Raw genomic sequence first — 57,671 nt, 5'->3', positions numbered from 1 at the left:
AATCAAAAGGTCAGCTAAGAGAAGTTTCCAACCAAAAGGAAGCTACGAAATCAAGCGTTCAGACTGATTTTGCTCAAAAACAAAATAGTCAGACAAGCTCTAAGGCTAATCAGTCATCTAAAAGTTCACAAAGCAATCAAACAAGTAAATCAACCCTACCAGATACTGGTGATGTGAGTAGCTTGGGACTAGGCGCATTAGGAGCAGTTATGATGACAACCTCATTTGCCTTAAAAGGAAGCAAGCATTCTCGTAAGTAATTCTAGTTAAGAACATAAAGAAAAACAGAAGCCCTCTCCAAAAAAGGAAAAGAGCTTCTGTTTATTTATTATTATTTTTTAGAAAAAGCATTTTTAAGGCCTTCAACAGCACCTTCAACGCCTTCTTTAACATCTTCGATACCGTCTTTTGCTTTTGCTACAACTTTTTCGACAGCACCTTCGACTTCAGTCTTTTTGTCGCCAGTCAGTTTACCAGCACCCTCTTTAAGAGCACCTTTAGCTTGATTCAATTTATCTTCGATTCCCATGATAGAACCTCCTTTTTATGATGAGACCATTGTAGACAATATTAAACGGTAATGCAAGTATTTTGTTTAATAAGTGACAACATTAATCTTTCCTTTATCATATTCAGCGATGAAGATATCTGAAATGTTGTCATATCCCATTTTTTGAAGCTCTTCATTTAACCAATCCTCCGTTTTACCAATAGTATCAAGAATTTCTGTTTGAATGACCCCATCAGTAACGATTGGGTATTTCGGATTTTCATCACCCGCACGAACCACAATCAATTGGCCGTTCTGTTCAATAACTGCACGTTTAACCTCTTTAAGTTGAAAAATTCCTTGGGAACGTAATTTTAAAGCGACATCAGAGGCTGAAAGTCCTTTAGAGCGACAAGCTTCAGGATCTAGTTGACCATGTTTGATGATGACAGTTGGTTTACCGTCAATCAAATGTTTGATAAAGAGAATATTGGTAATTAGCCATTTTAGAAGTAAAATCAAAATCGTCCAAATAATCAAAATCACGATATATTGGAGGATTGAAACGGTACTACTATAAATTGTACCACCGAGGATTGCACCAAGAACAAAGTTCTGTACTTGGTCAGTAGCTGAGCTAGGTGCTAGGTTTCCTTTACCTGTTAAATTGATAACAAAGACGAGTGAAATAAGCCCCAAAGCTAGTTTAATTGCAACAGTAAGATAAAAAGATGTCATTTTTTAACCTCCACGAGTTCAACATCAGACTTGTAAAGTTTTATTTGTTCTAGCAAGTAGCTGTCAGGTTCTGAACCTGAGATGGCACGATAGTACTTGTTTCCAACTTTGAGGATAGCGCCATCTGTAGTAGTAGAAGTATTGACATAAACCTTGCTCTTATCAACGTCAAGATTTTTAGACACAACCTCGATAAAGTGAAGAGATGCTCTAAATTGGTCGTTGTTAGATTGATTGCTTTGGAAATTACTGATAGCAATTAGAACCACGGCAACTAAGGTTAAAATAGAAATAATAGAGAGTTCACGAAACTTAGTATCATGGCGTTCTTTCAAGGCTTTAAAAGCAAATACACCGGTCACTAAAATAAGTCCTGCAGTAATGGCAACCATAACCCAGTTTTGTTGGCTAATCTGACTTAGCACATAGTCATAGGAATAGAATTTCATTGAGAGATTTCCTTTCATAATATCAATAACATTATAGGTTAAAAAGTCTTTAAATTCAATCAATCTATCCGAAAAATGAAGGAATGAGTAGGATTCTTAAAGGAAATTTGCTATTGAAATGACTTGCAGCCATTAAGCCAAAATCTTATGATTTCTTTAAGGACTCTGTTGATATTTTCACAAATTATGCTTATAATTGAGGTAATTACTCGTCAAAGTCTGTTTGTGATTTGCTGATGATGGAGCTTACTGGCTATAGGTGATTTTTGGAACATCCGCTTTAAAGTGGAACTGATTCATTTATCATGATGTGAGTAATCATCTATGTTAAGACATAGATTTTGAGTCTATTCATTCTTATATAAGGAGTAATTATGTCTGAACCATTATTTTTACAATCTGTTATGCAAGAAAAAATCTGGGGTGGTACGCATTTGCGTGATGTCTTTGGCTACGACATTCCAAGCGACCATGTCGGAGAGTACTGGGCTATTTCTGCTCACCCAAATGGTATTTCTACTATTAAGAATGGTCGTTATGCCGGTCAAACTTTAGATGTTCTTTATGCAGAGCACCGTGAGTTATTTGGCAATCGTCAAGAACCTGTCTTTCCTCTTTTGACGAAGATATTGGATGCCAATGATTGGCTCAGTGTGCAGGTCCATCCAGATGATGCTTACGGACTTGAACATGAAGGTGAACTTGGTAAAACAGAATGTTGGTATATCATTGCTGCAGAACCAGGTTCTGAAATCATTTACGGTCATAACGCCAAATCAAAAGAAGAATTGCGTCAGCAAATTGAAGCCAAAGATTGGGAAAATCTCTTGACCAAAGTCCCGGTTAAAGCAGGCGATTTCTTCTATGTGCCAAGTGGGACTATGCATGCTATTGGCGCAGGAATCATGGTTCTTGAAACCCAACAATCTAGTGATACGACCTACCGTGTGTATGATTTTGACCGTAAGGATGACCAAGGCAACTTGCGTGAGCTCCATCTGGAAAAGTCGATCGATGTGCTTACTATTGGAGAACCTGCCAATAGTCGCCCAGTCACAACAAAAGTAGATGACCTCAAATCAACGCTTTTAGTCGCTAGTGATTTCTTTGCCGTATATAAATGGGAAATCTCAGGTAAGGCTGATTTTGAAAAGACCGCTGATTACAGTTTATTCAGTGTGCTTGATGGTAAAGGAAGCCTTCATGTAGATGGTCAGGATTACGACATTGCCAAAGGTAGCCACTTCATTCTACCAAGCGATGTGACTTCGTGGACACTTAGTGGTGATTTGGAAATCATTGTCAGTCACCCATAGTAGCAGTTAAGACAATCCTTGAGATTTGTCTTTTTTTTGCGCCTTTTCTGAATATTGTTAATCTTGAAAACCTTCTCGAATGAAGCTGTAAAACTTGTAATTTCATCAGTAGCATGAGATACTGAATAGTATTATAAAAAAATCAACAACTGAGATAGCTATTATCATCTATCTTATTTGTTTTAGATATGGAGTTCCCTATGTTAAAAAAAGGAGGCCTTACAGCCCTATTGCTGTTTGGTATGTTTTTTGGAGCGGGAAATCTAACCTTTCCCCCTCAGCTAGGCTTTGAATCTGGAGGTCATTTTTGGCCAGCCATTGCAGGCTTTGTCCTATCTGGTGTTGGCATTGCTATACTAACGCTGGTTATTGGGACCCTAAATCCCAAGGGCTACATCCATGAGATTTCACAAAAAATCTCGCCTAAGTTTGCCTTAGTCTATTTGTCAGTCCTTTATCTGTCCATTGGTCCTTTCTTTGCCATTCCTAGAACAGCGGCAGCAGCCTTTTCAATTGGCTTCTCACCTTTGATTGGAAGTGGGCATACAAATCTATGGCTCTTGGCTTTCACTGTGATTTACTTCGCTCTAGCGCTTTGGATTGCAATGAATCCATCAAAAATCCTAGATAGTATTGGACGCATCTTAACACCAGTTTTTGCCATCATGATTGTCATTGTTATCGTGGCAGGAGCGCTTAAATACGGTGGACACAGTCCTCAGCTGGCTAGCCAAGCATACCAGGCTTCTGCTTTTGGTAAGGGATTCTTGGAAGGGTACAACACCTTGGATGCCTTGGCTTCTGTGGCCTTCAGTGTAGTGGCAGTGGTCACACTTAATCAATTGGGCTTTAAATCGAAAAAAGAGTATATTTCAACGATTTGGGTTGTTGGTTTCATAGTAACGCTTCTCTTTGGTGCTTTGTATCTGGGACTAGCCTTTTTGGGAAATCATTTCCCCCTCCAAGTGGCAGGACTACCAAAAGATGCCAATATTGGTGCTAGCGTCTTGTCACAAGCTACACAAGCCATCTTTGGATCAGCAGCTCAGATTTTCCTAGCTATCATGGTGACAGTGACTTGTTTCACAACCACTGCAGGACTTATCGTTGCGACTGGGGAATTCTTCCACAAGGCATTTCCGAAAGTATCCTACAAGACCTACGCCATTATCTTTACCTTGATTGGGTTTGCGATTGCCAACTTGGGTCTTAACAATATCATTGCTTTCTCAGTACCAGTGCTTTTGATTCTCTACCCAATTACCATTACGATTGTCATGATTGTGATTGCCAACAAGTTCGTGGCCTTGTCAAAACCTGGTATGCAAGTTACAGTTGCTGTAGTCACGCTGATTGCCTTGCTTAGCGTTCTTGCTAGCCAGTTCAAGCTTGCAGGACTCAATACCCTCATTAACTTCCTACCATTGTCAGGAGCATCCTTGCCATGGTTGATTCCAGCCATCTTGTGCATACTCGTGTCTCTCGTTTTACCTGATAAAATCAAGAGCGACAGCTTCGAAATGGAATAAAAATGACATCCTATCACAATGTGATGGGATTTTTTGTGTCCCCAAGTCGCTATAAGTGCGAAATTTGCTGAAAAGCGTTACACTTAAGGCGTAGAAAAAGATTATCTTGTGAAAGGAGTTATACAGATGGCTAAGCTAAATCAACATACTATTTATCTTGCTGGTGGCTGTTTCTGGGGCGTGGAGGAGTACTTTTCACGTGTCTCTGGTGTGTTAGATGCTGTTTCGGGTTATGCTAATGGACGTAGTGAGACCACTCGCTATGAGCTTATCGGTCAGACGGGTCATGCTGAGACTGTTCAGGTGACTTATGATGCCAGCCAAGTGTCATTGCGAGAGATTTTGCTACATTACTTCCGTATCATCAACCCTCTAAGCAAAAATAAACAGGGCAATGATGTGGGCAGTCAGTACCGCACAGGTGTTTATTACACGGATGACAATGACCTACCAGTCATCAAGCAAGTTTTCCAAGAGATGTCTGAGCAATACGGTCAGCCTTTGGCGGTTGAGTTGTTGCCTTTACAACACTTTATTCCTGCTGAGGAATACCATCAGGATTATCTTAAGAAGCATCCTAAGGGGTACTGCCATATCAATGTCAATCAAGCCTCAACTCCAGTCATTGATGCCAGTGCCTATCACAAGCCAAATCAGGAGGATCTTAAGAAAAATCTGAGTCCCGAAGCCTATGCGGTTACTCAGGAAAATGGGACGGAACGTGCCTTTACGAGTCCCCTTAGGAATCAGTTTGAACCTGGCATCTATGTGGATGTGGTGACTGGTGAACCTCTCTTTTCATCCAAGGACAAGTTTGATTCTGCCTGTGGTTGGCCCAGTTTTTCCCGTCCGATTAGTCCTGAGGTAGCCAACTACAAGGAAGATTATTCTCACAATATGGAACGAATCGAGGTCCGTAGTCGTGCGGGGGACTCCCATCTAGGGCATGTCTTTCCAGATGGTCCAAGCGATAAAGGTGGTTTGCGCTATTGTATCAATGGTGCCGCAACACGATTTGTTCCTAAGGCAGATATGGAAAAAGAAGGTTATGCTTACTTGCTTGATCAGGTGGACTGAAGAGAGTTGCATAAACTGATATACAGGACAAAAGCATTGAAATTGCAAAAGTTCTAGTTTGGCTTGCTCTTGGGGCTCTATCTGACAATCAAATCATCATGTCTAAGTGCTTTTTAACAATTTATTTAGGAGGTTGGTTTCTTTTGAGCCAGCCTCTTTAATAATGAGCGTTTCAATGTTGGAAAATCCATGTGCCACAAGAACTAACATGTCATGTGATATGACCATTCAGGACAAAAAAGTGACATTTCATTACATTTTTTTACAATTTTATACAAATTGTTTTACACATCAAACCAAAAAAGTAGTACACTATAGTAGTGAGAAATCTAACAAGTGTAAAGAATTCATTTTCCCTTTAATTACTAGTTTTGGTGTCTGTAAACATTATTGTACTTTGTGTAATAATAGTCTTCCCCAACCTCCCAATTATGATATTATATGTCTAAACTTACTCAAACAAAACTAGCGACAAAATCCCCGAGATTTCCCTTAAGGGAATATGACAGCACTTGTTAGATTTTTATGATAATATTCAGATAGTCCTTTGGGCTATTTTATTGTGCTAAACCTTCTATGATGGAGAAATTGTTATGGAATGCATCAATAAGATAATCATATTAGTAGCGATTTGTGGCTTATGGTTTTGGTCTTTTCTGTTACTCCCTAAAACAGGAGAGAAAGTCGTTTATTTTTATCATTTCTTAGCACTATGTGGTTTAGTCATGATCTATGGTGCCCTAGTTGATCCGGCTGGACTTTGTGACACTTTTTTTAATATCAAACAACTTTGTTTTCATTAATAAGTTCATCTGGGTAATGCTGTAGGAAAATCTGAATCTAAAGAATCACTCATAAAAAAGCTTTCTGTGTATTGATAACAGTCTATTCGTTTTCAATATGCAGGAGGCTTTTTCTTTGTTATCAAGATTTGAGCAGATAAAAAGCAGTCTGATGAGACTGCTTCAGGTATATCATCAATGAAATTCGTAACGCTTAACGATCTTATTTAGGCGCCATTGATAACAAATACCACTGACGATAAGGCTGGCAATCAGGCCAATCCAGTAGCTGTAAGGACCAAGTTCAGTAACTTTTTCAAGCAGGAAGCCTACTGGGAAGGTGATCCCCCAGTAAGCCAAGACACCGAGATAAAAAGGGACCTTGGTGTCCTTATAACCACGCAAAATTCCTTGAAGGGGAGCCGCAAAGACATCCGCCACTTGGAAGAAGAGGCTATAGGTCATGAAAATGGCTGTCATTCTCAAAAAGTCAGGCTCATGGCCATAAAGTTCTGCTAAATCATAGCGCAAGAAGTAGAGAAAGAACAAGGTAAAACCAGCAAAACCTAAGGCTGTCAGACGACCTAGTTTGCTGTAACTCTTAACCGCATCCATGCGTTTAGCTCCAAATTCGTAGGAAATAATGATAGCCATAGCACTGGAAACACTGAGAGGAAAGGCATACATGAGGTTTGAGAAGTTCATGGCTGCCTGATGACTGGCAATGACTAGGGATGGATACTTGGCCATAACTAGACCAACACCTGAGAAGATGGCGACCTCCGCAAAGACCGTTCCACCAATGGGGAGACCTAGCTTCATGGCGTCAAGCAGAGCTGTTTTATCAAGGGGTTGAACCTTTTCAATGTGGTAGGGTTTAACCTTTTTATGCTTTCTGATAACCACAATGGAAATGAGGAGTAGGGCCCAGTAAGCTAATGAAGTTCCCAGACCTGCTCCGGCTCCTCCCAACTCTGGTAGACCAGCAATGCCATAGATGAGGAGAAAATTGAAGAAACCATTGAGAGGTAGGAGCAGAAGCATGAGGTACATGGATAGGCGTGTGAGTCCAAGCGCATCAAGGAAGGAGCGAACCACGCTAAAGAGTAGGAGGGGAATGATACCAAGACTCAAAAATCGTAGATAACCAAGGGCGACCTTTCTGACCAAAGGCTCCAGACCTAGATGGTTCAAAACCAAGGGAGCCCCCAGAAAAACAAGGGCAAAGAGGATCAGTGATAGACCCAAAGCCATATAAAGAAATTGATAGAAATCAGGTGCCACTCGGTCCTTGCGACCTGACCCTAGATGGTGTCCGATAATAGGAACTAGAGCAGAGACGATACCTGTTAAGAAGGTGAAAAAAGGACTCCATAAACTCGTTGCCATGGCTACCCCTGCCAAGTGTAGGGCATCGTATTGACCAGTCATGGTAGTGTCCACAAAGGCTGCCGAGAAGTTGGCAAACTGATAAATCAGTATGGGCACAAAAATCTTGAAGAAAACAAGAAATCGCTCACGGAGAGAATGTGTTTCGTGCATTCTGTTTTCCTTTCTAAATTTTTCAAATTATATAATTCATTGTACAACTGTTATCCAATAAAGTCTATAATTGACGGAAAGTTTGCTCCCATTCTCTCAAATTATCGTCATCTCCCATAAAAGCCAAGTAGTGGAGAACCTCTTTATGTATAGTCTTTCCCATGTTCTTATCAATAAATTTATAAAGGAATGCGGCTTCTAGTTCTTTAAGATAGATTTTTTGTAACATGAAATAATCTGGTAATTGAATAGTTTTTAGTTCGTTTAGATAGTAATTACTATCTTCTTGATTTCCGTAAAGAATGATTTGGAAAATACAACGACTAATAACATCTAAAGTGATTCTATCTAAATTATTTCTAGGATTTGTACCTAGAATTGAGAGGAGTTCCTTAATGTAGATTTTTAGTGCATCTTCTGTGAAGATATCCTTTACCATATCCAGTAAATCAATATCCAGAAGTGTCCATATATCAATCGAAAAGAAGTAGTTTTGAAGTTCTGTAGCAATATCTTGGTTAACTGACCGGTTTTGAAGTTTTGAAACCTGACAGTCAATACAAAGACTAATCAGATAATCACTATAATTAGTTTCTCCTAAAATGCGAAACTTTTCTGCGACTTGCTCCAGTGCTTCAAAATCTAGATGATTTGAGGCTTGATTGTATTGATTAGCAAGTTTTATGTAGGTTTCGTCCACAAGATATTCTTGTCCGAAAAATTCATTATATTCGACTTTTAGGTGTCTTAACAGTTTGAAAAGAGTATCATTTGAGAGTGATGTTTTGTCATTTTCAAAGTCTGAAATACTCGCTACAGATCCAGCCACTTGAGCGAGTCTCTGAATAGTATATTTTCTCTGTTTTCGAATCTGCTTAAATTTTTGGCCTAGTTCCATATAAAACTTCCTTATCGGATTTCCGAAATTTCAATAGTTTTTGCTATTAATAAACTAAAATAATAGTATCAAATTGAAGGAGGTAAAAGCAATGATTATTGAAAAAAATAAATCAGTTGCTGTGTCATGATGATGGTTAAATTTTTTAAGCTACTTCCTAAAAAGGACATTGTACTTTATATCATTTTTGCACTTCTTTATTCCTGTCAAGGAATTGTTATTCCTGTAATTATCCAGATGGCAGGTCATTTAGATAACGGTAATAGTCGTGATTTAATAGTTTTTACATTATCGAGCATTTCTCTTTGGGTGGCTGTGTACGCTTTTATGTATATAGAGAATATTCTGCTTCGTTCTATTATTAGAGCGTTTAATGTAAGACTGTCAGAAAATATTTTAAAGAATCATGCTGTCTTTCCTAAAAACATCTCAGATTCTGAGCTTTGCTCACTCTTGACACAAGATCTTGGAATTGTAGACCAGGAGTTCCTTCAATCTTTTCTTATCTCGCCTGTGTGGGGCGCCTCAGTCCTAGTATCTGTAATTTATCTGGTCAAACAAAATCTTATTGTGGGTAGTCTTTTTACTGTAGGTGCCTTTCTGATGATTTTGCCTCAGTTTATTTTTAAGAGAAAATTGAAAGAGTCAGGAGAATTACTAAGTAGTTCAAAAGAGAAGAATTTAAGAGCTATCACAGACTTTGGTAAGGGTATTGAAACAATTATTTGCAACCAAGCAGAAAAAGAGAATGTAAGGCAAACTCTCATAACTCTTGGAGAGATGGAGACGACACAATTTAAGTATTATACACTTCAGAATTTAGTTATGTTTTGGACAGGACCTCTGAAAGCTGTCGGCTTGATTGGACCATTTGTGATTGGTCTTGTCATGAAACAAAATTCAATTACTACACTTATTGCTATGATGTCTGCTTCAACATATCTTATTAACCCCTTACAACAGATTCTGGAGGCTATTGCAAGTATTCAATCAAGTCAAGTGATAAAAGATAAATTATTGACATTTGGAAGTGAGTCAGAAATTCCTTCAAAAGGGCTTCACAGACATACTTTAGAAGAAATTCAGTTAAAAAACGTCACTAAATCTTATGATAATCAAGAGATTTTTCGAGATGTTACGGTTACTTTTTCATTGTCTCAGCATAATCTTATAGTTGGTGATAGTGGTATTGGAAAAACAACACTTTTTAGGTTAATATCAGGGCAAGATAAGGCATATAGTGGGAAAATCATTTTTAAAAGCATTGATGGAAGGGAGCTGACTCCAAATTTAGATAATATTGCAATTATTCATCAAAATCCCTATGTCTTTCATACAAGTGTGCGACATAATCTAACTCTTTATCAAGATTATTCTGACTCATTGCTCATTTTAACACTAAAAAAAGTTGGACTATGGGAGGCTTGTTGTCATCAATTGGACTATGAATTAACTGGAGATAACTTTTCAGGTGGACAAATCATAAAACTTGAGATTGCACGTGCTATTTTGAGGGAAAAGCAGGTTTTACTTGCGGATGAGATGATGGCTTCTTTAGATGCAGCAAGTTCAAAAGAAATAAGTAATGTCTTGAAACAGTTGCCTAATAGTATTATTGAAATTGCCCATCATTACAATCTGGAAGATTATGATGCTGTCTATAGAATTGAAAATAAGTCAATCGTAAGAATTAAATAGCATGAGCTACTTTCAGTAAAAGTAAGACAGAGTAGTTGCTTAGTCTTTTCTTTTGCTTTACAAACTTGAAGATTTTAATTTCAAAGAAAACACCTAAGTCAAGCGACTCAGGTGTTCTTGTGTTATTTTTCTTTTTTGTTATGATTCAAAATGGCATTGAGGACGATGGCAAGCAAGCTTGCGACCACGATACCGTTTGAGAAGAACATTTGGAAAGCGGTTGGTAGGCTGTTAAAGAGGTTGCTACCGTTAAGACCAACCCCTGCAGCGATTGATACCGCAGCAATCAAGAAGTTGTGTTCGTTGTTGGCGAAATCAACACGTGCCAAGATTTGCATCCCTTGGATAGAAACAAAACCGAACATAACAAGCATAGCGCCACCAAGGACTGGGCTTGGGATGATTTGCGCTAAGGCACCAAACTTAGGAAGGAGTCCAAGAAGAACAAGGAAACCAGCTGCATAGTAGATTGGCAAGCGAGTCTTGATACCTGACAATTTCACAAGACCAACGTTTTGTGAAAAACCAGTGTATGGGAAGGTGTTGAAGAGTCCACCAAGGAGAACAGCCAAACCTTCAGCGCGGTAACCGTTACGAAGGCGAGTGCTATCGAGTGGTTCTTTGGTAATATCAGAGAGGGCCAAGTAAACTCCAGTTGATTCAACCATAGACACTGTAGCGATAATACACATCATGATGATTGATGACAACTCAAACTTAGGCATTCCGAAGTAGAATGGTGTTGGCACGTGGACAATAGGTGCCGCAGCCACTGGTGAGAAGTCAACCAAGCCCATGCTTGCTGCGATGGCAGTACCGACAATCAAACCAATCAAGATTGAGATGGATTTGATAAATCCTTTAGTGAAAATATTAATCAAAAGGATGATGAGAACGGTGATAGCTGCAAGGAAGAGGCTTTGACCAGTAGGCTTATCAGCATTATTTCCCATATTTCCGATAGCCACAGGGATGAGGGTCAAACCAATAGTAGTGATGACAGATCCCGTAACGATAGAAGGGAAGAGATTGGCCACTTTTGAAAAGACACCAGAAACGAGGATAACATAAATCCCTGAAACGATAAGGGCACCAAACATAGCACCACTACCGTGTTTCTCACCAATCATAATAAGTGGTGCTACTGACTGGAAGGCAACCCCAAGAACAATTGGAAGACCGATACCGAAGTATTTATTAAGTTGAAGTTGGAGGAAGGTTGCTACACCACACATGAAAATGTCGGTTGAAATCAAGTAGGTTAATTCATGGGCTGAATATCCCAAAGCTCCAGCAATCATAATTGGAACCAGGATTGATCCTGAGTACATGGCGAGTAGGTGTTGCAGTCCTAAGATTGCCGCCTGCGAGTGTTTCTCTTTATTTTGCATTAGATATCTGCCTCCTTAAATACGACTTGACCATTTTCGAAACGATCCAAACGAGCAAGTGAAACCACTGGGTAGCCAGCTTCTTCCAAAAGAGCCCGACCATCTTGGAAAGATTTCTCGATAACGATTCCGACAGCTTCGACGTGTGAGCCAGCCTCTTCAATGATTTGAATCAAGCCTTTGGCAGCTTGACCGTTGGCTAGGAAATCATCAACGATGAGGACCTTGTCTTCAGGGGAGAGAAACTTGCTTGCAATAGAGACAGTGCTTGTCACCTGTTTAGTGAAGGAGTAAACTTCAGCAGTGAGGATTCCTTCGGTCATAGTGATATTTTTAGCCTTCTTAGCAAAAATCATAGGGACATCCAAGGCTTCGGCAGCATAGAGGGCTGGTGCAATACCAGATGCCTCAATCGTCACCACCTTAGTGATGCCGGCATCCTTGAACTTTTCAGCAAAGACCTTTCCAATCTCACGCATGAGGTCAAAGTCCACTTGGTGAGTAAGGAAAGAGTCAACTTTGAGGATATTTTCCCCAAGGACATTCCCATCTTTGAGAATGCGGTCTTCCAGTAATTTCATATTACCTCCTATAAAGTGAATAACAATGATGTGTTTCTGGTGCTTTTAGAACTTTGTTTGAGAAGCGAAAAAACATCAAAGACCATCGATGAATAGAAAAAAGCTTGCCAAGCAAGCCTTAAAAGCCAGAAAGAGATAAGAAAATCTTTTTCTGAGTTTTGGGACTTACTCATTGTTAGGTGTTACGGCACCTTGTAGAAACATCACGCCAATTCGTGATATAAATAAGTAAAGTTCTCAATTATCGATGAGGGTGTAGTAGGTTAATCATAAACCAACATCAACTCTATTATAATACTATATTTTCTTTGAAGACTCAAAGGATTTTTCCTATGAAAACGTACCCTTTAAAAAGTTGGAAAATTCAATCTAACATTTTTGTAAGATTTGCTGAGAATGGGGGATTCTTATGTCATTTTTGTTATAATAGTGGGAAATGAAAGAGGTAGAGTTATGCATAAGATTTTATTAGTAGAGGACGACGAGGTTATCCGTCAACAAGTCAAAAAAATGCTAGAACAGTGGGGTTATGAAGTTGTTCTTGTTGAAGATTTCATGGAAGTCCTATCTATTTTTGTTAAAGAGGAGCCTCACTTAGTTCTTATGGATATTGGTTTACCTCTATTTAACGGTTATCATTGGTGTCAGGAAATTCGTAAGGTTTCCAAGGTACCTATTATGTTCTTATCCTCTAGAGATCAAGCTATGGATATCGTTATGGCAATCAATATGGGTGGGGACGACTTTGTGACCAAACCTTTTGATCAAAATGTTCTCTTAGCTAAGATTCAAGGGCTTTTACGTCGTTCCTATGAGTTTGGTAAGGACCAGAGTCTCTTGGAATATAGGGGTGTGATATTGAACCTTAAGGCCATGGATTTGGTTTATCAGGGAGAAGTCGTTTCTTTGACTAAGAATGAGTTTCAGATTTTACAAGTTCTTTTCGAGCGTGCTGGTAATATCGTTAGTCGTGAAGACCTCATGAAGGAGCTTTGGAACAGTGACTTCTTTATTGATGATAATACCCTGTCTGTCAATGTAGCACGTTTGCGTAAGAAGTTAGAAGCAGTAGGTTTGAAGGATTTTATCGAAACCAAGAAAGGTGTCGGCTACGGGTTGCGTCATGATGGGTAAGCGTCAATTTATCAAATACCATGTGAGGTCACGTCTGCCTTTCTATCTTATGTTTATCTTTAACGGCCTCATCTTGGTTTTGTTTGCCTTTTTATTTGAAGAGGTGGCAGATGTTCTTTATTATGCCTTGACAATTTTGACATTTGTGAGCGTTATCATGGTTATTTGGGACCTGAGTAGATCCTTCAAAACGTCAAAAGCAGCTTATCTTTATGAAGAAATTACTCCGTTAAGCCCTTTGGAGTTTTACCTAGACCAGGCCTTGGAAAATGCTAGGGAGAGTCAGATGGTTCAGACTGAGGAGGAGCGCAAGCGCTATACAGATTTGATGGACTACTATACGCTCTGGGTTCACCAAATCAAGACACCAATAGCAGCCAGTCAATTATTACTTCAGGATGTTAGGGATAGTAAAACCAAGGCTCTCTTGGAGCAAGAGGTCTTCAAGATTGATGCCTACACCAATTTGGTCTTGCAGTATTTACGTTTGGAAAATTTTCATGATGATTTGCAGTTGAAACAAGTCTCATTAGAACCCTTGGTTAAAGAAGTTGTTAAAAAGCATAGTCTATTCTTTATTCAAAAAGGGTTAACGATTAATCTACATGACTTAGATGTTAAGGTCGTTTCAGATGAAAAATGGCTCTTGGTTATCGTAGAGCAGGTCTTGTCAAATAGTTTGAAGTACACAAAAAGTGGTGGCATTGACATTTACTTCAAAGATAATAGGCTTTATCTTAAAGATTCTGGGATTGGTATCAAGGATAGTGATATTTTACGTGTCTTTGAGCGTGGTTTTTCAGGTTACAATGGCCGCTTGACTCAGCAATCGTCTGGACTGGGACTCTATCTTTCTAAGAAAATTGCTGATCAGCTTGGACATGATATTAGTATTAGTTCCCAAGTAGGTCAAGGAACCACAGTTTCCATTCATTTTCAAAAGCAAAAGTTGGCTATTGATTAATAACTTACAAAAGTGTAAGAAATAAGGCTAGAAATGAAAGCAAGGGTTATGGTTGAGACCTTGCTTTTTCTATAAAATGGTATCAGAAGTTAAGTAAGAGGTTCCTAAAATCTCTTCCAAATCTATTAAATAAAGGAGCTTATTATGACATTACTAGATGTTCAACATGTTAAAAAAATCTATAAAACACGTTTCAAAGGAAATCAGGTTGAAGCCCTTAAAGATATCCATTTTACGGTTGATAAAGGTGACTATGTTGCAATCATGGGTGAGTCTGGGTCAGGAAAATCAACCTTGCTTAATATCCTTGCCATGCTTGATAAACCAACAGCAGGGCGTGTCTATCTGAATGGTATGGACACAGCAACCATCAAAAACAAGGATGCTTCTAGCTTCCGTCGTGAAAGATTAGGGTTTGTTTTCCAGGATTTCAATCTTTTAGATACCCTATCAGTTAAAGATAATATTTTGCTACCTTTGGTTCTTTCTCGTCGCCCACTTAAGCAAATGATGACACAAGTAGATGCAATCAGTCGTCAACTGGGAATTCATTCCTTACTGGAGAAGTACCCTTATGAAATTTCAGGTGGCCAAAAGCAAAGGGTTGCGGTTGCGCGTGCAATCATCACAAAACCAGAAATACTCTTAGCAGATGAGCCAACAGGTGCCCTGGATTCCAAATCTTCAGCAGCGCTCTTGGATGTCTTTGATGCTATTAATGCCAGCGGTCAGACCATTCTCATGGTAACTCACTCGACAGCGGCCGCCAGTCGAGCGCAGCGTGTTTTGTTTATCAAGGATGGAATTCTTTATAATCAAATCTTCAAAGGAGATAAGTCTGAACATCAAATGTTCCAGGAAATTTCCGATACACTAACTGCAATGGCAAGTGAGGTGAACTAATATGTTTCGTCTAACCAATAGACTGGCTTTGTCCAATCTCATAAAAAATCGTAAGCTTTATTATCCTTTTGCTTTAGCAACTATTCTGGCTATTGCCATTACCTATATCTTTACATCTTTAACGCTTAATCCTCATCTGGATGACTTGACTGGGGCAGATGCTATCAAGATGGTTTTGGGGATGGGACTTGGAATTGTCGCCCTATCCTCTGGAATTATTGTTCTTTATGCCAATAGCTTTGTTATGAAAAATCGTTCAAGGGAGCTTGGTCTCTATAGTGTGCTAGGCTTAGAGAAGCGTCACCTCTTTAGTATGATTCTAAAAGAAACAGTGATTATGAGTTTTGTGACTTTGCTTCTAGGTATAGGTGTGGGGGCACTTTTCGATAAACTCATTTATGCTTTTCTTCAAAGGCTTATCGGTGAAAGTACTGGTTTAGTTTCGACCTTTCAAGTAATGACAATTCCTATTGTTCTTGTCATCTTTGCTTGTATTTTTGGTTTGTTGGTTTTGGTAAATGGTTTCCGATTGCTACGGCTTAATCCTTTACAATTAACTAAAGATGGCCTTAAGGGTGAAAAAAAGGGACGTTTCCTAGTTATTCAAACCCTTTTGGGACTTGGTGCTATGGGGTATGGTTACTATCTTGCTCTCTCTGTTCAGAATCCAGTAACGGCTATTATGAGTTTTTTCCTAGCTGTTCTACTGGTCATTCTAGGGACTTACCTTCTCTTTAATGCCGGGACAACAGTTGTTCTGCAACTCTTGAAAAAGAAGAAGAGCTACTATTACAAGCCCAATAATATGATTTCCATTTCCAACCTTGTCTTTCGGATGAAAAAAAATGCAGTTGGGCTGGCGACCATTGCCATTCTCTCAAGTATGGTTTTGGTGACACTTGTAGGTGCTGCAAGTATTTATGCTGGAAAAAAAGACTATCTGGCGAGTTCTGCTCCGCATGATTACTCAGTTACAGGGACGAATGTAGATTTAACAAGTACACGGAAAGCTATGGATGATTTCTTAGTACAGACGGGAAATCAGGTAAATAGAAAAGTGGAAGCAAGTTACCTCTACTTTGGTATCAAAGAACAAGAAAAAAACAAGTTAACCATCTTTTCTGAGAATGAAAGAAAAGTTCTACCAAAGTCAATTTTTCTTGTCTTCTCACAATCTACTTATAAACAATTAACAGGTAAAGACCTCAATCTGACTTCAAATCAAGTTGGCTTATTTACTAAAAATAAAACATTAAAAGATCAAAAGAGTTTGTCTGTCAATGGTCGAACCTACCAGATCCATGATAGCCTTAATGACTTTCTTAAAGGTAAAGTACCCAACCTCTTTACAATCATAGTTTCTGATTATAGCTACCTTGTTGTTCCTGATATGGATGATTTTCAAGAAAGTATCAAAGGAACAGCAACCACCCAAGCTACCTATGTTGGTGTTAATGTCAAAGACCCTTCACATGATGCCAAGAAAAATTCAGATTTGCTAGACAAAATCACGGATAAAGAAACACAACAGTTAGCTGGACAAACTACTGGCCTCCCTAAGTCTTACTTCACTGCAAATAGCCGATATGATGCAGAAGGCATGGTAAATGGCTTTGTTGGTGGAACCTTCTTTATCGGCATCTTCCTATCCATCATCTTCATGCTTGGCACAGTTCTCGTGATTTACTATAAACAGATTTCCGAGGGTTATGAGGATCGTGAGCGCTTTGTTATTCTTCAAAAGATTGGCTTGGACGACCTCCAAGTCAAGCAAACCATTGGAAAGCAAGTCCTTACTGTCTTCTTCCTCCCCTTGATTTTTGCCTTTATTCACTTGGCCTTTGCCTATCATATGATCAGTTTGATTGTGCGTATCATTGGAGTTCTTAATCCAAGTCTTATGTTAGTGGTTACTATCATTGTTTGTGGCGTATTCTTCCTAGCCTATATCTTGGTTTTTGCCCTAACGTCTCGTTCCTATCGTCGAATCGTATCGATGTAATTGACATAGAGTCTAGTTCATGCTAGGCTCTATTTCTTTTATGCTATAATAGATGAAAGAATTATAAATCATCGGAGAAAACACATGTCACAGACTATTGATGTCAAACGTTACGAGGAATTGGCACGTCAAAAGCAGGGGGAGCACCGAAAGTTTCTAGCACAACTCAAGAAGAAGGCTCCTAAAAATTTAGATAAGATTGTTCAGCAGGTACACAATGAAGTCTTTCAAGAAATTGATTGTACCCAGTGCGCTAATTGTTGTAAGACACTTGGTCCTGACTTTACAGAGCAGGACATCACTCGCATTGCTAAGCATTTTCGCATGAAGTTACCTGCTTTCGAGGAGATGTACTTGCAAGTAGATGAGGATGGTGATAAGGTCTTCAAGTCCATGCCTTGTCCATTTTTGGGTCCTGATAATCTCTGTGATATCTATGATGTCCGTCCTAAGGCTTGTGCAGCTTTTCCGCACACGGATCGTAAGAAAATCTATCAGATTAATCACTTGACTATCAAAAATACGCTTTTCTGTCCAGCGGCCTACCTCTTTGTGGAAAAACTCAAGGACAGGATTTAGGGAGGACCTGTTATGAAACGCTTTAATTCAGGTGTTATTACCTTATTAATCATTGCGGCCTATTTCATTGCGACAGCTTTTATTCCAGATTTGTATTTGGCTTTTAATTATAAGTTGATTTTGGCCTTGTTTTTTGTGCTTTTGAGCTGGCAATCTAAGGGGAAATTTCTCTTTTTCTTGGGGCTGGCCTTTCTGTCTACCTACATCCATGACCTTTTTCGCTTGGACTATTCGGAATGGACTCTCTTTGTAGGGATTCTTATCTTGGGCATTGCGGTAGATCGTTTTAGCAAGCCAGGTTTTAAGAAAAATATGTCTTATAAAGTGACTAAAGGACGTGAACGTGAGATTTTTGCCAAGAGTCTTTTTTCAGAATCTGTTCAGGTGGTGACTTCTCAAAACCTTGAGACTGTCTATGCCAATGCTGATTTTGGGCGTTTGACCCTTGATTTGCGTAAGGCCCAGTTTATGACGGACCGCCCTCAGATTGTGATTCAAGCCAATTTTTCTCAGGTTGTCATTCGAGTGCCTAAGGATTGGCAAGTTGATACAGATGGATTGCATATCGGCATAATAGGTGTCAAGTATGAGGAAGATTTCGGTGAACATGATTTGTCCAGCACTACGGTATATCTAACAGGTTCGGTATCCTTTGGACAGGTGACTATCAAACATTGAAAATGATCAAAGAGCGAAAGCTCTTTTTTTGTTGTCACTAACACCTAAGAAATATTGAATGCGTTTACAAAAAATGCTATACTGGTAGTGAAAATGATTAGAAAATTGCAATCATTGGCTAGAGAGGAGCCTGCTTATGAAACGGTTTAATGCTTGGCCCTGCTTCCTAATCTTATTGGCAGTTTATTTTATCAGTTGTGTCATGGATACCACTGGAATTTCAAATTCCCTACCATCTGTCAAGGTGAATCGTTGTGAATCTAATCTGGATCGGATTGAAACGAGGTTTCATCTGACAGGAAGTCTCTTATGTACCGAGTTGACAGTAGAGTATTAGGGCCTATCTGTTACGGAACTTATCTTGTCCACTAACATGAAGCGACACCCAAAGAAAGGATATGACACGTATGACTGAAGCGGTTATTCAGGTTTCTTCTCTAGGAAAAAGTATTAAGGGAAAGACAATCTTAGAGGATATTAGTTTTGAGATAAATCAAGGAGATTGTGTTGCTCTGATTGGGCCAAATGGGGCAGGTAAAAGTACCTTGATGTCCTGTATTCTTGGTGATAAAAAACACAGTAGTGGGCAAGTCCTCATCGAAGGCAAGGCTGGTAAAGCCAAAAATCAAATTGCTGTTCTTCTTCAGGAAAATACCATTCCAAATAGTTTGAAAGTTAGTGAACTGATTGCTTTTTTCCAAACTATTTCTGACAACTCCTTAACCAATCAAGAAGTTCAGGAACTGCTACAATTTAAAGAGGACCAGTATCAACAGTTTGCGGACAAGCTCTCTGGTGGGCAGAGGCGTCTTTTGGCTTTTGTTCTTTGTTTGATTGATAAACCTAAAATTCTCTTTTTAGATGAACCGACAGCGGGTATGGATACTTCCACTCGTCAACGTTTCTGGGAAATTGTCAATGATTTGAAAAAAGCTGGGACAACTATCCTCTATTCCTCTCATTACATTGAAGAAGTGGAGCATACGGCTGACCGTATCCTAGTCCTCCACCAAGGAAAACTTATCAGAGATACCACGCCATACGCTATGCGACACGAAGAAAAAGAAAAACAAATCACTCTTCCAAGCAGCTTTGTGAGTATTGTTCACGGACTATCAGACATTTATGAGATTACTGAAAAGCGGGATGTCATTAGTTTCATGACCAAAGATATTGACAAAATCTGGAAATGTTTGGAAGATTTGGGCTGTGGGATTTCTGATATTGAGATTCAGAATAAAACACTTTTGGATAGTCTATTTGATTCAACAAGGGAGGACAAGTCATGAAAGCATTACTAAAAATAGAATGGATTAAAACATGGCGTAGTTGGCCCATATTTATTTTAGGGATTGGTATGCCTGTCGCTTTTTACCTCCTCTATTCAAGTATTGTCTCAAGTCCGACTCCAGAGTTACAGAAAGAGTTTCTAAAGACCTATATGTTGACTATGACTGGTTTTTCCATGTCTAGCTTTGGCTTGTTCACTTTTCCCTATATGTTGCAAGAGGACCAAACGGAGCATTGGCTGACCTATATCGAGCACTCAAAAATCAGTATCTGGGCTTATTATCTTTCTAAAATTTTCCGTGTGCTTCTAAACTTTATCGTCGCTATCATTGTGACCTTTTGTGTGGGAGCCTATTTCCGAAATGTCGAGATGCCACTTTCTGTTTGGATTGGTTCAGGTGTTCTCCTACTTCTTTCAAGTCTGGTCTTTCTAGCCCTTGGTTTACTTATTGCTCAGATTAAATCCCAACAAATCATGTCCATTGTAGCCAATATCATTTACCTGGGCTTAGCCATACTTGGAGGGTCGTGGATGCCTGTTTCCATGTTTCCAAAGTGGATTCAGAGTATTTCTGTATGGACACCTTATTATCATGTCAATGAGTTGGTCGTTCATTTTGCTAACGATGGAAAGTTTGCATGGCAATCACTCTTATGTATTCTTGCCTATACGGCAGTAGCAACAGGGCTTGCACTCTATATCAAGTCTCATAGAGAAAGTGATCGTGTATAAAGGAGAAAAAATGGATATTTGGCAGAAAATGTATGAACAAGCCCAAGCCTTGTATCAACCACAGGAAGTATCAGACTTTGTCTATGCTAAGCATGTCGTGGCTGCGGTGGAGGCTGAAGATGGACAAATCTTTACAGGCTTTTGTATGGAAGGGACTTGTGGTGTTTTCCACTTATGTGCCGAAAGAGCTGCCCTTTTCAATATGTATCAAGAGTCTGGTCAGACCAAGGTTAAGCGTATTATTGCTTTTCGAGACCAGCCACCTCATGGTGGGCCATCTGGTATGCCTTGTGGAGCCTGTCGAGAATTTTTAATGGAGCTCCATCCCGATAATCGTAACTTGGAGTTTATGGTTGACTACGAGACACGTCAAACCATCACTCTGGGTGAATTATTGCCTTTATGGTGGGGTGAAGAACGGGCTCAGCACTTTGAAGAGAAGTCGGAAGACGAGGCTTAAGTGTGATAGAAATCTCTAAACTCTCGCAGTTCAAGTGCGAGGGTTTATTTTTTTGAAGTAAATTTCAGAAAATTCCAAACACACCTTGAAATTCAAAACGAAAGTGCTATACTATATCGTGAAAATAGAAAGAAGGTTTCATTATGGAGTCACTAGTATCTTTTAGTAAATGGCTCAGCAAATGGTTTACTGTAGCTGTTATTTTCTGGGCTGTCTTTAATTACGCCTTTCCAGCAACAAGTAGTTGGGTCATTCCCAATACGGCCTACTTGCTTGGTTTGATTCTCTTTGGTATGGGGCTTACTTTGACCACTGAGGATTTCAAGCGTATTGCTAAGCGTCCAATTCCAGTCATCCTTGGTACTGTTGCTCACTATGTCATCATGCCTGGCTTGGCTTGGTTGCTTTGTATAATTTTCCATCTTAAGGGTGCGACAGCAGCAGGTGTTATCCTAGTTGGGTCTTGTCCGAGCGGAACTTCATCTAGTGTCATGGCCTTCCTTTCAGGTGGGGATGTTGCCTTGGATGTTTCTATCGAAACCCTTTCAACTCTCTTGGCACCACTTATGATTCCAACGCTCTTGTCCGTCTTGGCTGGTCAATATGTCAGTGTGCCTGCACAAAACCTTTTCCTTAGTACCTTGCGTATCGTTGTTGTGCCTATTATTTTGGGTGTGGTTATCCACTCTATTTTTGGTAAGAAAATCGATGCCATCATTAAGATTATGCCTTTGATTTCACAGGCTGCCATCCTCTTGATTGTTGGGGCAGTTGTTTCTGCCAACCATGCCAATATTTTCACAGCAGCAACAGCTCTTGTCATTCCAGTTGTCATGCTCCACAATCTTTGTGGGTATGCCCTTGGTTTTGGATTTTCAAAAATCCTTGGTTTGGAAGAGCCACAACAAAAAGCCATTACCTTCGAAGTGGGTATGCAAGACTCAAGTCTTGGGGCAACGCTTGCTATGAAATATTTCGTGCCACAAGCTGCTATCCCATCAACTATCTTTAGCATTTGGCACAATATCTCAGGTTCTATCCTCTCATCATGGTGGAAGAACCATTCAAAAAATAGTCATTAAGATAAATGAAAAGCTGACCTTGGGTTGGCTTTTATTTTTTGATAAAGAATCTCTTTTGAGACTTTCCTTGGGTTATGACGGATGTTAGCGAATTTCAAAGAAGTTCCATGCCTAAGCTTAGAGTATAAGGTCTCGATATTTCTGGACCTCTGAAGTTTAAGTGCTTTTGGGGTTTTTATCATAGCGGAAAGTCTCAGTTATACTCACTTTGTTCTTAAAAAGAATGTGATGCCATTATATGCAGGCCTTCTTAGTTCATGGCGTATTTGAAAACGTTGATTTACCACTTGAAAAGGACATTTTTGACTATGTTATAATAGAAAGACAAAAGCAGTTTAGGAGAATGTTATGGCAACAATTGGTATTGATTTGGGAACGACGAATAGTTTAGCGGTTACCTATCGTGAGGGAGAGGTTGAGCTGATTCCAAATAGTTTTGGCGACTATTTGACGCCAAGCGTTGTCCATGTGTCAGACGATGTCTTGACAGTTGGAAAAATTGCGAAGGAACGCTTAGTGACTGATCCTGATAATACGGCCCAACTCTTTAAACGTTCCATGGGAACCAATGAAATGTTTTACCTTGATGGGGAAGCCTTTTCGGCAACGGATTTATCAACCCTAGTGGTTAAACAGTTGGTGGCAGATGCTGAAAACTACTTAGGTGAAAGGGTTGATGAGGTACTCATTAGTGTGCCAGCTTATTTTAACGAGAAGCAACGTTCAGCCACCAAGGCTATTGGACAACGATTGGGCATTAAGGTAGAACGTTTGATTAACGAGCCTTCTGCGGCAGCCATTTCTTGTCATAAGATTGGCAAGGACGAGTCTTTCATCGTTTTCGACTTTGGAGGAGGAACGCTTGATGTTTCTGTGGTTGATTGCTTTGATAATGTGATTTCAATCGTTTCCATTGCAGGGGATAACTTCTTGGGTGGTAGTGACTTTGATAAGGCTATTGCTGAAGATTTTTGCCAGTCGCAAGGGATTGATTTGGAGAAATTAGATAGGAAGCAAAAATCCAGTCTCCTCTTATCCGCAGAGCGATGCAAACTAAAGCTGCAAAAGGAAAAAGTGGCTGCGGTATCCTTGACCTATGATGACCAATATTACATGAAACAATACAATCAGGCAGAGCTTAAGACCATCATTCAACCTGTTCTTGACCGTGTTAAGAAAGTTATTGGTAGGGCGGTGAGTGATAGTGGTTACAAGGCACATGAACTGGATGCCTTTATCTTGGTCGGTGGGTCTAGCATGATGCCTTTGGTTCAATCTTATATCATGAATCTGCTCAATCTTCCTATTAAGCGTCTGAAGGATATGGATGAGTTGGTTGCGCGTGGTTTGGGGACTTACTTGGCAGTCAAGGAGCGTCAAGAGAAGGTCAAAGATTTAGTGATTACAGATATTTGTCCTTTCTCATTGGGAATCAGTGCCTATGACTCTGACTTTGATAAAAATATCTTTTCAAAGGTCATTAATAAGCTGTCTGTCCTTCCGACCTCTGCAAGCAAATATTATTATGCCAGTCGGGGACAGAAACAATGTCGCTTTATGATTTATCAGGGAGAATCGCTCGATCCTGAGGCAAATCTCTTTTTGGATGAGTTTATTATCGATGTTCCTGGGACTGCGACTAAGACAGAGTTTTTTGAGACTACCTTTACTTACGATATTAATTCCATGCTCTATATAGAGGTTAAACTGGGGTCAACAGGCGAGACTAAAACGTATCGTATCGGTAGTCAAAGTAAAATCGAAGAAGTCGATAAGAGTGAGCACCTTGAGAATATCAAGCTTGTCTCTGATCAATTGTCCTTTGAGGTCGACTTTAAAACGCAATCTGAGCGGGCCTATCGTTTAGTCATGGAAATGCCTTATAAGATGCAATTACATTTTTTGTGGCAAATGGAAGATTTTGAAAAAAGCTATCAGCTAGCTATTAACAATATCAAGAAGCGAAAAGAAATCGTGAAACGCTACCAAGCTTATCTTGATAGCATTGAAAATATCATGTCACTAGATGATTTGGATATTTTCCGTCAAGAAGAAGCTGACCATGAGGAGACTGGTGAACCCTTTGATAGGTCTGATGACCCTAATTTCTGGAGATAGGAGGTGACGCATGAATTTTTGGTCGATTTTGGGCATTCAACCAACCAATAATCTTAAGGACATCAAGAGAGCCTACGCCAAACAAAGTAAGGTTTATCACCCTGAGGATGATCCTGAAAATTTCCAACGCCTGCAAAAGGCTTATCAAGAGGCCCTTTCCTGGCAAAAATCGCATTCTGGAAATGAGGATGTGGGTGCTGTCATAGGCCATAAAAAGGCCGATGGCAGCGTGGTCGGTCTGGTATCTGACTCTCAGCTAGAAGTTTCCTTTAAACAAGCTGCAGATGCTAGCAAGTCTAGTCAAAAACAGGAAAGTATTGAAGAACTTGAGCTTACGGCTTCTGCGACGGAAGAAGTCGAAGACAAGCAAGTGACAGAACATGACTTTCAGCAGGTGATCTCTGAGGAAGAACAGGAACAGTTGGATGAGTTAGCCTTATCTGATATTCATGAAGCGTTCAATCATAGTGAGCCTTATTCAAGGACTAGCGAGGACTCTGTTCTTAGAGAAGATTTAGCTATTAAGGATCAGGATAGTTTTCTTCAAGTTGTTGAGGAGTATTTTCTTTACAATCCTCTGACTATTTCTAAACTCAAAGGTTATATCAATCAGTGTTCTGATTTGGGCTGGTTGGGTGATCAGGATTTTGCCTACCGTTTGACTAAGACTATAGGAGCTATACTCGAAAGAGGCGGCCTGAAATATGAGACCTTGGAAGGGCTTGAAACGTTAGCCAAGGAGTTTGATTTCACATTGTTGGAGGCCTACCTTTGTGACCTCTTGGATAAGAAATACAAGCAAGATGTTTGGCAGGGACGTCCGATACGTCAAGTGACGGAAGTGACCGAGCCCACCCGAACAGGGCAAAAGATTATTGTCGTCTATTTTCTCATTATGGTATGTGGTATCTTTTTCCTCGCCAATGGCTTTTTCACCCGAGAAATGCTGAAATCGCAACCTAAGAAGATACAAGTCATTACAGGGCTTACAGGGAATGAACTGGTCTCACAGGGGACGGTAGATAAAGCAGCATCTGCCATATCTGATTTGGCTGAAAAGTCAGACAAGCCCATTTCTGACACTAAAAAGGTGGTCTACGACCAGGCCAGTTCAACCTTTGTGATTGAGGATAGCTCGACAGGACAGCATCAAGAACTACCAGGTGTGACAGAAGTTTATGTTTTGCCGGTTTATGAAAATGGTCAAGAGACCAAGGAAATCGCAACAACAACTGACGGTAGCAATTGGGAACTTAGAGATAGTGACGGCCAGCTCCGTGGTCCAATTACTTTATCAGTTGCCATGTCATCAGATATTGCTATCAAGAGTGAAAATGGTAGCTACACTACGGTAGAGAAGGAGTAGGACATGAAAGATTTTATTTTAAGAAATAGTGAAAGAGTCTTCGCTCTCCTCCTTACAGGTATTTTCCTAGCTCTCTTGTATTTTGGAAATCAGAAAGGCTTACATCTCTGGTTTGAAAGTGGGCGTGAAAGTGGTAGTTTAGGCTTGGTGACGGGAATCTTTATCGTTTTTTTGCTTGGGCTTATCGCTATTATCTGGATATTAACGGATAGATTTCTCCTCTTTGTCTTAACCAAGATGGGTTATTATAGCGAGGATTGGTCTAAGGTTGTTGGCATCATCATTGGAAAGAGAATTGCCAAAGCACCAAGAACAAGGGCTAATCATTTCCTAGTGGTTAAGGTTGGTGACACTAAACGTAACTTTTTCGTCAGCCAATCTAACTTTAATATTCTTGAAAAAGGTGATAGCCTTTGGCTACGGAAAGTCAGAGTGCATTATAAAGGACGTGTCGTCCGCACTTATTATGAACTCGCTGATCGATATTAGACAGTAAGAAGCTGACCCTTGGGTTGGCTTTTTATTTGTTGTTAAAAATAGGGTGAAATTACAAATAGAATTACTCTAATAGTTGACATGATACGGTTTTGAGTAGTTCTTTCAAAAAAAATTTGCTATGCTAATGTTATGGGAAAACTAAAAATTGATGTGGTTATCGTTCCATTAAGTGGGCACCTTTATCCAACCATGAATCTGCTAATGCCTTTATTAAAAAATCCTCGCTATGATATTCGTTTATTCACAGGGCAGCAGAAACGTGCAGTAGCTGAGGCAGCAGGCTTTAAGGTTGTTACTATTCTTGAAGGTCATGAAGCGGACTTTGAAAGGGTGGCTAATAATAAGGAGCAATTGGGCCTTTTTTCTGCTTATCGTCAACTATCAGCTAGTCTTGATATTATTAATCTTGTTTCCGATCAATTACTATCGGAATGGGAAGTAAGCCGACCTGATTTAGTGATTGCAGATTTTATAACCTTGTCGGGAGGACTTGTTGCAGAGCAAATGGAAATTCCGTGGATAACGACAATGGCCACACAATTTGCTATTGAAACGACGGATGGTCCTCCTTGTTTTTTCGGAGGAATGGGAAGTCCGAAGAATCGTAACCAATTGATTCAACAATGGCTAGGCAGGAAAATGACACGTTTCTTGAAGTATTCCGCCACTTTTTTATTACGAAATCGATTAAAACGCTATGGTTTTAAAATGTACAACCATAAGGGACAAGAGAGTATCTATTCACCGTATTCTATTTTAGGAATAGGAATGAAAGAGTTGGAGATAAAGAAAGGGTTCCCAGAACATTATCACTGGGTGGGTCCTTCTGGAGCTTCAGTAGAACGAGGTGAGGATTATCCTCTGGATTTGTCTTCATTTGCTAATCATAAAAAAGTCCTAGTGACCTGTGGGACTCAATTGGACTGGGCAAAGGACAATTTAATTTACCAAACGAAGCTGTTAGCTAAGTCCCATCCAGAGTGCCATTTTTTTGTAACTTTAGGTCTTGGTGGGCAAGCATTCCAATGCCAAAAATTAATGAAAAATGTTTCAGTGGTTTCTTATCTTCCCTACAAAGAGTACATTCCACAGATGGATTATGTCATTCATCATGGTGGTGCGGGTATTTTTTACCAATGTATTATAAATAACAAGCCAGCTCTAATACTGCCACACGATTATGACCAGTATGACTATGCTATTCGTGGCCTTGAGGCAGGTGTAGCTTTGACTGCCAAAAGAGAGGATGACAAGGCAATTGGGAAAGCTTTTGAGACATTGTTGGCTAAGAAAGATTGGTCAGAGCTTAAGGTTTTAAGTCATGCTGCCAAGTCATATCACCCTACAGAAGTAGTGGAGGGTGAAATTACTCGCCTGCTGGCAGACAAGGAGAAAAAACAATGAAGAAAGTTTTAGTAACGGGGGCTACAGGTTTTTTAGGCAAGTATGTCGTGGAAGAACTGGTTGAGCACGGTTATCAAGTCAGAGCTTTTGGTCGTAATCGTGCAATTGGCCAGTCTCTGGTAAATGCCTCTGTGACCTTTATTCAAGGAGATTTGACAAACCAAGAGGATTTGACTAAGGCTTGTCAGGAAATGGATATGGTCGTTCATGCCGGCGCTTTGTCAACAGTCTGGGGTCCTTGGGAAGACTTTTACCAAACGAATGTCTTAGGAACTAAATACGTCCTTGAAGCTTGCCGTGAGGCTAAAATCGAGCGCTTGGTATATGTGTCGTCTCCAAGTATCTATGCAGCGCCTAGAGACCAGCTTGGTATCAAAGAAAGCGATGCCCCTCAGGAAAATAGGCTTAACAATTACATTCGAAGTAAATTGGCATCAGAAAAACTATTTAAAGATTATCCTGATGTGTCTAGTGTCATATTGCGACCTCGAGGACTTTTTGGGATTGGAGACACCAGCATTTTGCCACGTGTTCTTAATCTTAGTCAGAAGATCGGTATTCCTTTGATTGGTGATGGTCGCCAACTGATGGATATGACCTGTGTGGAAAATGTTGCTTTGGCTATTCGTCTGGCTTTGGAAACTCCTCAAGCAGCTGGCGAGGTTTATAATATTACCAATGGAGAACCCAGAGCATTTAGGAACTTGATTGAAGAAACCTTGAGAGGTTTGGGCTATCCCATCCGCTATCGCAAAATCCCAGCTCCACTTGTGTCTGTTATTTCAAGCAGTTTGGAGTTTATTTATAAGAGTCTAAAGCTCAAAGGAGAGCCAGCCCTAACACGCTATACCTATTACTTGCTGCGCTATAGTCAGACTTTAGATATTAGCAAGGCAGAGCGTGACTTGGGCTATAGGCCTAAAATAACGATTTCAGAAGGGATTGAACAATATGTCCAAGATTATCGAAAGCATTGATTATTTTCCTGCGGGATATTGTACTAGCTATACTGGTCTTTTGTTCAAAAAAGTCAAGAATAAAAAGATGACCTTTCCAGCTGGTGTCTTTCTAATCAAACACAGAGATAAAGGCTATCTGCTTTATGATACAGGTTATCACTACGATATTAAGACCAAGCTTCGCTATGGCTTGTATCGTTTGGGAACGCCGGTGCAGATGACAGAAAAGGATCAGATTTCAAACTTGTTGAAGACGAAGGGGATTAGGCCTGATGACATTACCTATGTTATGCTTTCCCATCTGCATCCTGATCATTTGGGAGGGGCTGGCTTCTTTCCTAATGCGAGCTTCCTTCTGACTCAGGAGGTTTATGAGGTTTATCAGAAGCCTAAGTTGAAGGATTTGATTTTTAAGGAATTTTTGCCAGCGTCTTTTGAGAAACAGGTAACAGTAATCAAGGCTGATCAGCAAAACTCAACTTTTCCTTATCGTCTGACCTATGATTTATTTGGAGATGGAAGTATCTTGGTAGCCTCTGTTGATGGTCATGCCAAGGGTCAGGCTTGTCTCTATATTCAAGATTATAATCTTTTTATCGCAGCGGACTTGTGCTGGGGTGTCGATTTGTTACCTTATACGAAACAGATGCACCTCATTCCGTCCTTGGTTCAGGATAATATGGCGGATTATATCAAGGGGACTGAGTTACTGGAGGATATCCTAAAAGATGGGACGGAAGTACTAGTCAGTCATGACCCTGTAGAAAGGATAGAGCGTATCTTGTATGAAAAAAATAACCTTTCTTAAAACCTTTATCCAAACCAGATGGCTTCACAACTTCAAAACGAGAGCAGCTTTAGAAGCTTATCAGAAAAAGCAATTATCTAACTATATGGATTTTCTAAAACGGGAGTCTCCTTATTTCAAAAATGGTGTGCCTACTGACTTTGACCATATGGATAAGACCTTTATGATGACGCATTTTAACGAGTTAAACACTCAAGGCATCGATCGCGATGAGGCTTTAGCCTTGGCTATTGAGAGTGAAAAGACTCGTGACTTCACGGAACTTAAAGGTGAAGTAGCTGTTGGTTTATCTTCAGGAACATCGGGACATCGTGGTCTCTTCATCACGACCGAGAAAGAGCGAAGCATGTGGGCGGCAGCTATTTTAGCTAAGATGTTGCCAAAGAGTCATCTTTTTGGCCACCGAATTGCCTTTTTCCTTAGGGCAGATAATGAACTCTACCAAACTATCAATACGTCATTGATACGATTAGAATACTTCGATATTTTCAAAAATACCGATGAACATATTGAACGTCTTAATCATTATCAACCGACGATTGTTGTGGCACCAGCTTCTATGCTGATAGAGTTGAGCAAGCGTCTTAAGGCAGGAGACTTGTCTATCTCACCGCAAAAAATTGTCTCTGTAGCAGAAATTTTAGAGGATAGTGATAGAATTCGCATCTCAAGTGCTTTTAAGCTCCCCATTATTGATCAGGTTTATCAAGCAACGGAAGGTTTTCTAGCCTGCACTTGCTCTGCAGGCAATCTTCACCTCAATGAGGATATCATTTTTGTAGAGAAAGAGTATCTGGATGAGCATCGATTTTATCCAGTGATAACGGATTTCAAGCGAAGCAGTCAACCTGTTTACCGTTACAAACTTAATGATATCTTGGTTGAAAATCCTGAACCTTGTCCATGTGGTTCTCATTATACAAGGATTGACAAGGTCGAAGGTCGCTCCGATGATATCTTCTACTTTGAAGGTCAGGATGGAGGCCAGGTGACAATCTATCCTGATTTTATCAGGCGTTGTATTCTCTTTGTGGAAAATGTTGGAGACTATCAAGTCAAGCAACATTCAGAGAAGATTGTTGAAGTCTGTCTAAGCCAACGAGACGAGCAAGTAGAAGAAGCTATCACAGCTCAGTTTCAACTCTTGGCGCAGCAAAAGCAGTTTAAGGTTCCGGAAATCCATTTTTCCGATTATCATTGGGATACCAGTCGAAAACTCAAACGTATTCAGCGTTTATGAAAGGATGAATGACAATGACAGAAGTAAAAAGACATGTTGAAATCGCAGGTTATGGCGTTTGTCTTCCAAAACAAACCGTACAATTCAAAAATCAAACACGTTATCGTGTTGTAGAAGATGAAGAAACACAGTTGGATTTGGCCGAAGTGGCTATCCAACGAGCTCTTGAAAATGCTAATTTGAAAATTGAAGACATTGATTGTCTTGTCTCAGCCAGTGCAGTTGGTGTGCAGCCTATTCCTTGTACTGCAGCCTTGATTCATGAGCGCGTGGCAAAAGGACTTGCCATCCCAGCCATGGATATCAATACGACTTGTACAAGTTTTATCTCAGCTTTATCAACAATGTCCTACTTGATTGAAGCTGGTGAATACCATCGTGTCTTGATTGTATCTAGTGAGGTCGGAAGTCTGGGTCTCAATCCGAAACAAAAAGAAAGTTTTGAACTCTTTAGTGACGGAGCAGCAGCCTTTATTTTCCAAGCAAGTTCTCAAGACAAAGGGGTTATTGCAAGTCTACAACATACCTGGTCAGAAGGTGCTCATGATACTGAAATCCGTGGAGGTTTGACTTCTTACCATCCTAAAAAATATTCAGAAAAGACAAAAACGGACTTTATGTTTGATATGAAGGGCAAGAAGATTCTCCTTTTATCAGCGCACAAGCTTCCTGATATGTTCCAAGAATTCCAAGAGAAAACTCACTTGGCTCTTGCGGATGTGGACTACATCATTCCCCATCAAGCTAGTCGCGCCTTATCTTTGGTAATGGATAAACTTGGTATTGCTGAAGATCAATATCTTAACATAGTTACTGACTATGGTAATATGGTTTCTGTATCTGTTCCATTTGGCTTGGCTTACTCATTAGATCATGGCTTAGTTAAAGAAGGAGATGTCGTCTACCTTTTGGGAACAGCAGCAGGTATGACGGTTAACATGTTGGCCTTGAAATTATAATTTCTTGGCTAGAAACGAATAGTGTCAAAATAACGGATGAATTTCCTTTTGCTTATAACTTAAGTTAGAGTTGACTGAAAGGTCAGCTCTTTTTCTTGCCTTTATGTCACATGACAAATGTCATGTCATGTCATGACATCTGATGCTAAAAAGAGAGTGACCAAAAAGATATACTTTAGTCATAACTTAGAAATAATAAAAAACGAAAGAGGTCATCTCATGAAAATCAAAACATCTTACCTTATCTACGCAGTTATCGGAACTATTTTTGCTGGACTTAGCATGTTTACTGACATCTTTGAAAGAGGTAATTTTGAAGCTATCTTCTCAAATCTGGGCATGATTATTGGCTTGTCTATCTCAGCCTACATTCTCATCACGATGGCTAAAAGTTTTATTGACCTTGTCATTAATGAATTGAAAAACTAGGAGGTTCAGTATGAAATTATTGAAAATACTAAGCATTATGCTCCTAGCAGCAATTTGGACCATCCTCTTTGCTTATGTCCTACTTCATGGCAGCAGTGATATTCTCTATAGTGTTATGGGTGTGTCTGTTGCAGCTTGTTATGTTTTTTTAGCTTTTTATCAAAAGAAAGGAAATCACACACATGAGTGAAGCAATCCTTCAAGTCACAAATCTTGTCAAAAAAATCAAAGGAAAAACAATTTTAGACCATGTTAGCTTTGAGGTGGGACAAGGCGATTGTCTTGCTTTAATTGGTCCCAATGGTGCTGGTAAAACGACCTTGATGTCCTGTATTCTTGGTGATAAGAAAGCCAGTAGCGGTCAAGTCTTTATCAAGGGTAAAAAGGGGAAAGCGCAAGATCAAATTGCGGTCCTTCTCCAAGAAAATACCATTCCCTCGCAATTGAAAGTCAAGGAACTGATTGCTTTTTTCCAAGATATTTCTGAGAATGGATTATCTAAAGTAGAGATTCAAGCACTCTTACAATTCAAAGACGACCAGTATCAGCAGTTTGCGAACAAACTTTCAGGGGGACAAAAACGTCTTCTTGCCTTTGTCCTCTGTCTAATTGGCAAGCCTGACATTCTCTTTTTAGATGAGCCGACAGCAGGGATGGACACTACGACACGCCAACGTTTCTGGGAAATCATTAATGACCTGAAAAAGTCAGGTGTAACCATTCTTTATTCATCCCACTACATCGAAGAAGTCGAGCACACAGCTGACCGTATCTTGGTCCTTCATCAAGGGAAACTCATCAGGGATACTACGCCACACGCTATGCGTAGTGAAGAAAAGGAAAAACAAGTCACCTTACCAAGTCGCTTTGCGCCAAGTCTTGACAAACTGGCAGCCATTTATGATGTGACTGAAAAACGTGATGTTGTAACCTTTATGACTAAAGATATTGAAAGTGTATGGAGTAGTTTACAAGCTCAGGGCTGTCGCATTTCTGACATTGAAATTCAAAACAAGACACTTTTAGATAGCCTATTTGATAGCACAAGGGAGGACAAGTCATGAAAGCACTACTTAAAATCGAATGGATAAAAACATGGCGCAGTTGGCCAGTCTTTATCATGTCCATCGGAATGCCTGTCGGATTCTTCCTCTTGTATTCAGGTATGGAAATGAGTCCTGACCCAGAGTCACAAAAAGCCTTTATCTTGTCTTATATGTTGACCATGACTGGATTTTCCATGTCCAGCTTTGGCTTTTTTACCTTTCCCTACATGCTTAGAGAGGACCAAACGGAGCACTGGCTAACCTATATCGAACATTCAAAAATCAGTATTCAGGCCTATTACCTCTCTAAAATCTTCCGTGTTCTTATGAACTTTATGGTAGCTATCCTAGTGACTTTCTGTGTGGGAGCTTTTGCGCGTGATGTTGAGATGCCATTCTCACATTGGCTTGGTTCAGGTGCTCTGTTACTCTTGTCAAGCCTAGTCTTCCTATCCTTTGGCTTGCTCCTAGCCCAAATTAAGTCTCAACAAATCATGGCTATCGTCGGAAATATCGTCTTTCTTGGACTTGCTATTATCGGTGGTTCTTGGATGCCAGTAACCTTGTTTCCAAAATGGGTTCAGCACATTTCTGAGTGGACACCCATCTATCATATTAATCAGTTGGTAGTCAATTTCGCAAAAAAAGGGGAATTTTCATGGAAATCACTCATTTTTATCTTGGTCTATGCTACAATAGCTACAGGCTTAGCCCTTTTTATTAAATCTTACAGAGAAAGTGACCATGTTTAGAACTTACCAAAAAAATGATTTCGCTTATTTTGTTAGTCTGATTTTCCTAGTCTTCCCGATCTTAGGAGTTTTTGGTGGGTATTTTCCAGTCTGGACCCTAGTTTTGACGGGTCTGTTTACCATCGCTTATCTCCTTATGGTGTATTTGAAAAAAGCTTATAGTAAGTGGATTCCCTTTCTGTGGTTTTACACTCTAGCTTACATTATCTTTATGTCCATTTGCTTCCAAGGTGGCATGATGTGGTTTGTTTATTTCAACGTCAATCTTCTCGTTTGGCGCTTCGAGGATAGCATATCTTCTTATCGATTCTTATCCTTTCTAGCGACACTCTTGATTTTGACGTCATCATCCTTCCTATTGACAGACGATTTGAGCACCCACCTCATGTCTATGGCTATTCCCCTATTTTCTTTGGGAATGTACTATTTTCAAAACCGTATGCGTCAGGAGAGAAAGATGGAAGAGGCCCTTGCGGAGCAGAATCGGACCATCAATATCCTGTCAGCTGAAAATGAACGCAATCGTATCGGTCGTGATTTGCACGATACCTTAGGGCATACCTTTGCCATGATGAGTCTTAAAACCGAGTTGGCTCTAAAACAGATGGACAAGGAGCAGTATGAAGCTGCTAGAAAAAATCTGGAAGAATTGAACCAGATTAGCCGTGACTCCATGTACGAGGTGCGTGAGATTGTTAATAAGCTCAAGTACCGAACGGTGGCCGAGGAGTTACTGGAACTTGAGCGACTCTTTGACCTATCTGATATCGTCCTGACCGTGGATAGCAGTCTTGACTTAGACAGCCTGTCACCAGTTACTCAGTCTACCTTATCTATGGTACTTCGTGAACTGGCCAATAATGTCATTAAACATAGTCAGGCTGATAGCTGTCAGATTCGTCTAAGTCGTCATCATGGGATTGTTTTAGAGTTTGAAGATGATGGTTGTGGCTTTGAGGAAGTCACAGGACAAGAGCTACACAGTATCAGAGAGCGCCTCAGTTTGGTAGATGGAGAGTTGGAAATTCTGTCTCAATCGCATCCAACCATTATTCGTGTGCATTTGAAAGAGGGAGGAAAAGCATGAAGTTATTAGTAGCCGAAGACCAGTCAATGTTGAGGGATGCTCTCTGCCAGCTCCTCATGTTGGAAGATGATGTCGAAGAAGTCCATGCGGCTAGTGATGGTCAAGAAGCCATTACTCTCTTGGAAAAAGAAGAAGTTGACGTAGCCATTTTAGACATTGAAATGCCAGTTAAGACAGACCTTGATGTCCTAGAGTGGATCCGTGCCAACCAAAGAGAAACGAAGGTCGTTATTGTGACCACCTTCAAACGTAAAGGCTATTTTAAACGAGCCCTCGCAGCCCACGTAGATGCCTATGTGCTCAAAGAACGTTCCATCAGTGACCTCATGGCGACTATCCATACCGTCCTAGCAGGTCAAAAGGAGTACTCACCAGAGCTTGTCGAAGGTGTCGCCTTTGACAATAATCCACTCAGTCAACGTGAACAAGAAGTCTTGGCCATGGTTGCCCAAGGTTCAACCAACCAAGAAATCGCAGAAAGCCTCTTTCTCTCAAATGGAACCGTCCGAAATTACATGACAGCCATCCTGACCAAACTTGATGCAGGCAACCGAACAGAAGCCGTCCGCATCGCCAAAGAAAAAGACTGGCTAGGGTGAGGAGAAATATATAAGAATGAAGTCACTATAGGTGGCTTTTCTTATGCCTTATAATCTATCTAAACATTCACAGGCAAGCCGAGCCCAGACATGGTAGAATGGAGACAGTTGTGCTTATTCAAGTGAGCAAAATACAAAGACTAGCATGGAAAAATCATCTTTGAGGAGGAAAATCATGTCTAAGTTACAGATTCTATTTTTGGCTTGGTGCATAAGTGTCGTTGTTTTGTCCTTACTGATAATTCTTTTTCGCTATGTGTATCTCAAAGAACTCAATCGTAAAAAGAGGTCCACAACGAGTATAGAAGGTAGCGTTGTTGGTTATAGATACTATACTGATGCCATTGCTCCGGTTGTGGAATATGTTGTCAATGACAAGGCTTATAGAAGAAGTCTGGAGTATGAGTGGGTCACGACAGTTTCACTTCCTTGGAAGAGTTCCAAAGCCACCTCTAATCCAGACTTGTTGGCGAAAAGACTTGTTATATACACCAATTCGTCAGTGCCATATACCGCAAAGGATTTTTTTCCATTGGGATCACCCCTGACGGTTTGGTACAATCCAGGTAATCCCAAAGAATCCTATGTCGAACGTTTTTGTGGAGCTGTGAAGGTTTATAAATTTACTTATTGGATATTGGTTTTGACGCTTATTTTCATCACGATTATTTGTTTGACTATGGCAATCTGATAGATGCTTTATATCATACATTCTGAGTCTGTTTTTTTAGACAGATTTTTTGTTTTTTCAAGTACCAAAACTATTTTCTCTTTTGTGAGAATAACACTTGGTTTACTTTTTTAACTGCTTTATAATAGAGTAAAATTGAGGTCTTCTGTTATGATAAAGATGTCAGATTTTAGGAGATAAGAAATCATGTTTGAATGTTTAGGGGCAGATTCTAAGGTTTCTCGGGGCAAATGGTGCTAGGAAGTTGACCACCATTAAACTGCCGATTGATCAGTTTATCGTGCCATTTGCTTTTACGGCTTACTATCCTGCTAGTTATTTCTTGCAGGGCAAGGATGAGCTCTTTAACATCGGTGGTTTGATTCTGATTCTCCTTGCCTTCTTTTTCATTTCTCTCAAACTCTGGGATAGGGGATTGGATGCCTACGAAAGTGCTGGTTCGTAAGAGAAAAAGTAAGACTAAAATCAAGAAAGGAACCTATAATGTTTACAATTGAAGAAGTCAAAGATGAAGATAAAAAAATGGCGGTTGTCGCTGAAGTTTTAAAGGATTTGCCAGAATGGTTTGGGATACCAGAAAGCACGCAAGCCTACATCGAAGGAGCCAAAGATTTGCAAGTTTGGGTAGCCTATCAGGAGAGTGAGTTGACTGGATTTGTAAGCTTGTCCTATTCTAGTGAAGAGTGTGCAGAGATTGATTGTCTCGGAGTAAAAAAAGCTTATCAAGGTAGAGGAATTGGGAGTCAATTGCTTGCGACTTTAGAAAGTGAAGCAGGCAAACAAGTAGACTATCTGCAGGTAAAAACAGTGGCAGAAGGTTCTAATAAGGATTATGACCGAACGAATGTCTTTTATCGCAGTCTTGGTTTTAAAAAATTAGAGATTTTTCCTCAACTATGGGATCCCCAAAATCCTTGTCAGATTTTGATAAAGAAAATCGTTTAAAACTTCCTGACAAAAAATTGAGAGTGCCATACTATAAAAGTGTTAGCCAATTTAGCTCAGTTGGTAGAGCAAGGCACTCGTAAAGTCTAAATCAGGAGATTTTGATGCTGTCATAAAGGATGCTAGAGAAGCAATCAGTCAGACGGAATTAAAGCAGAAATATAAGAACTTTTTGAGAGTTATCTCATTCGTTCAATCGTGCTGATAGATCCTGATTTGTCCAGAGAATAGCTAGAGGCTCAGTTAAACACAGACTCTACACTAGCTGAGAAAACTAAAAAGGTCTGTCTCGCTCTTTATGATTTAACCAATCGAAATAGAGATTAATTGGAAGTGACAAAAAAAACACAAGGAATTATTGATAAGGTAAAAATGAAAAAATCAATTTTTAAGGCAAGTTTTGAAGAGAGTCTCAACCTCGAAGATGACGGGCTTGTTCAGTATCAAAACAAGGATGTCTTCTCTAGGTTGGAAGCCTACTATAAGCAGGGAAAACCTACAATGAAACTTCATTTTCATAGTTTTTTGCTGACTTTGGTTGGCCCTATCTTTATCAATTTCATGATTCTAGTTGCCTCACTATCCTTTCATGACTCGGATCCTAAAGATTTAACCTTACCTATTTCTAAATATCCTCTATTGACAGCTGATGTTTATGTGGTTTCTTTCTTAATCTGGATTTCTATCATACTGATTGGCAAATGTATTAAACGAGCCTATTTACTGCCTTATCGTTCTCATTTCCATGTTCTAACATACCTCATTTGGTTAGTGCTTGAATTTAATTTACTAGCGATTGATGTATCACTGCCGACCTTAACAAATTGGTTCCTGGTTCTTATCTTTGTTTTGCTTGTACTATCAGGATTACTGATGTTAAGGCTTGAAATCAGTAGCCTCAAGAACTTGATGTATGGTGTCAATCCAGTACCTATCCTACCCAATCGACTTTTCAAAAAATTGCTGACTTTTGGAGCAGGGCTTCTAGGTTTTGCAGTGATTTTGAATATTCTGTTAAAACGTTTACCTATAACCTTTTCAACCTTGGTAGAGGGGGTAGGACTTTTAGGGATGTGGATTATTTTCAATCTGATAATGATGGCTTTTCTGATTTTTATGGAATGTCCATGCTACCTCCATGCCTACTACAAATGGAAATATCCTGAAGAATACCGTGACTGGGAAGGAAAGTCAGTAGAAGAATGGTATGGGAAGAAGTATTTGAAGAAGCATAATATCAGCTGAAAGTAAAAAATTGAAATAATAAAAGAGGCATCTGAGTTTAACTTCAGATGCTTCTTTGGTAGTTATTACATTTAGAATGAATAATATTTAAGATGTTGCTGATATATTTTCTATTATATGTTTAAATCTTTTTCCATTTCCATCTTAAGATTTTTGATGAAAACTTGGTCACCGAAGGCTTCGGCTAGTACGGTGGCTGTATTATAGAGATTGGTTGCCTTCTCTACGTTATTCTCAAATTTCTCGGAGATATTCTACCTAGCCTTTTGGGATTCTTAGGGATTACCATCGTAACCATTGGTATTATTGGAAATAGCCTACTGACAGGCTTGGATTAAGTTTTGACTAATGGTATCAAACCGTTCAGATGAATTGTCCGTATTTTGGAAGTACAATCTCACAAGAAAAAGCTTAGAAGTTATTCTTTGAGAACGCTTCTAAGCTTTTGGGGTTATGGTAATAATTACCCAAAGATTTCTTTTGCCAGTGCCTTACCTTTTGGAGTTGCGGCTAAGCCACCTTCAGCCGTTTCACGAAAGGCAGTTGGCATGGCTGATCCGACCTGATACATAGCATTAACGACTTGATCGACAGGAATAGCTGATGTGATACCTGCTAGAGCCATATCTGCAGCGACTAGGGCAAAGCTTGCACCCATGGCATTACGTTTAACACAAGGTACCTCTACCAAGCCAGCTACAGGGTCACAAATAAGTCCCAACATATTTTTTAGCACAAAACAGATAGCCTGACTGGCTTGGAATGGTGTGCCACCAGCAGCCATTGTAATAGCCGCCGCGGCCATAGCAGAGGCAGAGCCAACTTCGGCTTGGCAGCCCCCTTCTGCACCAGAAATAGAGGCATTATTAGCGATAACGAGCCCAAATGCTCCAGCCGTGAAGAGAAAATCCAGTTGCTGCGACTCGCTCAAGCCTAGTTTTTCGATAGCAACTGTGAGTACAGCTGGCAAACAACCTGCTGAACCAGCCGTTGGTGTCGCACACACCAAGCCCATCTTGGCATTAGATTCGTTGACTGCCATGGCATTGCGGGCAGCTCCAAGAACTGCTGAATCAGCCAAGGTCTTTCCTTTTTTGATGTAGGCGTTTAATTTGGCAGCATCACCACCGGTTAAGCCTGTCGGTGATTTTTCTGGAGATAGGCCATCCTGAACAGATTGCTTCATCACTTCAAGGTTTCGGGTCATGAGCGCCAAGATTTCAGAACGGTCACGTCCAGATAGTTCGATTTCAGTGGCAATCATGAGTTCAGCGATATTACCTTGGTAATCATGGTCAGCTTGTTGAACTAATTCTTCAATAGTATAAAACATGGAAGCCTCCTCTTAACTGAAAAAGTTAACATTGTGTAAATGAGGAATTTTTGCAATCTCAGTGACAGCCTCATCACACTGGTGCGAGTCAATTTCGATAATCATGATGGCTTTTTCGCCTGCATTTTCCCGAGTAACAGTCATCTGAGCGATATTGATACCGTAGCGAGACAGAATATCAGTCACAAGGGCAATCATTCCTGGAACATCTTGGTGAACAATGATGAGTGTAGGAGTATTCATCTTCAGATTGACCGCAAAACCATTGAGCTCAGTCACTTGGATATTACCTCCACCTATGGAAACACCTGTAGCCGTAATAGTTTTTCTAGCATTTTTTAGAGTAATACGAGTGGTGTTGGGATGTGGCGCATTACTGTGTTTATTGATTTTCCAATAAATCTTAATGCCCTTCTCGTAGGCAATGTCTAAGGCGTGTGGAATGTTAGGGTCATCCGTATCCATACCCAAAATACCAGCTACAAGGGCCACATCTGTCCCATGCCCCCGATAGGTTTTAGCAAAAGAATTAAAGAGTTGAAATTCAACTTCTGTTGGAGTCTCACCAAAAATGGCTGAAACAATTTTTCCAATTCTAACCGCTCCAGCAGTATGGCTAGAGGATGGACCTACCATGACAGGACCAATAATGTCAAAAACCGATTGAAATTTTAAATTTTTCATAGTACGCCTCGTTTGATAAATCTTGTATTCTCAGTATACCACGAATTGGCAAGATTAGTTCATTCACTAAAATACTCTTCAATGGAAATAAAAAGCGTATTTTAAGCTTTCTTTAAGGTTTGTTCTGTATAATGAAAAACTGTTAAGTAAGCATACTTATTTTCATAAAGCTGAGAGGGCGGCCATGTGGTCGTCTTTTTTGGGTGGAGTAATACAGAAATCTTAAGAAAATAGGTGAAAATTAATCATGCTACATAACTGAAATTATCCCACTTCCGTCATTACCGAAGTCAGGTCTCAAACACTATTAAGCATACCTATAAAATATGCTATAATAAAAGGGAAAGGAATATAGCTGAGGATTAGAAAGCAGAGAACTATCTCTGTTAGACTATTTTAGTCGAATATAGAAAGTCTTTAATCAAAATTTTTAATTTGTAATCTTTCTTAGCCGTAAAATGTATATTGGGAGGTGCAAAATGACTAGTTTACCCGTTGCTTTAACCATTGCCGGTACCGATCCAAGTGGAGGAGCCGGAATTATGGCTGATTTAAAATCTTTCCAAGCTAGAGATGTTTATGGAATGGCTGTAATTACTAGCGTAGTTGCTCAAAATACCAGGGGGGTTCAATTAATAGAGCATGTTTCTCCTCAAATGCTGAAAGCTCAATTGGAAAGTGTTTTTTCAGATATTTCCCCTCAAGCTGTAAAAACTGGTATGCTTGCGACTACGAAAATCATGGAGATGATCCAACCCTACTTAAAGCAACTTGATTGTCCCTATGTGCTTGATCATGTGATGGTAGCTACTAGTGGAGACGCTTTAATTGATACAAGTGCAAGAGACTATCTCAAAACAAATTTGCTGCCTCTTGCAACGATTATTACACCCAATCTTCCTGAAGCAGAAGAAATTGTCGGCTTTTCTATCAAAAACCAAGAAGATATGCAAAAGGCTGGGCATTTGATCCTAAAAGAATTTGGGCCTCAATCAGTTGTTATCAAAGGAGGACACCTCGAAGGTGGTGCCAAAGATTTCCTCTTCACAAAGGATGAAGAATTTGTCTGGGAAAGTCCACGAATTCAAACTTGCCATACCCATGGTACTGGTTGCACCTTTGCTGCAGTTATCACTGCTGAACTCGCAAAAGGGAAAAGCCTTTATCAAGCAGTAGATAAGGCCAAGGCTTTTATCACAAGAGCTATCCAAGATGCCCCTGAACTCGGGCATGGTTCAGGTCCTGTTAACCATACAACTTATAAAGATTAAAAAAGAGAGTGGGACAGAAATCGGTAATTCGTTAGAATTCGATTTCGTCGTCCCACCTCCGCACAGTTGAGTAGGGCTGTAAAAGCTGATGAAATCAGCGTAGTAGAGCCCACTCAACCACTGCGTCTTGCTTGACAATCCAAAAACAATTGAGAGGCTAGGACTTTTGTCCCAGCCTCTCTTACTTAGGGGATAATTTGATCTAATTTTATTAAAAATTCTTGGGTTCTCTTTTCAATATCTCTAGCCTGCATCAAATCACGAACTACTGCGATACCAGCAATATCTGTTCCAGAAAGTTGATGGATATTTTCACAAGTTAAACCTCCAATCGCTACTACTGGAATATTAACTGTTTGGCAGATGTCCTTTAAGGTAGAAATGAGGGTAATTGGGGCGTTTTCCTTGGTTGTTGTGGGGAAAATTGCTCCTGTTCCTAAGTAATCTGCTCCAGATTCTTCTGCTTCGAGTGCTCTTTTCACTGTTTTTGCAGTTACACCTAGTATTTTTTCTGTACCCAATACTTGTCTGGCTACAGAAACTGGGAGTTCGTCATCTCCGATATGCAGTCCTGCAGCATCGACAGCTAGGCACACATCCAAACGATCATCGATAATCAAGGGAACTTGGTAGGTATCGGTAGTTTGTTTCACTATTTTTGCAAGTTCATAATACTGATTGGTTGTGAGATTTTTTTCTCGTAGCTGGACCATGGTAACCCCTGACTGACAAGCTTGCTCAACCTTTTTAAGGAAGGTTTCAAGTGAATCTTGGTAGCGATTCGTAACCAGATACAATCTAAGTGTTTCTTTAAGCATAATAGTCTCCTTTGATTGCATCTAACCAGTTGGCATCCTTTTTTAAGAGGGACAATTGATTAAGAGTTTGAAAACGAAAGTCTTCTAGCCCCATTTCTTGGTCTATAATTTTCTCTGCAGCTATATTCAGATAAGACACTGCGAGACAAGATGCTTCGAAGGCTGTGGTCCCATAACTTAGGAAGACAGTAGCTAGAGCGCCAACAAGATCCCCTGTCCCTGTGATCCAGTCCAGTTCTAGACAACCATTGGTCAAAATTGCAACTTGACTAGCTGAAACAATGAGATCTTTAGGACCAGTAACTAAGAATGTACTTGTTGGATAGCCTTGACACCAGTCTTTTAGGACCCCCACTAAATCTGCTGTTTCTTGATCTTTCTGGCTGGCATCCACTCCAACTCCATGGTGCTTCAAACCCACTAGACTTCGAATTTCAGACATATTTCCCTTAATAATGGTTGGAGAATATTTCAAAATATCCATTGCTAAGGTTTTGCGGATAGGAGAGGCAGAGACGCCAACCACATCTAAAACCATAGGTAGCGAGGATTTGGATGCAAAGGATGCTACCTTAAGAATCGCTCGCTCCTTGTCAGCTGACAAATGCCCTAAATTCAATAAGATAGCTGCACTTTGCTTGGTAAAATCAAGGACCTCTCTGGAGTCATCTGCCATTACTGGCTTAGATCCCAGAGCCAAAATTGCATTAGCGACCATCTCACAGGAAATTTCATTAGTGATACAATGGATTAAATGACTTTCAGATAGAGGGAAGGGATTTTGAAAGGTATGCATCAGTCAATCCTTTCTTCAAAGAAATAGCTTTGCACCTTTTTAAAGAATTTCTGGGTAATTAAAAATCGAAATGATACAAAAGCTATGGCTGTCCCGATCAAGGTGGCTCCGATAAATCGTGGTGTGTAGATAAACCAGCTGAGTTTTGCAGCTGACCCTGTGAACAATACCATAACAGGATAAGAAACAATAGAGCCGATGATTCCTGTACCGATGATTTCTCCTAAGGCAGAAAAGTAGAATTTTCTACCATATTTGTAAAAGAGTCCTGCTAGTAGAGCTCCAAAGGTAGCTCCTGTTAGGGCCAAGGGAGGAATTCCTTGTGTTGTCATACGGATAAAGGCTGTCACAGTTGCCATGACTAAAGCATAGACTGGTCCCATTATGGTCCCTGCTAAAATATTCACAACACTAGACATAGGTGCCATTCCTTCGATGCGGAAGATGGGTGTTAGGACCACATCAAGTGCAATCATCATGGATAAAACGGTTAATTTATGAATTTGTAATTGGTTGGTCTTCATTTTTCATTATTCTCCTTTTTCTAAAGCCTGTAAGGTGCTTTTCCATGTTTGATGCTGGTAGGCCATTTCCCAAAACTGTGCTTCCATATGAACACTAATTCGGAAGGCTTCGAGCATTTTTTTCTTATCTAGCTCATCACTTTCCCTGTAGAGTTGATTGACTAGTTCAGTCTCTTCTTTTATTTGCTGTTCGAGTTCATCTGTAATATAAGTTTCAATCCACTTCTGGTAAAGGGCTTCGGGTGAAGGATTAAGATTAAGTGCCTTACCTATGTCATGGTACAACCACGGGCACGGGAGCAAGCTCGCAAAAGCAATGGCTACGTTCTCTTCCTCAAATTGACGATAAATATGCGAAATATAATGGTAGCAGGTTGGAGCAATCGGCTGCTCTGCCATTTCCTTGTCATTGATCCCCAACTCCTTGAAAAACTGTTGACGGATAAATAACTCACCTTCGACTAAACTCTGAGCATTTTGTTTCAAAAGTCTCCTCATTTCTTGTTTTGAAGTTTTTTTAGCTAAGTGATCATAGGCTTTTGAAAAGGCATTTAAGTAGTAGGCATCCTGAATCAAGTAATAGCGAAAAATGGATGGGTCTAAATTTCCCTTTTGTAACTCTAAAATAAAAGGGTGCTGAAAGGAAGCCAGCCAGGCCTCCCTAGAAAATTCCATAGCAATATCTGTAAATTCCATAATAACTCCTTTATAAAAACAGACTGATTTGAAGGGTTAAATAGATAAGTAGGTAGATGATTTTTGTCTGTCTGGGAATATAGAAGTTCCGATAGGACTTTTCTATCATGGCATCTTCATCATAGCCATGTGCTGATAAGGCTCTTAAGTATAGATGTCGCCATCTAAAGACGCTAATCAAGACCTTGCTATAAATCAAAGGGGACCAAAAATGCAATTTTTGCCCTCGTAACAAACAGGCCTCCTTTATGGATTTAATTTCTTTCTGAATCAGCGGAAAAGCATTGAAAACCACTAACAAGGCATAGGCCCAAGACCGTGACAATCCCATTTGTGCCAAATACAAGAGTAATTCTTTTAGTGAGATGCTTGTGATAAATACAATCCCTATACAAACTGTCACAAAACCCCTGGTTCCAAGTAAAACTGCTTGGGAAACATCTCCATGTAAATGAACTGCCCAGTAATTGGCAAAGCCTGGTAGGATAGCCAAGAAAACCATCCAAATCATCATATGAAACTTGCGATAAAAGCACATATAGACGATGCAAAAGAAGGCAACCGATAGATTGAGAGGAACCGATGGAACAAAGGAGGTTTCCAAGGATAAAAGTAGTAAAAAGAGGATTGTTACCGGAGTTTGAGTGGGGACTTTAACCATTCTATCTCACCTCCGTTTTATCTTCTATACCAAGAGATCTTAGTGGCCTTGTGATAGAAACTTCTTTAAGATGTTTTAACCCTGTAGATGTCATTTCAATCCAGTAATCAACTAGTGACTCAAGCGGATCTAAACGATGGGAAATAATTAAAAAGCTACGTCCTTTTTGACTATCCTCCCTTATCCACCTACAAACATAATCACAAGCCCTATCGTCCAAACCTGCAAACGGTTCATCTAATAAGACAACAGTAGCTTGACTTGTCATTATTGTCAATAATTGAACCATCTTTTGCTGTCCCCCACTTAACTGATAGGGACTCTTATCTAAGGAATTCTCCAAATCAAACAATTGCAGTATTTCCTTGACTCTTTTATCGTTCTCACTATCTAGGTCATCTAACTGGAGCTCTTTTTTGAGACTGGCTCTGATAAACTGCTTATCCGCCTCTTGTGCCACATACGTTATCTCATCATATAGACTTTTTTTCTTTTTTAATAGCCTATTCTTCCAACGAATCTTCCCTTTATACTTCTGAAATTGGAGAATGGAACGAAAGAGGGTTGATTTCCCAACACCATTATCCCCTAGGATACAGGAAATCCCTTCATAGAATGTAAAATCAGCAATGGAAAAGAGAGGAGAATTATTTAGGCTACAGGTCATTTGATCCATATGAAAAAGATCCTGACTATAGCCGACTTTCTTTGAAAAAACTTCTCTAGTTTCAGAGGAAGGGATTTTGAATATTTTTTTGATTTCGTCGTCTCTTAGTTCAACCATATGGTCGATATAGGCTTCATAGTCGGATAAATCATGATCACAGAGAATAATCGTTTTACCTGCTTCAACCAGTTCCTTCAAAATCCCAAGTATCTCAAGCCGACTTTTACGATCAATAGATGCAAAGGGTTCGTCTAAAAGATAGACACTAGGATTCATGGCAAAGAGTACTGCTAGGGCCGCTTTCTGTTTTTCTCCCCCTGACAATTGGTGAATCGGACGGTGGAGAATTTTTTGGCTGCTACATTTTTCCACAACTTCCTCTATTTTAGAATCAATCTCTTGAATTGGATAAGCAATATTTTCTAAGGAAAAGACCAATTCCTCAAACAAGGTCTCCATGGTAAATTGATGATGGGGGTTTTGAAATAGGATACCGACTAATTGGACACGTTCTGCTACAGAAAGTTGTCTCATATCAATTCCATCGATAAGAATCTGACCACTATATGGCACTGGACTGAGTTGGGCAATAATTTGAAAAAGGGTTGATTTACCCGAACCACTTTTCCCAACCAACAAAGTAAAAGCTTGGGACTGAAATGTAAAGTCAATCGGCTTTGTGAAAGAGGGATAGACAATCCCCTTTAATTCTACTCCCATCTATGCTTTACTCCTAGAGGAAAACCGATGGTAAAGTTTGACCGTAGTACGAACTAGAATCGCACAGAAGAAAAATACTGATGCAAATCGTACCAAAAGCAAGGATAATACGAAGGGAAGAGAAAAGGCATAGTAACCTAACTTAATGTATTCATAGACAAAGCTAAAGAGTGTAATTCCAATACTATTAGCGGTCAGTGAAAGCCAACTTTCATAACGATTCTTGGTGATAAGAAAGCCGAATTCACTTCCTAAGCCTTGAACCAAACCGGATAATAGAGCTCCTAAACCGAATTGACTACCATAAAGGACTTCAGCAAGGGCAGCTAAAACTTCTCCAATAGTTGCACTACCGATTCGTGGGATGAAAATAGCAGTAATAGGTGCAGCCATACACCAAAGACCAAATAATATTTCGTTGGCAAAAGCCTGCAATCCTAAAGGTGTCAAAATGATAGTGAGAACATCAAATAGATATCCTGAACCTATAAAAACACCACCAAAAAAGATAGACAAGAAAGCAAGTAAGATAACATCTTTTAAACGCCATTTTTTAAACATAAAAACTCCTTTTTAAGACAGTTGGGCATTTAAGAAAGACTTACCACAAAACTCTACATCTAGTCTATCTGGTAAAAATTAAAAAACTCCAATTACAATCAAGAATTAGAGTTTTGCTTATAAGATTAGACAGTTCTTTTCGACACACGAAAAAAACCTTTTCACATTTCCCTTCGCCAGTATTAACTGTAGCAGGTTCAATGGGTATCATCTCAGCCTAAAGCACCCCAAATGTCTTTACTATTTTTATTAGGTCTTCATTATAACAGAAAATTCTGATATTTTCAAGAGCCAGAATGACTAGGTTATGAATAGAAAGTTTGTTAGAAAGCACTTTTTTAGAGATATAAAGACATCGTCACAGAAGCAGACTTGTTTATCCTGAGTCTAGAGCAATTCAAAAATATAGAGTAGTACAGGTTCTATCGTAAATAAAGTAATAATGCCTAAAATTAAACCCACCCAATCTGAATCATTTCTTTACGAAATACCTTCAGACTGAGTGGTATTTTTAGCTATTTTTCAATTTTAAAGTAAGACTGAGATTGAAGTGCTTTTAGTAACAAGAGACTAAATAGTGTTGTTAGGGTAATTTTGATGAGGTCTGGTAGTACAAATGGTAGGACTACCAATTTTAGAGTAGTTGGGATAGGAGAGTGAGTGAAAATTATAAAGCCAATGGCACCTCCGATGAAAAGGACCACTTCACCTAAAAAGTTTGCGATGAAAATTTGTATTAGGCTTTTCTTACGATTTGCAATAAGTGATGTGACTAATGCTCTTAGTGGGAAGAAAAGTAAAAATCCACCAGTTGGTCCAATAAAGGCGTGAAGACCACCATTGCCACCAGAGAAAACTGGTAGACCAATTGCTCCTAATAAAAGGTAAAGTAAAACGGAAAGGGTTGCTTCTTTAGGGCGATACAATGTAGCAATTAAGCCTATTACCAATGTTTGAAGTGTGATAGGAATAGGTCCTAAAGCAATCTGAAATGGCGATAGAGCTACGATTAAGGCAGCACCTAGTGCAATCAAGGTTATGGAATAAGTTTTGTTCATTTATGTTAACCTCTTATATATTTTTTGTTAACCATTTTATAAAAAGTCACCTCTGATGTCAATATTTTCATCGATAATGTGGTGGTAGGCGGGTATTCACCTTGTTGTCTCAATGGTTGGTCAGCTGAATATCAACGATTGTGGGATTGTGGTATAATCAAGTCAGAATGAATTCTGAAAGGATATTACTCTTGCCATACAAATTTCTATTTTTCGACCTTGATCATACCCTCCTTGATTTTAATGGTGCTGAAGATACTGCTTTAACCTCTTTTCTTGAGGAGGCTGGAGTAGCTCCAAAAGATATTAAGACTTACAAGGATTACTATATTCCGATGAATCGTGCCATGTGGGAAGATTTGAATCATGGCTTGATTACAAAAGCTGAATTGCTTCGTACCCGTTTTTCACGTCTCTTTGAGCATTTTGGTCGGGAAGTTGATGGTGCTTATTTGGCTGAGCGTTATCAAGAGTTTCTGAGTCAACAGGGGCAGGAGTTGCCTCAGGCTCATGCCTTTATAGCTGAAGTTAAGTCACGTGGCTACAAGATTTATGCCGCAACCAATGGTGTTTCTTATATTCAACGTGGTCGTTTGCAGGCTTCAAGCCTATTACCATTCTTTGATGCAGTTTTCATCTCAGACGAAGTCGGTGAACACAAACCGTCAAAAGACTTTTTTGATAAAATAGCTGCCCATATCCCTAATTTTGACCCAAAGGCAGCCCTTATGATTGGAGATAGTTTGACAGCTGATATTCAAGGTGCTAATAATGCCGGAATTGATAGCATTTGGTTTAATCCCAAAGGTTTGGCAAATGAAACACCCGCTGTTCCAACCTATCAAGTCAAAAACTACCAAGGCATTTTGAACATTTTGAGCAATTAATTTTGTTTCAATATTATTGCTATTTATGGGATTAATGGATTCAAAAATCTTCATAAAATGTAGTTAGACCATTTTTGATTGTGTAATATACAAAGTTAGTTTGCAAATGACTTTGAATAATAAATTTTTGCGAACGAAGTGATTGTAAACCGAGACTTTCCGCCGTGATATAAACGCCTATGACAATTTTTTCAGGCGTTTGGAAGTTTGAAGACCTTAGACTCGAAACTTAGTCATGGAACTTCGAAGGAGTTCGCTGACGTCCGTTATCACCTTAGGAAAGTCTCAAAAGAGAAATTTGTCTTTAATTTTAGAGAGCTTTTCAGCTCTTTTTTTGCTACAATGAGAGCATGAATGATCTGATTAAACATAAGTTGGAATTGCTTCCTGACAACCCAGGTTGCTATCTCCACAAGGACAAATTCGGCAATATTATCTATGTCGGTAAGGCTAAAAATCTAAAAAATCGTGTCCGTAGTTATTTTCGAGGAAGCCATGATACCAAGACGGAGCTATTGGTATCTGAGATTGCAGACTTTGAATTTATCGTAACTGAGTCTAATATTGAAGCCCTGCTTTTGGAAATTAACCTCATCCAAGAGAATATGCCCAAATTTAACATTCGCCTCAAGGATGACAAATCTTACCCATTTATCAAGATTACCAAGGAGCTCTATCCAAGGCTTTTGATCACCCGTCAGGTTAAGAAAGATGGAGGTCTCTACTTTGGTCCCTACCCAGATGCTGGTGCTGCCAATGAAATCAAGAAACTTTTGGACCGTATTTTCCCCTTTAAGAAATGTAAAAATCCTGCCAATAAGGTCTGTTTCTATTACCATATTGGACAATGTAATGCCCACACCATCTGTCATACTACCAGGGACTATTGGCAAGGTTTGGTTGAGGATGTCAAGAATTTCCTAAATGGGCACGACAACAAAATCGTTAATCAGCTCAAGGTCAAGATGAAGGACATGTCTGACCAGATGGAGTTTGAACGGGCAGCGGAGTATCGGGACCTGATTGAGGCAGTATCGACGCTTAGGACCAAGCAAAGGGTTATTCGTCAGGATATGCAGGATCGTGATATCTTCGGTTACTACGTGGACAAGGGGTGGATGTGTGTTCAGGTTTTCTTTGTCCGTCAGGGAAAACTCATTCAGCGTGATGTCAATATGTTCCCCTATTATAATGAAGCCGAAGAGGATTTTCTGACCTATATGGGGCAGTTTTATCTGGATAGTCGTCATCTCAAGCCTAAGGAGATTTTCATTCCAGGGGACATTGATCAGGAGTCTGTCGAAGCTCTGGTTGGAGATGGAGTTAAGGTCTTCAAGCCTCAACGTGGAGAAAAGAAGCAGTTGGTTAATCTGGCGACTAAAAATGCTCGTGTCAGTCTGACTCAAAAATTTGATCTCCTCGAAAAAGACTTGGCTAAGACTCAAGGAGCCGTTGAAAATCTAGGCAAACTCATGGGCATTCCGACACCGGTCCGTATCGAGTCCTTTGATAACTCTAACATCATGGGAACAAGCCCAGTATCTGCCATGGTTGTCTTTGAAAATGGCAAACCCAATAAAAAAGAGTATCGCAAATACAAGATTAAGACGGTTCAAGGGCCTGATGATTATGCTAGTATGCGTGAGGTTATTCGTCGTCGCTATAGTCGTGTCAAACGTGACGGTTTAACGCCACCAGACCTCATTATCATGGATGGTGGTCAAGGTCAGGTCAATGTCGCCAAGGATGTGCTTCGCAAGGAACTCAATCTCTCTATTCCAGTTGCGGGTCTTCAGAAAAATGACAAGCACCAAACCAACGAATTGCTCTTTGGGGATCCCTTGCAGGTTATTGATTTGCCACGTCAATCCGAGGAATTTTTCCTCCTTCACCGCATTCAGGATGAAGTCCACCGATTTGCCATCACCTTCCACCGCCAAGTTCGTAGTAAGAATAGCTTTAGCTCTAAACTCGATGGGGTGGAGGGTCTTGGGCCTAAACGTAAACAAAAACTTCTCAAACACTTCAAGTCTATGACAGCTATCCAAAAAGCTACTGTCGAGGATATCCATGCCCTTGGCATTCCAGAAAAAGTAGCACAGGCTCTGTTAGACAAATTGAATGATGATAACAATTAAAGAAACTTAATGAATTAAGCTCATTTTTTGTTATAATAAGAATAATTAAAAAAGAAAGGAGTCATGCTATCAAGAACGAAGCTAAAATTGAACGTCTTCTAGATAAAGGACGCCGAGGCCTTCTTCGTGGTATCTTTAGTCGTGCCACGATTATCCTCTTAATCATCTTGCTACAGCTTGTTGTTGTGACCATGTCTTACTTGTGGTTGCACCAATACAGGGTCCATCTTCAGGTAACAGAGGTGGTCCTTCGTATCCTAGCCATTATCTATCTCTTTCAAAGTGATATGGAGTCGACGGCTGTTAATACATGGCTCCTGATAGTCTTGCCTTTTCCTATTATCGGAACCCTCCTTTTGGCCTATACGAAACTTGATTTGGGCTATAGAGGGATGAAGGGGGCCATTCAGAGCAATATTGACCGTAGTTCTGGTATTTTAAAACAGGATGAGCAGGCTCTTGAAGAGCTTAAACAGCGTCACACCAGCAACTATAATCTGGTTCAATATCTTGAAAATGTGAATGGGCATTTTCCGGTCTATCGTCACACGAAGACCACCTATTTTCCAAGTGGTGAAGCCAAGTTCGAGGAAATGAAAAAGCAGCTCTTAAAGGCTGAGAAGTATATTTTCTTGGAATATTTCATCATTGACGAGGGTGATATGTGGGGCGAAATCCTAGCCATCTTGAAACAAAAGGTTCAAGAAGGGGTGGAAGTGCGTGTCATGTATGACGGCATGATTGAATTTTCAACCTTGAGTTTCGACTATAAGAAACGATTGGAAAAAATTGGGATTCAATCTCGTGTTTTTGCGTCGGTTACCCCTTTTCTGTCAACCTATTACAATTACCGTGACCACAGGAAAATCTTGCTGATTGATGGTAAGGTCGCCTTCACAGGTGGCGTTAATCTTGCTGACGAATACATCAATAAGATTGAGCGTTTTGGTCATTGGAAAGACACTGCACTCATGGTGGAGGGTCCGGCAGTTGATACTTTCTTAGTCATCTTTCTGCAGATGTGGACCTATTCTAACGAAAGGTTAGATGTGACGCCCTATATGGTTGAACATGAGGCCTTTGATACCCCTGGCTTTGTTGTTCCTTATGGAGATATTCCATTGGACAAGGATAAGGTTGGTGAGAATGTCTATATCGACATTCTTAACCATGCGCGTGATTTTGTTCATATCATGACACCTTATCTCATTTTGGATGGTGAATTACTCCATGCTTTGAAGTTTGCGGCAGAGCGGGGCGTAGATGTCAGCATCATCATGCCAGGCATTCCTGATAAAAGGACAGTCTACTACTTGGCTAAGACCTACTACCCAACACTTTTGGAATCTGGTGTTAAAATTTATGAGTACACCCCAGGATTTGTTCATGCTAAGGTCTTTGTCAGTGACAATAGTAGGGCAACCGTTGGAACCATTAATTTGGATTATCGTAGCCTTTATCACCACTTTGAGTGTGCGACCTATCTCTATAGGACTGATTCAGTTCTAGCGATTGAAGAAGATTTCCAAGCAACAAAAGCCAAGTGTCACCAAGTGACTGTCGCTGATGTCGAAAATCTTCCTTTCTATCAAAAGGCCTTGGGCTTACTGGCAAAATTAGTCGCACCATTGATGTAGTGACATAGCTTGTTAAAAGAGGGTTGAACCCTCTTTTTTGATAGGTTACAATAAAGATAATCAAGTCAGAGGAGAAAATGATGTTAACCATTCGTCCAGTCAAGCTGTCAGATGCGAAGGCAATTCAGTCTATCTATGCCCCCTATGTTGAAAAGACAGCGATTACCTTTGAATATGAGGTTCCCAGTGTTCAAGAATTTGAGAATCGTATCAATAAAACCCTTGAAAATTATCCTTATCTGGTCGCTGAAGAGAATGGGCAAGTTCTGGGATATGCCTATGCTTCAACCTACTATGCCCGGACAGCTTATAATTGGACAACTGAATTGTCCATCTATTTGCACGAAGATGCCCGTGGTCGAGGTTTGGGAAGCCAACTTTACGATGCCCTTGAAAAAGAGTTGAAAAAGCGTGGTTTTCTGCGTTTCTTAGCCTGTATAGCTGTTCCAAATGAGGCTAGTATCGCCATGCATGAAAAACGTGGTTATGTCCAAGTTGCTCATTTTCCAAAAGTGGGCTACAAGTTTGAGCAATGGCATGATATTGTCTGGATGCAAAAGACCTTAAATGGTCCTGTTAGAAAAATAGAAAAATGAGCTATTAGCTATCAATAATACAGGTTAATTGCTCATGCCTTTTACCTATGTTAGAATATCACTAAGACTTAATAAATTGCTGAAAGAGGTCGGAATACAAAGCCGATTTTTTCATTCTAAAGGAGCCTATATGTCCCAAGAAATAAGTGCCCGGCTATTGCCTCAGAAGCCGTCTAAATGGGCTAAAATTCTACTTAATCGTAAGGTACCCATTTTCCTGTTTTTCTTACTGGAATTGGCCTTTCTTGTCTTTTCATATATTAGCCTACAAGAGCATTTCCCATCTATTATCTTATGGGAACACTTATTGAGTGTTTTTACCCTTTTTTATTTGCTCAATCGTTCCATGGACTCCCGTTCCAAACTTTCTTGGTTGATCATCATTGCCCTCTTTCCCATTTTTGGGACAGCTTTGCTCTATTTTTCGCTCGCTGATTTTGGTGTTAGACGTTTGAAAAAGCGTCTTGTGGAAGCAACAGTTCAGGCTTCAGACTATTTGGCTACTGAGCTAGAGGTTGAGGACTATCTTTCTCATAGCGATAGGCAACTGCAAAGACTGGCTTATTTTCTGGAGCATAGTCCTGCTCATTTTCCAATTTATAGAGATACTGAAGTGACTTATTTCCCACTTGGAGATGATATGCTTCCAGCCTTGTTGGAGGATCTGAAAAAGGCAGAGCGTTATATCTTTATGGAATATTTCATCATTGATGAAGGAGTCATGTGGGGAGAGATTTTAGCCATCTTGGAGGAAAAGGCTAAGGAAGGCCTGGACGTTCGTGTCATGTTTGATGGGATGAATGAGATGACCACCTTGTCCTACGATTATATCAAGCGACTGCACAAGGTTGGCATTAAAGCTCAGACCTTCTCACCAGTCAAGCCCATCCTATCAACCTATTACAATTACCGAGACCACCGAAAAATCACAGTGATTGATGGTCAGGTCGCTTATACTGGTGGCGTTAATATTGCTGATGAATATGTCAATAAACGTCAACGTTTTGGACATTGGAAGGACACAGCCCTTCGCCTAGATGGTTCAGCTGTTCAAACGCTAAAAGTTCTCTTTTTGACCATGTGGACGGTGACTGGAGTAGAAGACAAGACAGATATGGAGCACTATCTACAAGAAAAACCTCAAAAAAGCAAGAGTCAGGGTTTGGTTCTCCCTTATGCCAATTCACCTTTGACCTACCACAAGGTTGCAGAAAATGTTTACCTCCATCTTCTCAATACATCCACTGATTACGTTTATATTATGACACCTTACCTGATTTTGGATGACGAACTCGTCAGAGCCATGACCTTTGCGGCTAGACGAGGTGTAGATGTACGTATCATTATGCCGGGGATTCCTGATAAGCAGTATGCCTTTGATATTGCGACGACTTACTTTAAACCCTTGTTAGATGCTGGCGTTCGCATTTTCCGATATACACCAGGCTTTGTTCACGCTAAAATTTATGTTTCGGATGCCAAACAGGCTGTGGTTGGGACCATTAACACAGACTACCGTAGCCTCTATCAAAATTTTGAAAATGGGGTTTATCTTTATAAAAATCTAGAAGTGCTTAAGATTGAACAAGATTTTGAAGTAACCCAGGCACTCTCAGAGGAAGTAACTTTGGAAACTTTATCTAAAATGCCTATGTTCCATCGTCTAGGTGGCTATCTCTTTTCTCTGATAGGACCTTTAATGTAATTTTACGGATTTCCCCGACTTTTCTTCTGTGGTATAATAAGGCCATAAGATGAATAAGGGGATTTTTTAATGAAAAAAGTAATGGTTTTCTTAGGTGTGACCTTGGTGTCAGGCCTAATTTTGACAACAGCACAAGAAGTTAAAGCTCAAGAAACTTCTGAAAACATCATCGCTCTACGTAGCAGACGAGGTGGCTCTCGTTCTTCAAACAGGGGTAGCAGAAGCGGATCCAAATCAGGCTTTGGTTCTAGCAAAGGACATCATTCTGATAGTGATTCAGGAAAAGGTTTTAAGTCTGATAGTGGGGCCAGTAAGAGCTACAAGTCAAGTAGTGACCATGATAATTACGCTAGTTCTAGTAGCTCGCATAGTTCGGGTACGGACAGTGATACTAGCTCTAAATCAAATAGCAGTCAGAGCCATTCAGAAAGCCAGTCTTCTTTTGGTAATAGTTCTAGCAAGTCAAAATCGGATACAAATTCAGGCTACACAAAGCCTCAGATGTCTTCTCCTGAGCTAAATGACACTGAACGCTCTAACTTTCAATCGGGTGCTAAAGTAAGTGATGAAGAGACACTCAAAAAGTATTCCAAACAAAATGATGATTTTTCGGATGAACAGGCCAAAAGTATTTTTGACAATAATGACGACTATCAAACCCGTGACCGTTATTACCGACAAGATGTCATCCGTAATCCTTGGTTCTGGATGTATATGAGTCGACGCTCTTATCATCGCTATGGAAATTCCTATCATTCAAAAGTCAATAATAACGCTTATACCAAGGGCTACCAGGATGGCTTTGCGGATGCCGAAAAAGGCATCGATAATTATGATTCATATTCAAAGGAATCAACTCTTCTTGGTAAGTTCACAACAACTTCAGAGAAAACAGCCTACCTCCGTGGCTACAAAGATGGTCATGATGATGGCAAAGAAGGCAGATGGTTAAGATACGATACCTTAATGGAATTCATGGCTTGACTCTGTCGCCCATTATGCTAGAATAGAAACATGCGATGAGTCGATTGGCTCTTAGGAGCCTTTTGCGCTGAGGAGGTCTACATTAGATTGTAACGCAGGAGCGGACCTTGAGTAGTTGTGTGAACCTGCTACTCTCATCGAAAGATGCCTCTTATCCCTTGCCGTTTGGTAGGGGATTTTTCTTTATTCTTGGCTTTTTTACCCTTTTCAACTGGACTTAAACGTAGTATAATAGATTCACTAAACTAAATTGATAGAAAATTCCGAAAGAGGTTTAACTATGGGATACACAGTTGCTGTTGTCGGTGCTACAGGTGCCGTAGGTGCTCAAATGATCAAAATGTTGGAAGAATCAACACTTCCAATTGATAAGGTTCGCTACCTTGCGTCTGCACGTTCTGCAGGAAAAGTTTTGCAGTTCAAAGGTCAAGATGTGACTATTGAGGAAACGACTGAAGACGTGTTTGAAGGCGTTGATATTGCCCTCTTCTCAGCTGGTGGGTCAACCTCTGCCAAATATGCACCTTACGCTGTTAAAGCAGGTGCAGTAGTTGTTGATAACACATCTTACTTCCGTCAAAATCCAGACGTACCATTGGTTGTGCCTGAAGTCAATGCACATGCGCTTGATGCCCACAACGGTATTATCGCCTGCCCTAACTGTTCAACCATTCAAATGATGGTTGCCCTTGAACCAGTTCGTCAAAAATGGGGCTTGGACCGTGTCATCGTGTCAACTTATCAAGCTGTTTCAGGTGCAGGTATGGGAGCTATTATTGAAACCCAACGTGAGTTGAAAGAAGTATTGAATGATGGCGTTAATCCACGTGATGTTAAAGCCAACATCTTGCCATGTGGTGGCGATAAGAAACACTACCCAATCGCCTTCAACGCTTTGGCTCAAATTGACGTCTTCACAGAAAACGACTATACTTACGAAGAAATGAAGATGACAAACGAAACTAAGAAAATCATGGAAGACGACAGCATTGCTGTATCAGCAACCTGTGTGCGTATTCCAGTCTTGTCAGCTCACTCAGAGTCAGTCTATATTGAAACAAAAGAAGTGGCACCAATTGACGAAGTGAAAGCTGCGATTGCAGCCTTCCCAGGTGCTGTTCTTGAAGACGACGTTGCTAACCAAGTTTACCCACAAGCTGTTAACGCTGTAGGTTCACGTGATACTTTTGTTGGACGTATCCGTAAAGATTTGGATGCTGAAAAAGGTATCCACATGTGGGTTGTTTCAGATAACCTCCTTAAAGGTGCTGCTTGGAACTCAGTCCAAATCGCAGAAACCCTTCACGAACGTGGTTTGGTTCATCCAACATCAGAATTGAAATTTGAATTGAAATAGGGAGTAAAACAGAAATCAGTAACTCGAAGAGTTTGATTTCGTAGTTTTACCCCCGCACAGTTGATTAGGAAGTACGAATGTTGCAAACATGAGTAGTTCCAATCAACCACTGCGCC

General features: G+C 40.0%; 57 protein-coding genes, 2 pseudogenes and 2 riboswitches (1 of these 61 only partly in view). Of the genes and pseudogenes, 41 read left to right on the top strand and 18 right to left on the bottom strand.

What is annotated here, in order from left to right; genetic code table 11:
- Positions 1-260: the final stretch of a carbohydrate-binding domain-containing protein gene (locus tag HMPREF0848_RS04645; RefSeq protein ID WP_037608940.1), read on the top strand. 2,428 nt of this gene lie to the left of the window's left edge; only the last 260 of its 2,688 coding nucleotides appear in the window; its start codon lies beyond the left edge, outside the window; its stop codon occupies positions 258-260.
- Between the two features lie 71 nt (positions 261-331).
- Here the strand turns inward: HMPREF0848_RS04645 and HMPREF0848_RS04640 are convergent, their stop codons facing one another.
- The 3 genes from HMPREF0848_RS04640 to HMPREF0848_RS04630 form a co-directional block, all read right to left on the bottom strand.
- Entirely contained in the window at positions 332-529 is a 198-nt protein-coding gene (locus HMPREF0848_RS04640) for a CsbD family protein (protein WP_008534959.1), read from the bottom strand.
- Between the two features lie 66 nt (positions 530-595).
- Entirely contained in the window at positions 596-1,228 is a 633-nt protein-coding gene (locus HMPREF0848_RS04635) for a DUF421 domain-containing protein (RefSeq protein WP_002885232.1), read from the bottom strand.
- The gene (locus tag HMPREF0848_RS04630) at positions 1,225-1,677 is read right to left on the bottom strand and encodes a DUF3290 family protein (protein ID WP_008534958.1); all 453 of its coding nucleotides are present in this window, start codon (positions 1,675-1,677) and stop codon (positions 1,225-1,227) included. The genes HMPREF0848_RS04635 and HMPREF0848_RS04630 overlap by 4 nt, the downstream gene beginning before the upstream one ends.
- Positions 1,678-2,051: 374 nt before the next feature.
- On the opposite strand from HMPREF0848_RS04630, the gene manA reads away from it, so the two are divergent.
- The 3 genes from manA to msrB all read left to right on the top strand — a co-directional run bounded on the left by manA (position 2,052) and on the right by msrB (position 5,599).
- On the top strand, positions 2,052-2,993 hold the full coding sequence (gene manA / locus HMPREF0848_RS04625; protein WP_008534957.1) for a mannose-6-phosphate isomerase, class I: 942 nt from the start codon (positions 2,052-2,054) through the stop codon (positions 2,991-2,993).
- Between the two features lie 200 nt (positions 2,994-3,193).
- Positions 3,194-4,522, top strand: a complete 1,329-nt coding sequence (gene brnQ / locus HMPREF0848_RS04620) for a branched-chain amino acid transport system II carrier protein (RefSeq protein WP_008534956.1) — start codon at positions 3,194-3,196, stop codon at positions 4,520-4,522.
- A 126-nt stretch (positions 4,523-4,648) separates the two neighbouring features.
- Complete coding sequence (gene msrB / locus HMPREF0848_RS04615) at positions 4,649-5,599, top strand: peptide-methionine (R)-S-oxide reductase MsrB (RefSeq protein ID WP_037608939.1); 951 nt, start codon at positions 4,649-4,651, stop codon at positions 5,597-5,599.
- Positions 5,600-6,576: 977 nt separating this feature from the next.
- On the opposite strand, the gene HMPREF0848_RS04605 is transcribed toward msrB, so the two are convergent.
- Together HMPREF0848_RS04605 and HMPREF0848_RS04600 are read right to left on the bottom strand one after the other, a co-directional pair.
- Positions 6,577-7,923: an MATE family efflux transporter gene (locus tag HMPREF0848_RS04605; protein WP_008534953.1), complete on the bottom strand. Its 1,347-nt coding sequence runs from the start codon at positions 7,921-7,923 to the stop codon at positions 6,577-6,579.
- Between the two features lie 64 nt (positions 7,924-7,987).
- Entirely contained in the window at positions 7,988-8,821 is an 834-nt protein-coding gene (locus tag HMPREF0848_RS04600; protein WP_008534951.1) for a helix-turn-helix domain-containing protein, read from the bottom strand.
- A 132-nt stretch (positions 8,822-8,953) separates the two neighbouring features.
- On the opposite strand from HMPREF0848_RS04600, the gene HMPREF0848_RS04595 reads away from it, so the two are divergent.
- Complete coding sequence (locus HMPREF0848_RS04595) at positions 8,954-10,519, top strand: ATP-binding cassette domain-containing protein (RefSeq protein ID WP_037609149.1); 1,566 nt, start codon at positions 8,954-8,956, stop codon at positions 10,517-10,519.
- Between the two features lie 122 nt (positions 10,520-10,641).
- Here HMPREF0848_RS04595 and HMPREF0848_RS04590 read toward each other — a convergent pair whose 3' ends face one another.
- Positions 10,642-11,910 carry a nucleobase:cation symporter-2 family protein gene (locus HMPREF0848_RS04590; protein WP_008534949.1) on the bottom strand — a complete coding sequence of 423 codons (1,269 nt, stop codon included), beginning with the start codon at positions 11,908-11,910 and terminating at the stop codon, positions 10,642-10,644.
- Positions 11,910-12,491: a xanthine phosphoribosyltransferase gene (locus HMPREF0848_RS04585; protein ID WP_002887960.1), complete on the bottom strand. Its 582-nt coding sequence runs from the start codon at positions 12,489-12,491 to the stop codon at positions 11,910-11,912. Before HMPREF0848_RS04585 ends, HMPREF0848_RS04590 begins: the two co-directional genes overlap by 1 nt.
- 152 nt (positions 12,492-12,643) lie before the next feature.
- Positions 12,644-12,739, bottom strand: a riboswitch (purine riboswitch).
- A 205-nt stretch (positions 12,740-12,944) separates the two neighbouring features.
- Here HMPREF0848_RS04585 and HMPREF0848_RS04580 point away from each other — a divergent pair.
- The 28 genes and pseudogenes from HMPREF0848_RS04580 to HMPREF0848_RS04445 all read left to right on the top strand — a co-directional run bounded on the left by HMPREF0848_RS04580 (position 12,945) and on the right by HMPREF0848_RS04445 (position 38,462).
- Entirely contained in the window at positions 12,945-13,625 is a 681-nt protein-coding gene (locus HMPREF0848_RS04580; protein WP_002887957.1) for a response regulator transcription factor, read from the top strand.
- The gene (locus HMPREF0848_RS04575) at positions 13,615-14,589 is read left to right on the top strand and encodes a sensor histidine kinase (protein ID WP_008534948.1); all 975 of its coding nucleotides are present in this window, start codon (positions 13,615-13,617) and stop codon (positions 14,587-14,589) included. Before HMPREF0848_RS04580 ends, HMPREF0848_RS04575 begins: the two co-directional genes overlap by 11 nt.
- Before the next feature lie 144 nt (positions 14,590-14,733).
- Positions 14,734-15,492 (top strand): ABC transporter ATP-binding protein, encoded by a 759-nt coding sequence (locus HMPREF0848_RS04570; protein WP_008534947.1) that lies wholly within the window; start codon positions 14,734-14,736, stop codon positions 15,490-15,492.
- Position 15,493: 1 nt separating this feature from the next.
- Entirely contained in the window at positions 15,494-17,494 is a 2,001-nt protein-coding gene (locus tag HMPREF0848_RS04565) for an ABC transporter permease (RefSeq protein WP_008534946.1), read from the top strand.
- A gap of 84 nt (positions 17,495-17,578) precedes the next feature.
- A complete protein-coding gene (locus HMPREF0848_RS04560) occupies positions 17,579-18,073 on the top strand; it encodes a YkgJ family cysteine cluster protein (RefSeq protein ID WP_002885314.1) in 495 nt (164 codons plus the stop codon).
- Positions 18,074-18,085: 12 nt separating this feature from the next.
- Positions 18,086-18,751, top strand: coding sequence for a hypothetical protein (locus tag HMPREF0848_RS04555; protein ID WP_008534945.1), 666 nt, complete (start codon positions 18,086-18,088; stop codon positions 18,749-18,751).
- 407 nt (positions 18,752-19,158) lie between these two features.
- Entirely contained in the window at positions 19,159-20,040 is an 882-nt protein-coding gene (locus HMPREF0848_RS04550; protein WP_008534942.1) for an ABC transporter ATP-binding protein, read from the top strand.
- The gene (locus tag HMPREF0848_RS04545; protein WP_008534940.1) at positions 20,037-20,774 is read left to right on the top strand and encodes an ABC transporter permease; all 738 of its coding nucleotides are present in this window, start codon (positions 20,037-20,039) and stop codon (positions 20,772-20,774) included. The genes HMPREF0848_RS04550 and HMPREF0848_RS04545 overlap by 4 nt, the downstream gene beginning before the upstream one ends.
- Positions 20,775-20,784: 10 nt before the next feature.
- On the top strand, positions 20,785-21,234 hold the full coding sequence (locus tag HMPREF0848_RS04540; protein ID WP_008534938.1) for a cytidine deaminase family protein: 450 nt from the start codon (positions 20,785-20,787) through the stop codon (positions 21,232-21,234).
- A gap of 143 nt (positions 21,235-21,377) precedes the next feature.
- Positions 21,378-22,316 carry a bile acid:sodium symporter family protein gene (locus tag HMPREF0848_RS04535; protein WP_008534936.1) on the top strand — a complete coding sequence of 313 codons (939 nt, stop codon included), beginning with the start codon at positions 21,378-21,380 and terminating at the stop codon, positions 22,314-22,316.
- A 348-nt stretch (positions 22,317-22,664) separates the two neighbouring features.
- The gene (locus tag HMPREF0848_RS04530) at positions 22,665-24,434 is read left to right on the top strand and encodes an Hsp70 family protein (RefSeq protein WP_008534934.1); all 1,770 of its coding nucleotides are present in this window, start codon (positions 22,665-22,667) and stop codon (positions 24,432-24,434) included.
- A 10-nt stretch (positions 24,435-24,444) separates the two neighbouring features.
- A complete protein-coding gene (locus HMPREF0848_RS04525; RefSeq protein WP_008534932.1) occupies positions 24,445-25,800 on the top strand; it encodes a J domain-containing protein in 1,356 nt (451 codons plus the stop codon).
- 3 nt (positions 25,801-25,803) lie between these two features.
- On the top strand, positions 25,804-26,289 hold the full coding sequence (locus HMPREF0848_RS04520) for a hypothetical protein (RefSeq protein WP_008534930.1): 486 nt from the start codon (positions 25,804-25,806) through the stop codon (positions 26,287-26,289).
- A gap of 138 nt (positions 26,290-26,427) precedes the next feature.
- Positions 26,428-27,702, top strand: a complete 1,275-nt coding sequence (locus tag HMPREF0848_RS04515; protein WP_008534928.1) for a glycosyltransferase — start codon at positions 26,428-26,430, stop codon at positions 27,700-27,702.
- On the top strand, positions 27,699-28,679 hold the full coding sequence (locus tag HMPREF0848_RS04510) for an NAD-dependent epimerase/dehydratase family protein (protein ID WP_008534927.1): 981 nt from the start codon (positions 27,699-27,701) through the stop codon (positions 28,677-28,679). The genes HMPREF0848_RS04515 and HMPREF0848_RS04510 overlap by 4 nt, the downstream gene beginning before the upstream one ends.
- Entirely contained in the window at positions 28,654-29,469 is an 816-nt protein-coding gene (locus HMPREF0848_RS04505; protein ID WP_008534926.1) for an MBL fold metallo-hydrolase, read from the top strand. Before HMPREF0848_RS04510 ends, HMPREF0848_RS04505 begins: the two co-directional genes overlap by 26 nt.
- On the top strand, positions 29,447-30,709 hold the full coding sequence (locus HMPREF0848_RS04500; protein ID WP_008534925.1) for a F390 synthetase-related protein: 1,263 nt from the start codon (positions 29,447-29,449) through the stop codon (positions 30,707-30,709). Before HMPREF0848_RS04505 ends, HMPREF0848_RS04500 begins: the two co-directional genes overlap by 23 nt.
- A 14-nt stretch (positions 30,710-30,723) precedes the next feature.
- Complete coding sequence (locus HMPREF0848_RS04495) at positions 30,724-31,668, top strand: 3-oxoacyl-[acyl-carrier-protein] synthase III C-terminal domain-containing protein (protein ID WP_008534924.1); 945 nt, start codon at positions 30,724-30,726, stop codon at positions 31,666-31,668.
- 219 nt (positions 31,669-31,887) lie between these two features.
- Positions 31,888-32,097 (top strand): hypothetical protein, encoded by a 210-nt coding sequence (locus HMPREF0848_RS04490; protein WP_008534923.1) that lies wholly within the window; start codon positions 31,888-31,890, stop codon positions 32,095-32,097.
- 10 nt (positions 32,098-32,107) lie between these two features.
- On the top strand, positions 32,108-32,287 hold the full coding sequence (locus HMPREF0848_RS04485) for a hypothetical protein (RefSeq protein ID WP_002885306.1): 180 nt from the start codon (positions 32,108-32,110) through the stop codon (positions 32,285-32,287).
- The gene (locus tag HMPREF0848_RS04480; protein WP_008534922.1) at positions 32,280-33,161 is read left to right on the top strand and encodes an ABC transporter ATP-binding protein; all 882 of its coding nucleotides are present in this window, start codon (positions 32,280-32,282) and stop codon (positions 33,159-33,161) included. Before HMPREF0848_RS04485 ends, HMPREF0848_RS04480 begins: the two co-directional genes overlap by 8 nt.
- Complete coding sequence (locus tag HMPREF0848_RS04475; RefSeq protein ID WP_008534921.1) at positions 33,158-33,895, top strand: ABC transporter permease; 738 nt, start codon at positions 33,158-33,160, stop codon at positions 33,893-33,895. The genes HMPREF0848_RS04480 and HMPREF0848_RS04475 overlap by 4 nt, the downstream gene beginning before the upstream one ends.
- The gene (locus tag HMPREF0848_RS04470) at positions 33,888-34,982 is read left to right on the top strand and encodes a sensor histidine kinase (RefSeq protein ID WP_037608935.1); all 1,095 of its coding nucleotides are present in this window, start codon (positions 33,888-33,890) and stop codon (positions 34,980-34,982) included. The genes HMPREF0848_RS04475 and HMPREF0848_RS04470 overlap by 8 nt, the downstream gene beginning before the upstream one ends.
- A complete protein-coding gene (locus HMPREF0848_RS04465; RefSeq protein ID WP_008534917.1) occupies positions 34,979-35,581 on the top strand; it encodes a response regulator transcription factor in 603 nt (200 codons plus the stop codon). The genes HMPREF0848_RS04470 and HMPREF0848_RS04465 overlap by 4 nt, the downstream gene beginning before the upstream one ends.
- Positions 35,582-35,756: 175 nt before the next feature.
- Positions 35,757-36,272: a DUF3592 domain-containing protein gene (locus HMPREF0848_RS04460; protein ID WP_037608932.1), complete on the top strand. Its 516-nt coding sequence runs from the start codon at positions 35,757-35,759 to the stop codon at positions 36,270-36,272.
- 274 nt (positions 36,273-36,546) lie between these two features.
- A pseudogene (locus tag HMPREF0848_RS04455) lies at positions 36,547-36,717 on the top strand (ABC-2 family transporter protein); the annotation flags it as partial.
- Positions 36,718-36,755: 38 nt separating this feature from the next.
- Positions 36,756-37,217, top strand: a complete 462-nt coding sequence (locus HMPREF0848_RS04450; RefSeq protein WP_008534911.1) for a GNAT family N-acetyltransferase — start codon at positions 36,756-36,758, stop codon at positions 37,215-37,217.
- Positions 37,218-37,589: 372 nt separating this feature from the next.
- Positions 37,590-38,462, top strand: coding sequence for a hypothetical protein (locus HMPREF0848_RS04445; RefSeq protein WP_008534909.1), 873 nt, complete (start codon positions 37,590-37,592; stop codon positions 38,460-38,462).
- Positions 38,463-38,575: 113 nt separating this feature from the next.
- Here HMPREF0848_RS04445 and HMPREF0848_RS10840 read toward each other — a convergent pair.
- From HMPREF0848_RS10840 to sdaAB, 3 genes and pseudogenes are all read right to left on the bottom strand, one after another.
- Positions 38,576-38,701 (bottom strand): annotated as a pseudogene (locus HMPREF0848_RS10840) (helix-turn-helix domain-containing protein); the annotation flags it as partial.
- A gap of 224 nt (positions 38,702-38,925) precedes the next feature.
- Entirely contained in the window at positions 38,926-39,795 is an 870-nt protein-coding gene (gene sdaAA / locus HMPREF0848_RS04440; RefSeq protein ID WP_008534908.1) for an L-serine ammonia-lyase, iron-sulfur-dependent, subunit alpha, read from the bottom strand.
- A 12-nt stretch (positions 39,796-39,807) separates the two neighbouring features.
- Positions 39,808-40,479, bottom strand: coding sequence for an L-serine ammonia-lyase, iron-sulfur-dependent subunit beta (gene sdaAB, locus HMPREF0848_RS04435; protein ID WP_008534907.1), 672 nt, complete (start codon positions 40,477-40,479; stop codon positions 39,808-39,810).
- Between the two features lie 479 nt (positions 40,480-40,958).
- Here sdaAB and thiD point away from each other — a divergent pair, with 479 nt between their 5' ends.
- A complete protein-coding gene (gene thiD / locus HMPREF0848_RS04430) occupies positions 40,959-41,750 on the top strand; it encodes a bifunctional hydroxymethylpyrimidine kinase/phosphomethylpyrimidine kinase (RefSeq protein WP_008534906.1) in 792 nt (263 codons plus the stop codon).
- 185 nt (positions 41,751-41,935) lie between these two features.
- Here the strand turns inward: thiD and thiE are convergent, their stop codons facing one another.
- The 8 genes from thiE to HMPREF0848_RS04390 all read right to left on the bottom strand — a co-directional run bounded on the left by thiE (position 41,936) and on the right by HMPREF0848_RS04390 (position 48,251).
- Positions 41,936-42,568, bottom strand: a complete 633-nt coding sequence (gene thiE, locus HMPREF0848_RS04425) for a thiamine phosphate synthase (RefSeq protein ID WP_008534905.1) — start codon at positions 42,566-42,568, stop codon at positions 41,936-41,938.
- The gene (locus HMPREF0848_RS04420) at positions 42,561-43,364 is read right to left on the bottom strand and encodes a hydroxyethylthiazole kinase (protein ID WP_008534904.1); all 804 of its coding nucleotides are present in this window, start codon (positions 43,362-43,364) and stop codon (positions 42,561-42,563) included. Before HMPREF0848_RS04420 ends, thiE begins: the two co-directional genes overlap by 8 nt.
- Positions 43,364-43,888 carry an energy coupling factor transporter S component ThiW gene (thiW, locus tag HMPREF0848_RS04415; protein WP_008534903.1) on the bottom strand — a complete coding sequence of 175 codons (525 nt, stop codon included), beginning with the start codon at positions 43,886-43,888 and terminating at the stop codon, positions 43,364-43,366. Before thiW ends, HMPREF0848_RS04420 begins: the two co-directional genes overlap by 1 nt.
- A gap of 6 nt (positions 43,889-43,894) precedes the next feature.
- A complete protein-coding gene (gene tenA / locus HMPREF0848_RS04410) occupies positions 43,895-44,584 on the bottom strand; it encodes a thiaminase II (RefSeq protein ID WP_008534902.1) in 690 nt (229 codons plus the stop codon).
- A 10-nt stretch (positions 44,585-44,594) separates the two neighbouring features.
- On the bottom strand, positions 44,595-45,245 hold the full coding sequence (locus HMPREF0848_RS04405; protein WP_008534901.1) for an energy-coupling factor transporter transmembrane component T: 651 nt from the start codon (positions 45,243-45,245) through the stop codon (positions 44,595-44,597).
- Between the two features lies 1 nt (position 45,246).
- The gene (locus HMPREF0848_RS04400) at positions 45,247-46,632 is read right to left on the bottom strand and encodes an ATP-binding cassette domain-containing protein (protein WP_008534900.1); all 1,386 of its coding nucleotides are present in this window, start codon (positions 46,630-46,632) and stop codon (positions 45,247-45,249) included.
- Positions 46,633-47,193, bottom strand: coding sequence for an ECF transporter S component (locus HMPREF0848_RS04395; RefSeq protein WP_008534899.1), 561 nt, complete (start codon positions 47,191-47,193; stop codon positions 46,633-46,635).
- Between the two features lie 151 nt (positions 47,194-47,344).
- A riboswitch (TPP riboswitch) is annotated at positions 47,345-47,433 on the bottom strand.
- Between the two features lie 275 nt (positions 47,434-47,708).
- Positions 47,709-48,251 (bottom strand): biotin transporter BioY, encoded by a 543-nt coding sequence (locus HMPREF0848_RS04390; RefSeq protein ID WP_037608929.1) that lies wholly within the window; start codon positions 48,249-48,251, stop codon positions 47,709-47,711.
- Between the two features lie 191 nt (positions 48,252-48,442).
- Between HMPREF0848_RS04390 and HMPREF0848_RS04385 the strand changes: the two genes are divergently transcribed.
- The 7 genes from HMPREF0848_RS04385 (at position 48,443) to HMPREF0848_RS04355 (ending at position 57,555) form a co-directional block, all read left to right on the top strand.
- Positions 48,443-49,138, top strand: coding sequence for a YjjG family noncanonical pyrimidine nucleotidase (locus HMPREF0848_RS04385; protein WP_008534897.1), 696 nt, complete (start codon positions 48,443-48,445; stop codon positions 49,136-49,138).
- Between the two features lie 350 nt (positions 49,139-49,488).
- Complete coding sequence (uvrC, locus tag HMPREF0848_RS04380) at positions 49,489-51,276, top strand: excinuclease ABC subunit UvrC (protein WP_008534895.1); 1,788 nt, start codon at positions 49,489-49,491, stop codon at positions 51,274-51,276.
- A gap of 86 nt (positions 51,277-51,362) precedes the next feature.
- Positions 51,363-52,913: a cardiolipin synthase gene (gene cls / locus HMPREF0848_RS04375; RefSeq protein WP_198003211.1), complete on the top strand. Its 1,551-nt coding sequence runs from the start codon at positions 51,363-51,365 to the stop codon at positions 52,911-52,913.
- An 80-nt stretch (positions 52,914-52,993) separates the two neighbouring features.
- A complete protein-coding gene (locus HMPREF0848_RS04370) occupies positions 52,994-53,509 on the top strand; it encodes a GNAT family N-acetyltransferase (protein WP_037608927.1) in 516 nt (171 codons plus the stop codon).
- A 130-nt stretch (positions 53,510-53,639) separates the two neighbouring features.
- Positions 53,640-55,214, top strand: a complete 1,575-nt coding sequence (gene cls, locus HMPREF0848_RS04365) for a cardiolipin synthase (RefSeq protein WP_008534890.1) — start codon at positions 53,640-53,642, stop codon at positions 55,212-55,214.
- 69 nt (positions 55,215-55,283) lie between these two features.
- Positions 55,284-56,198, top strand: coding sequence for a hypothetical protein (locus HMPREF0848_RS04360; protein WP_008534889.1), 915 nt, complete (start codon positions 55,284-55,286; stop codon positions 56,196-56,198).
- A gap of 280 nt (positions 56,199-56,478) precedes the next feature.
- Positions 56,479-57,555, top strand: coding sequence for an aspartate-semialdehyde dehydrogenase (locus HMPREF0848_RS04355; protein WP_008534887.1), 1,077 nt, complete (start codon positions 56,479-56,481; stop codon positions 57,553-57,555).
- Positions 57,556-57,671 lie beyond the last annotated feature (116 nt).

It is taken from the genome of Streptococcus sp. C150 (assembly GCF_000187445.1).
Taxonomy (GTDB): domain Bacteria; phylum Bacillota; class Bacilli; order Lactobacillales; family Streptococcaceae; genus Streptococcus; species Streptococcus raffinosi.
Note: the sequence above shows the minus strand (reverse complement) of the source record. Positions and strands in the feature narration are given on the sequence as shown.

Coding starts and splice junctions, on each gene's coding strand:
- thiD (WP_008534906.1), top strand. CDS start 40,959: ATGACTAGTTTACCCGTTGCTTTAACCATTGCCGGTACCGATCCAAGT.
- HMPREF0848_RS04605 (WP_008534953.1), bottom strand. CDS start 7,923: ATGCACGAAACACATTCTCTCCGTGAGCGATTTCTTGTTTTCTTCAAG.
- HMPREF0848_RS04585 (WP_002887960.1), bottom strand. CDS start 12,491: ATGAAATTACTGGAAGACCGCATTCTCAAAGATGGGAATGTCCTTGGG.
- HMPREF0848_RS04390 (WP_037608929.1), bottom strand. CDS start 48,251: ATGAACAAAACTTATTCCATAACCTTGATTGCACTAGGTGCTGCCTTA.
- HMPREF0848_RS04510 (WP_008534927.1), top strand. CDS start 27,699: ATGAAGAAAGTTTTAGTAACGGGGGCTACAGGTTTTTTAGGCAAGTAT.
- HMPREF0848_RS04535 (WP_008534936.1), top strand. CDS start 21,378: ATGGAGTCACTAGTATCTTTTAGTAAATGGCTCAGCAAATGGTTTACT.
- HMPREF0848_RS04555 (WP_008534945.1), top strand. CDS start 18,086: ATGAAACGCTTTAATTCAGGTGTTATTACCTTATTAATCATTGCGGCC.
- HMPREF0848_RS04505 (WP_008534926.1), top strand. CDS start 28,654: ATGTCCAAGATTATCGAAAGCATTGATTATTTTCCTGCGGGATATTGT.
- HMPREF0848_RS04420 (WP_008534904.1), bottom strand. CDS start 43,364: ATGCATACCTTTCAAAATCCCTTCCCTCTATCTGAAAGTCATTTAATC.
- HMPREF0848_RS04450 (WP_008534911.1), top strand. CDS start 36,756: ATGTTTACAATTGAAGAAGTCAAAGATGAAGATAAAAAAATGGCGGTT.
- HMPREF0848_RS04560 (WP_002885314.1), top strand. CDS start 17,579: ATGTCACAGACTATTGATGTCAAACGTTACGAGGAATTGGCACGTCAA.
- HMPREF0848_RS04530 (WP_008534934.1), top strand. CDS start 22,665: ATGGCAACAATTGGTATTGATTTGGGAACGACGAATAGTTTAGCGGTT.
- HMPREF0848_RS04545 (WP_008534940.1), top strand. CDS start 20,037: ATGAAAGCATTACTAAAAATAGAATGGATTAAAACATGGCGTAGTTGG.
- thiW (WP_008534903.1), bottom strand. CDS start 43,888: ATGAAGACCAACCAATTACAAATTCATAAATTAACCGTTTTATCCATG.
- manA (WP_008534957.1), top strand. CDS start 2,052: ATGTCTGAACCATTATTTTTACAATCTGTTATGCAAGAAAAAATCTGG.
- HMPREF0848_RS04355 (WP_008534887.1), top strand. CDS start 56,479: ATGGGATACACAGTTGCTGTTGTCGGTGCTACAGGTGCCGTAGGTGCT.
- HMPREF0848_RS04580 (WP_002887957.1), top strand. CDS start 12,945: ATGCATAAGATTTTATTAGTAGAGGACGACGAGGTTATCCGTCAACAA.
- HMPREF0848_RS04475 (WP_008534921.1), top strand. CDS start 33,158: ATGAAAGCACTACTTAAAATCGAATGGATAAAAACATGGCGCAGTTGG.
- HMPREF0848_RS04470 (WP_037608935.1), top strand. CDS start 33,888: ATGTTTAGAACTTACCAAAAAAATGATTTCGCTTATTTTGTTAGTCTG.
- HMPREF0848_RS04550 (WP_008534942.1), top strand. CDS start 19,159: ATGACTGAAGCGGTTATTCAGGTTTCTTCTCTAGGAAAAAGTATTAAG.
- brnQ (WP_008534956.1), top strand. CDS start 3,194: ATGTTAAAAAAAGGAGGCCTTACAGCCCTATTGCTGTTTGGTATGTTT.
- msrB (WP_037608939.1), top strand. CDS start 4,649: ATGGCTAAGCTAAATCAACATACTATTTATCTTGCTGGTGGCTGTTTC.
- tenA (WP_008534902.1), bottom strand. CDS start 44,584: ATGGAATTTACAGATATTGCTATGGAATTTTCTAGGGAGGCCTGGCTG.
- HMPREF0848_RS04635 (WP_002885232.1), bottom strand. CDS start 1,228: ATGACATCTTTTTATCTTACTGTTGCAATTAAACTAGCTTTGGGGCTT.
- HMPREF0848_RS04465 (WP_008534917.1), top strand. CDS start 34,979: ATGAAGTTATTAGTAGCCGAAGACCAGTCAATGTTGAGGGATGCTCTC.
- thiE (WP_008534905.1), bottom strand. CDS start 42,568: ATGCTTAAAGAAACACTTAGATTGTATCTGGTTACGAATCGCTACCAA.
- HMPREF0848_RS04590 (WP_008534949.1), bottom strand. CDS start 11,910: ATGCAAAATAAAGAGAAACACTCGCAGGCGGCAATCTTAGGACTGCAA.
- HMPREF0848_RS04520 (WP_008534930.1), top strand. CDS start 25,804: ATGAAAGATTTTATTTTAAGAAATAGTGAAAGAGTCTTCGCTCTCCTC.
- HMPREF0848_RS04570 (WP_008534947.1), top strand. CDS start 14,734: ATGACATTACTAGATGTTCAACATGTTAAAAAAATCTATAAAACACGT.
- sdaAA (WP_008534908.1), bottom strand. CDS start 39,795: ATGTTTTATACTATTGAAGAATTAGTTCAACAAGCTGACCATGATTAC.
- HMPREF0848_RS04630 (WP_008534958.1), bottom strand. CDS start 1,677: ATGAAATTCTATTCCTATGACTATGTGCTAAGTCAGATTAGCCAACAA.
- HMPREF0848_RS04485 (WP_002885306.1), top strand. CDS start 32,108: ATGAAATTATTGAAAATACTAAGCATTATGCTCCTAGCAGCAATTTGG.
- sdaAB (WP_008534907.1), bottom strand. CDS start 40,479: ATGAAAAATTTAAAATTTCAATCGGTTTTTGACATTATTGGTCCTGTC.
- HMPREF0848_RS04490 (WP_008534923.1), top strand. CDS start 31,888: ATGAAAATCAAAACATCTTACCTTATCTACGCAGTTATCGGAACTATT.
- HMPREF0848_RS04600 (WP_008534951.1), bottom strand. CDS start 8,821: ATGGAACTAGGCCAAAAATTTAAGCAGATTCGAAAACAGAGAAAATAT.
- HMPREF0848_RS04495 (WP_008534924.1), top strand. CDS start 30,724: ATGACAGAAGTAAAAAGACATGTTGAAATCGCAGGTTATGGCGTTTGT.
- HMPREF0848_RS04500 (WP_008534925.1), top strand. CDS start 29,447: ATGAAAAAAATAACCTTTCTTAAAACCTTTATCCAAACCAGATGGCTT.
- HMPREF0848_RS04460 (WP_037608932.1), top strand. CDS start 35,757: ATGTCTAAGTTACAGATTCTATTTTTGGCTTGGTGCATAAGTGTCGTT.
- HMPREF0848_RS04640 (WP_008534959.1), bottom strand. CDS start 529: ATGGGAATCGAAGATAAATTGAATCAAGCTAAAGGTGCTCTTAAAGAG.
- HMPREF0848_RS04540 (WP_008534938.1), top strand. CDS start 20,785: ATGGATATTTGGCAGAAAATGTATGAACAAGCCCAAGCCTTGTATCAA.
- HMPREF0848_RS04370 (WP_037608927.1), top strand. CDS start 52,994: ATGTTAACCATTCGTCCAGTCAAGCTGTCAGATGCGAAGGCAATTCAG.
- HMPREF0848_RS04515 (WP_008534928.1), top strand. CDS start 26,428: ATGGGAAAACTAAAAATTGATGTGGTTATCGTTCCATTAAGTGGGCAC.
- HMPREF0848_RS04405 (WP_008534901.1), bottom strand. CDS start 45,245: ATGGTTAAAGTCCCCACTCAAACTCCGGTAACAATCCTCTTTTTACTA.
- HMPREF0848_RS04595 (WP_037609149.1), top strand. CDS start 8,954: ATGGTTAAATTTTTTAAGCTACTTCCTAAAAAGGACATTGTACTTTAT.
- uvrC (WP_008534895.1), top strand. CDS start 49,489: ATGAATGATCTGATTAAACATAAGTTGGAATTGCTTCCTGACAACCCA.
- HMPREF0848_RS04395 (WP_008534899.1), bottom strand. CDS start 47,193: ATGTTTAAAAAATGGCGTTTAAAAGATGTTATCTTACTTGCTTTCTTG.
- cls (WP_008534890.1), top strand. CDS start 53,640: ATGTCCCAAGAAATAAGTGCCCGGCTATTGCCTCAGAAGCCGTCTAAA.
- HMPREF0848_RS04525 (WP_008534932.1), top strand. CDS start 24,445: ATGAATTTTTGGTCGATTTTGGGCATTCAACCAACCAATAATCTTAAG.
- HMPREF0848_RS04445 (WP_008534909.1), top strand. CDS start 37,590: ATGAAAAAATCAATTTTTAAGGCAAGTTTTGAAGAGAGTCTCAACCTC.
- HMPREF0848_RS04575 (WP_008534948.1), top strand. CDS start 13,615: ATGATGGGTAAGCGTCAATTTATCAAATACCATGTGAGGTCACGTCTG.
- HMPREF0848_RS04565 (WP_008534946.1), top strand. CDS start 15,494: ATGTTTCGTCTAACCAATAGACTGGCTTTGTCCAATCTCATAAAAAAT.
- HMPREF0848_RS04400 (WP_008534900.1), bottom strand. CDS start 46,632: ATGGGAGTAGAATTAAAGGGGATTGTCTATCCCTCTTTCACAAAGCCG.
- HMPREF0848_RS04360 (WP_008534889.1), top strand. CDS start 55,284: ATGAAAAAAGTAATGGTTTTCTTAGGTGTGACCTTGGTGTCAGGCCTA.
- HMPREF0848_RS04480 (WP_008534922.1), top strand. CDS start 32,280: ATGAGTGAAGCAATCCTTCAAGTCACAAATCTTGTCAAAAAAATCAAA.